Annotated in this window: 49 protein-coding genes and 1 pseudogene (2 of these 50 running past the window's edge); 24 read left to right on the top strand and 26 right to left on the bottom strand. The window is 70.7% G+C overall.

Features of this window, described 5'->3' with window-relative positions; all coding sequences use genetic code 11:
- Positions 1-858, top strand: partial view of a hypothetical protein gene (locus tag ACWF7A_RS02065; RefSeq protein WP_452248528.1) — the 3' portion only. 177 nt of this gene lie to the left of the window's left edge; 858 of the gene's 1,035 nt are visible here — the last part of the coding sequence; its start codon lies off the left edge, out of view; its stop codon occupies positions 856-858.
- Here ACWF7A_RS02065 and ACWF7A_RS02060 read toward each other — a convergent pair.
- Genes ACWF7A_RS02060 through ACWF7A_RS02050 form a run of 3 tightly spaced genes read right to left on the bottom strand, consistent with a single transcriptional unit; the run spans position 855 to position 6,195 of the window.
- Positions 855-1,922: a hypothetical protein gene (locus tag ACWF7A_RS02060; RefSeq protein WP_452248527.1), complete on the bottom strand. Its 1,068-nt coding sequence runs from the start codon at positions 1,920-1,922 to the stop codon at positions 855-857. The two genes, ACWF7A_RS02065 and ACWF7A_RS02060, sit on opposite strands and share 4 nt — an antisense overlap.
- A 2-nt stretch (positions 1,923-1,924) precedes the next feature.
- The gene (locus ACWF7A_RS02055; RefSeq protein ID WP_452248902.1) at positions 1,925-4,666 is read right to left on the bottom strand and encodes an ATP-binding protein; all 2,742 of its coding nucleotides are present in this window, start codon (positions 4,664-4,666) and stop codon (positions 1,925-1,927) included.
- Positions 4,667-4,668: 2 nt separating this feature from the next.
- The gene (locus ACWF7A_RS02050) at positions 4,669-6,195 is read right to left on the bottom strand and encodes a hypothetical protein (protein WP_452248526.1); all 1,527 of its coding nucleotides are present in this window, start codon (positions 6,193-6,195) and stop codon (positions 4,669-4,671) included.
- Between the two features lie 92 nt (positions 6,196-6,287).
- Between ACWF7A_RS02050 and ACWF7A_RS02045 the strand changes: the two genes are divergently transcribed.
- Positions 6,288-6,788 carry a hypothetical protein gene (locus ACWF7A_RS02045; protein WP_452248525.1) on the top strand — a complete coding sequence of 167 codons (501 nt, stop codon included), beginning with the start codon at positions 6,288-6,290 and terminating at the stop codon, positions 6,786-6,788.
- A 13-nt stretch (positions 6,789-6,801) separates the two neighbouring features.
- Here ACWF7A_RS02045 and ACWF7A_RS02040 read toward each other — a convergent pair whose 3' ends face one another.
- A complete protein-coding gene (locus ACWF7A_RS02040; protein ID WP_452248524.1) occupies positions 6,802-7,497 on the bottom strand; it encodes a hypothetical protein in 696 nt (231 codons plus the stop codon).
- A 247-nt stretch (positions 7,498-7,744) separates the two neighbouring features.
- On the opposite strand from ACWF7A_RS02040, the gene ACWF7A_RS02035 reads away from it, so the two are divergent.
- Entirely contained in the window at positions 7,745-8,137 is a 393-nt protein-coding gene (locus tag ACWF7A_RS02035) for a hypothetical protein (RefSeq protein ID WP_452248523.1), read from the top strand.
- 54 nt (positions 8,138-8,191) lie between these two features.
- Positions 8,192-11,401 (top strand): NACHT domain-containing protein, encoded by a 3,210-nt coding sequence (locus tag ACWF7A_RS02030; protein ID WP_452248522.1) that lies wholly within the window; start codon positions 8,192-8,194, stop codon positions 11,399-11,401.
- Here the strand turns inward: ACWF7A_RS02030 and ACWF7A_RS02025 are convergent.
- Positions 11,361-12,206 (bottom strand): phosphotransferase family protein, encoded by an 846-nt coding sequence (locus ACWF7A_RS02025; protein ID WP_452248521.1) that lies wholly within the window; start codon positions 12,204-12,206, stop codon positions 11,361-11,363. The two genes, ACWF7A_RS02030 and ACWF7A_RS02025, sit on opposite strands and share 41 nt — an antisense overlap.
- Positions 12,207-12,231: 25 nt before the next feature.
- Here ACWF7A_RS02025 and ACWF7A_RS02020 point away from each other — a divergent pair, with 25 nt between their 5' ends.
- Positions 12,232-13,542: a lanthionine synthetase LanC family protein gene (locus ACWF7A_RS02020; RefSeq protein ID WP_452248520.1), complete on the top strand. Its 1,311-nt coding sequence runs from the start codon at positions 12,232-12,234 to the stop codon at positions 13,540-13,542.
- On the opposite strand, the gene ACWF7A_RS02015 is transcribed toward ACWF7A_RS02020, so the two are convergent.
- From ACWF7A_RS02015 to ACWF7A_RS01985, 7 genes are all read right to left on the bottom strand, one after another.
- Positions 13,490-14,494 carry an LLM class flavin-dependent oxidoreductase gene (locus ACWF7A_RS02015; RefSeq protein ID WP_452248519.1) on the bottom strand — a complete coding sequence of 335 codons (1,005 nt, stop codon included), beginning with the start codon at positions 14,492-14,494 and terminating at the stop codon, positions 13,490-13,492. The two genes, ACWF7A_RS02020 and ACWF7A_RS02015, sit on opposite strands and share 53 nt — an antisense overlap.
- A gap of 40 nt (positions 14,495-14,534) precedes the next feature.
- Complete coding sequence (locus ACWF7A_RS02010) at positions 14,535-17,264, bottom strand: glycoside hydrolase family 2 TIM barrel-domain containing protein (protein WP_452248518.1); 2,730 nt, start codon at positions 17,262-17,264, stop codon at positions 14,535-14,537.
- A gap of 5 nt (positions 17,265-17,269) precedes the next feature.
- Positions 17,270-18,100 carry a carbohydrate ABC transporter permease gene (locus ACWF7A_RS02005; RefSeq protein WP_452248517.1) on the bottom strand — a complete coding sequence of 277 codons (831 nt, stop codon included), beginning with the start codon at positions 18,098-18,100 and terminating at the stop codon, positions 17,270-17,272.
- Positions 18,097-18,993 (bottom strand): carbohydrate ABC transporter permease, encoded by an 897-nt coding sequence (locus ACWF7A_RS02000; RefSeq protein WP_452248516.1) that lies wholly within the window; start codon positions 18,991-18,993, stop codon positions 18,097-18,099. The genes ACWF7A_RS02005 and ACWF7A_RS02000 overlap by 4 nt, the downstream gene beginning before the upstream one ends.
- Positions 18,990-20,273: an extracellular solute-binding protein gene (locus tag ACWF7A_RS01995; protein ID WP_452248515.1), complete on the bottom strand. Its 1,284-nt coding sequence runs from the start codon at positions 20,271-20,273 to the stop codon at positions 18,990-18,992. The genes ACWF7A_RS02000 and ACWF7A_RS01995 overlap by 4 nt, the downstream gene beginning before the upstream one ends.
- Positions 20,274-20,362: 89 nt before the next feature.
- The gene (locus tag ACWF7A_RS01990) at positions 20,363-21,346 is read right to left on the bottom strand and encodes a LacI family DNA-binding transcriptional regulator (RefSeq protein WP_452248514.1); all 984 of its coding nucleotides are present in this window, start codon (positions 21,344-21,346) and stop codon (positions 20,363-20,365) included.
- Positions 21,347-21,348: 2 nt separating this feature from the next.
- Complete coding sequence (locus ACWF7A_RS01985) at positions 21,349-22,218, bottom strand: LysR substrate-binding domain-containing protein (RefSeq protein WP_452248513.1); 870 nt, start codon at positions 22,216-22,218, stop codon at positions 21,349-21,351.
- Positions 22,219-22,294: 76 nt separating this feature from the next.
- Between ACWF7A_RS01985 and ACWF7A_RS01980 the strand changes: the two genes are divergently transcribed.
- The 4 genes from ACWF7A_RS01980 (at position 22,295) to ACWF7A_RS01965 (ending at position 26,389) form a co-directional block, all read left to right on the top strand.
- On the top strand, positions 22,295-23,521 hold the full coding sequence (locus tag ACWF7A_RS01980; RefSeq protein WP_452248512.1) for an aspartate aminotransferase family protein: 1,227 nt from the start codon (positions 22,295-22,297) through the stop codon (positions 23,519-23,521).
- A gap of 69 nt (positions 23,522-23,590) precedes the next feature.
- The gene (locus ACWF7A_RS01975) at positions 23,591-24,583 is read left to right on the top strand and encodes a sensor histidine kinase (protein WP_452248511.1); all 993 of its coding nucleotides are present in this window, start codon (positions 23,591-23,593) and stop codon (positions 24,581-24,583) included.
- On the top strand, positions 24,580-25,206 hold the full coding sequence (locus ACWF7A_RS01970) for a response regulator (protein WP_452248510.1): 627 nt from the start codon (positions 24,580-24,582) through the stop codon (positions 25,204-25,206). Before ACWF7A_RS01975 ends, ACWF7A_RS01970 begins: the two co-directional genes overlap by 4 nt.
- 106 nt (positions 25,207-25,312) lie before the next feature.
- Positions 25,313-26,389, top strand: coding sequence for a glycosyltransferase 87 family protein (locus tag ACWF7A_RS01965; protein ID WP_452248509.1), 1,077 nt, complete (start codon positions 25,313-25,315; stop codon positions 26,387-26,389).
- 43 nt (positions 26,390-26,432) lie between these two features.
- On the opposite strand, the gene ACWF7A_RS01960 is transcribed toward ACWF7A_RS01965, so the two are convergent.
- The 3 genes and pseudogenes from ACWF7A_RS01960 to ACWF7A_RS01950 all read right to left on the bottom strand — a co-directional run bounded on the left by ACWF7A_RS01960 (position 26,433) and on the right by ACWF7A_RS01950 (position 29,329).
- Positions 26,433-26,819 (bottom strand): carbohydrate-binding protein, encoded by a 387-nt coding sequence (locus ACWF7A_RS01960; protein WP_452248901.1) that lies wholly within the window; start codon positions 26,817-26,819, stop codon positions 26,433-26,435.
- A gap of 27 nt (positions 26,820-26,846) precedes the next feature.
- Positions 26,847-28,655: pseudogene (locus ACWF7A_RS01955) on the bottom strand (glycoside hydrolase family 3 protein); the annotation flags it as partial.
- 131 nt (positions 28,656-28,786) lie between these two features.
- The gene (locus ACWF7A_RS01950) at positions 28,787-29,329 is read right to left on the bottom strand and encodes an SMI1/KNR4 family protein (protein WP_452248508.1); all 543 of its coding nucleotides are present in this window, start codon (positions 29,327-29,329) and stop codon (positions 28,787-28,789) included.
- A 63-nt stretch (positions 29,330-29,392) separates the two neighbouring features.
- Here ACWF7A_RS01950 and ACWF7A_RS01945 point away from each other — a divergent pair, with 63 nt between their 5' ends.
- Both ACWF7A_RS01945 and ACWF7A_RS01940 read left to right on the top strand, forming a co-directional pair.
- Positions 29,393-29,767 (top strand): nitroreductase family deazaflavin-dependent oxidoreductase, encoded by a 375-nt coding sequence (locus tag ACWF7A_RS01945; RefSeq protein WP_452248507.1) that lies wholly within the window; start codon positions 29,393-29,395, stop codon positions 29,765-29,767.
- Positions 29,768-29,855: 88 nt separating this feature from the next.
- Positions 29,856-31,877, top strand: a complete 2,022-nt coding sequence (locus ACWF7A_RS01940; RefSeq protein ID WP_452248506.1) for an ATP-binding protein — start codon at positions 29,856-29,858, stop codon at positions 31,875-31,877.
- 100 nt (positions 31,878-31,977) lie between these two features.
- Here ACWF7A_RS01940 and ACWF7A_RS01935 read toward each other — a convergent pair whose 3' ends face one another.
- Positions 31,978-33,072, bottom strand: a complete 1,095-nt coding sequence (locus ACWF7A_RS01935; RefSeq protein WP_452248505.1) for a hypothetical protein — start codon at positions 33,070-33,072, stop codon at positions 31,978-31,980.
- Positions 33,072-34,313, bottom strand: a complete 1,242-nt coding sequence (locus tag ACWF7A_RS01930) for a nucleotide sugar dehydrogenase (protein ID WP_452248504.1) — start codon at positions 34,311-34,313, stop codon at positions 33,072-33,074. The genes ACWF7A_RS01935 and ACWF7A_RS01930 overlap by 1 nt, the downstream gene beginning before the upstream one ends.
- 38 nt (positions 34,314-34,351) lie before the next feature.
- Between ACWF7A_RS01930 and ACWF7A_RS01925 the strand changes: the two genes are divergently transcribed.
- A complete protein-coding gene (locus ACWF7A_RS01925) occupies positions 34,352-37,540 on the top strand; it encodes an AfsR/SARP family transcriptional regulator (protein ID WP_452248503.1) in 3,189 nt (1,062 codons plus the stop codon).
- A gap of 658 nt (positions 37,541-38,198) precedes the next feature.
- Here ACWF7A_RS01925 and ACWF7A_RS01920 read toward each other — a convergent pair.
- The gene (locus tag ACWF7A_RS01920; protein WP_452248502.1) at positions 38,199-38,681 is read right to left on the bottom strand and encodes a hypothetical protein; all 483 of its coding nucleotides are present in this window, start codon (positions 38,679-38,681) and stop codon (positions 38,199-38,201) included.
- Positions 38,682-38,791: 110 nt separating this feature from the next.
- Between ACWF7A_RS01920 and ACWF7A_RS01915 the strand changes: the two genes are divergently transcribed.
- Positions 38,792-38,932 (top strand): hypothetical protein, encoded by a 141-nt coding sequence (locus tag ACWF7A_RS01915; protein WP_452248501.1) that lies wholly within the window; start codon positions 38,792-38,794, stop codon positions 38,930-38,932.
- Between the two features lie 42 nt (positions 38,933-38,974).
- Complete coding sequence (locus tag ACWF7A_RS01910) at positions 38,975-39,883, top strand: arsenic resistance protein (protein ID WP_452248900.1); 909 nt, start codon at positions 38,975-38,977, stop codon at positions 39,881-39,883.
- 1 nt (position 39,884) lies between these two features.
- Here the strand turns inward: ACWF7A_RS01910 and ACWF7A_RS01905 are convergent, their stop codons facing one another.
- Positions 39,885-40,454, bottom strand: a complete 570-nt coding sequence (locus ACWF7A_RS01905; RefSeq protein ID WP_452248500.1) for an NADPH-dependent FMN reductase — start codon at positions 40,452-40,454, stop codon at positions 39,885-39,887.
- Positions 40,455-40,579: 125 nt separating this feature from the next.
- On the opposite strand from ACWF7A_RS01905, the gene ACWF7A_RS01900 reads away from it, so the two are divergent.
- The 5 genes from ACWF7A_RS01900 to ACWF7A_RS01880 all read left to right on the top strand — a co-directional run bounded on the left by ACWF7A_RS01900 (position 40,580) and on the right by ACWF7A_RS01880 (position 45,146).
- Positions 40,580-42,034: a sensor histidine kinase gene (locus tag ACWF7A_RS01900; RefSeq protein ID WP_452248499.1), complete on the top strand. Its 1,455-nt coding sequence runs from the start codon at positions 40,580-40,582 to the stop codon at positions 42,032-42,034.
- The gene (locus ACWF7A_RS01895) at positions 42,031-42,687 is read left to right on the top strand and encodes a response regulator (protein WP_452248498.1); all 657 of its coding nucleotides are present in this window, start codon (positions 42,031-42,033) and stop codon (positions 42,685-42,687) included. Before ACWF7A_RS01900 ends, ACWF7A_RS01895 begins: the two co-directional genes overlap by 4 nt.
- A gap of 77 nt (positions 42,688-42,764) precedes the next feature.
- Positions 42,765-43,895, top strand: a complete 1,131-nt coding sequence (locus ACWF7A_RS01890) for an alpha/beta hydrolase family protein (protein ID WP_452248497.1) — start codon at positions 42,765-42,767, stop codon at positions 43,893-43,895.
- The gene (locus ACWF7A_RS01885; protein WP_452248496.1) at positions 43,892-44,509 is read left to right on the top strand and encodes a DedA family protein; all 618 of its coding nucleotides are present in this window, start codon (positions 43,892-43,894) and stop codon (positions 44,507-44,509) included. Before ACWF7A_RS01890 ends, ACWF7A_RS01885 begins: the two co-directional genes overlap by 4 nt.
- Before the next feature lie 10 nt (positions 44,510-44,519).
- Positions 44,520-45,146 carry a glyoxalase gene (locus ACWF7A_RS01880; protein WP_452248495.1) on the top strand — a complete coding sequence of 209 codons (627 nt, stop codon included), beginning with the start codon at positions 44,520-44,522 and terminating at the stop codon, positions 45,144-45,146.
- On the opposite strand, the gene ACWF7A_RS01875 is transcribed toward ACWF7A_RS01880, so the two are convergent.
- Positions 45,114-47,762: a LuxR C-terminal-related transcriptional regulator gene (locus ACWF7A_RS01875; RefSeq protein WP_452248899.1), complete on the bottom strand. Its 2,649-nt coding sequence runs from the start codon at positions 47,760-47,762 to the stop codon at positions 45,114-45,116. The genes ACWF7A_RS01880 and ACWF7A_RS01875 overlap by 33 nt on opposite strands.
- 196 nt (positions 47,763-47,958) lie before the next feature.
- On the opposite strand from ACWF7A_RS01875, the gene ACWF7A_RS01870 reads away from it, so the two are divergent.
- Together ACWF7A_RS01870 and ACWF7A_RS01865 are read left to right on the top strand one after the other, a co-directional pair.
- Positions 47,959-49,032: a class I SAM-dependent methyltransferase gene (locus tag ACWF7A_RS01870; RefSeq protein ID WP_452248494.1), complete on the top strand. Its 1,074-nt coding sequence runs from the start codon at positions 47,959-47,961 to the stop codon at positions 49,030-49,032.
- On the top strand, positions 49,029-51,098 hold the full coding sequence (locus tag ACWF7A_RS01865; protein ID WP_452248493.1) for an alpha/beta fold hydrolase: 2,070 nt from the start codon (positions 49,029-49,031) through the stop codon (positions 51,096-51,098). Before ACWF7A_RS01870 ends, ACWF7A_RS01865 begins: the two co-directional genes overlap by 4 nt.
- A 3-nt stretch (positions 51,099-51,101) precedes the next feature.
- On the opposite strand, the gene ACWF7A_RS01860 is transcribed toward ACWF7A_RS01865, so the two are convergent.
- From ACWF7A_RS01860 to ACWF7A_RS01845, 4 genes are all read right to left on the bottom strand, one after another.
- A complete protein-coding gene (locus tag ACWF7A_RS01860; protein WP_452248492.1) occupies positions 51,102-51,509 on the bottom strand; it encodes an SRPBCC family protein in 408 nt (135 codons plus the stop codon).
- Complete coding sequence (locus ACWF7A_RS01855; RefSeq protein WP_452248491.1) at positions 51,484-52,575, bottom strand: VanZ family protein; 1,092 nt, start codon at positions 52,573-52,575, stop codon at positions 51,484-51,486. The genes ACWF7A_RS01860 and ACWF7A_RS01855 overlap by 26 nt, the downstream gene beginning before the upstream one ends.
- A 64-nt stretch (positions 52,576-52,639) precedes the next feature.
- Complete coding sequence (locus tag ACWF7A_RS01850) at positions 52,640-53,356, bottom strand: spermine/spermidine synthase domain-containing protein (protein ID WP_452248490.1); 717 nt, start codon at positions 53,354-53,356, stop codon at positions 52,640-52,642.
- 45 nt (positions 53,357-53,401) lie between these two features.
- Positions 53,402-53,767, bottom strand: a complete 366-nt coding sequence (locus ACWF7A_RS01845; protein WP_452248489.1) for a DoxX family protein — start codon at positions 53,765-53,767, stop codon at positions 53,402-53,404.
- Positions 53,768-53,876: 109 nt separating this feature from the next.
- Between ACWF7A_RS01845 and ACWF7A_RS01840 the strand changes: the two genes are divergently transcribed.
- On the top strand, positions 53,877-54,239 hold the full coding sequence (locus ACWF7A_RS01840) for a winged helix-turn-helix transcriptional regulator (RefSeq protein ID WP_452248488.1): 363 nt from the start codon (positions 53,877-53,879) through the stop codon (positions 54,237-54,239).
- Between the two features lie 154 nt (positions 54,240-54,393).
- Positions 54,394-55,053, top strand: a complete 660-nt coding sequence (locus ACWF7A_RS01835) for an alpha/beta fold hydrolase (protein ID WP_452248487.1) — start codon at positions 54,394-54,396, stop codon at positions 55,051-55,053.
- Between the two features lie 160 nt (positions 55,054-55,213).
- On the opposite strand, the gene ACWF7A_RS01830 is transcribed toward ACWF7A_RS01835, so the two are convergent.
- Positions 55,214-55,798 carry a CGNR zinc finger domain-containing protein gene (locus ACWF7A_RS01830; RefSeq protein WP_452248486.1) on the bottom strand — a complete coding sequence of 195 codons (585 nt, stop codon included), beginning with the start codon at positions 55,796-55,798 and terminating at the stop codon, positions 55,214-55,216.
- A gap of 123 nt (positions 55,799-55,921) precedes the next feature.
- Between ACWF7A_RS01830 and ACWF7A_RS01825 the strand changes: the two genes are divergently transcribed.
- Positions 55,922-56,773 (top strand): alpha/beta fold hydrolase, encoded by an 852-nt coding sequence (locus ACWF7A_RS01825; RefSeq protein ID WP_452248485.1) that lies wholly within the window; start codon positions 55,922-55,924, stop codon positions 56,771-56,773.
- A 222-nt stretch (positions 56,774-56,995) separates the two neighbouring features.
- Here the strand turns inward: ACWF7A_RS01825 and ACWF7A_RS01820 are convergent, their stop codons facing one another.
- Positions 56,996-57,054 carry the 3' portion of a lectin MOA-related protein gene (locus ACWF7A_RS01820; RefSeq protein WP_452248484.1) on the bottom strand. The gene runs 1,006 nt beyond the window's last position, so only the last 59 of its 1,065 coding nucleotides appear in the window; its start codon lies off the right edge, out of view; its stop codon occupies positions 56,996-56,998.

Raw genomic sequence — 57,054 nt, 5'->3', positions numbered from 1 at the left:
CAGCGGATCGCGCTGACCCGGTTGTGCGATTCAGTTCTGGCGGGGTGCTCCCAGGCGCAAACGGCAGGCGACGAGTCATCGCGGAACGCCGCCTTCCGGGAGCTGCGCCAGTCCGTCGGAGAGGCGCGGCACGTCGTGGACACGCTCATCGAGAGCCTGTCGCGGCAGGCCTCCGAGCCGGTGCGGCACTCGGAGCTGAGCGCTCTGGAAAAGAGCCGTCTGATCGTCGAGCACGAGGCCGAGCTGGACGGTCTGCGCCGGCCCGACGCGAAGCGACTGGAGGTGGCGTCCGGCGCGGAGATCGCCGACCTGTACGTGATGCCGGCCAGGCCGGGTGCGGGCACCCCCGCAGAGCCGTCACGCGAGGTCCCGATCGTGAGCATCGCCGCGCACTTGAGCTCCTTGCAGGTCCTCGAGCAGGCTGAACACTCCGCCGCGACGCGCAGGTGGAACCAGTCCACGCGGCTGGTCTGGGCGGCGTTGATCGCGGCGGTCGGCATCTACCTGTGGAAGGGCACCTCACCGGGGATCGTGGTGGTCCAGCTGACGGTCGTCGGCGGACTGGGCCTGATGAGCACCCGCTGCCTGCGGGAGTACCACGCGCATCGCCGGGAGCAGCTCAAGTGCCGGTACGTGCGGACGTTGCTGGAGAAGACGCCTGTCGTCGCCGGTGGCATCATCGAGCTCGTCGGCACGTCCAGCCCGGACCCGGAAACCACCCGCCGGATCGTCGAGGAGTGGATGAAGGAGGCGACGGCCACCGACCCGGCCGCCGCGCCGGAAGCCGAGCCGACCGCGGTGATCGGCCTGATCAAGGAGATCCTCGAGCGGCTCAGGCCGGGCAAGGCAGCGGGCTAGGCGGTGCCCTCGTCGCGTGGACGGGCGTAGATCAGGTGGCCGCCCTTCTGCTCCCACACCTCGTGCAACATCTCGGTGGACAGCATGACTCCGGGTTTGCCGGACGGGTCTTGAATGATTCCCCCGAAGTACTCACGCACCTCGTACTTGCTGCCGGGCTGCTGGACGACCTCGACGGCGTTCGTGAGGTACACCGCGTGCGTGCCCGGCCCCAACAGGTCCGGGGTCTGCGGGAAGTGGTTCGGTTTCTCCGGATCGGTCAGGGCCTGCACCTCGTCGCGGTGCACCACGATCGCGGCCCAGTGGCCGTTCTTGACGACGTCCAACGCCTGCTCGACGGTCTGACCGTGCAGCTGCACGCAGTCCAGGCCGGTCGACTCGATCAGCTTCACCTGCTGGTCGAGGGTTGCTCCGCCCCACTTCTTGGGGTTGTCGTCCGTCATGTCGCAGAGCCCTTCGCGGACGGCTGTGTGCACGAGCTGGGACTCGGACGTCTCCGCGCCCTCGTTCGAGGCGATCTGGCTCATCGCGGTGATCGCGCAGGTGCGGCGGAGGCCGAGGTCGTTGCGCCCCTGCGGAAGCCAGGCTTCGACGGCCGCCTCCGGGTCGCCGCTGATCTCGACGTCGTCGATCTCGCGGACCATGGCGATCCGAGCGTGCGCTTCCTCACGTTCGGCGACGATCGACGGGTCGTCGGCGCCGTTGACGATTTTCTCGGCGAGCCTGTGGTAGGCGTCGTCGTCGGGTTCGGGAGGACCTGAGGACGTGCCGTCGTCGCCGAGGCGGTGGGCAGGGTCCAGATCGAACTGCGGACGGCGGTTCAGGGCCTCGTAGTCGAGCGGAGCTGGGGTGAGGTCGTGTTGCAGACCGGCGTTCAGCGCGGTGCGACCGAGGTGCTCGGCAGCGGCGGGTCTGGTTTCGGGTGCGGGTGTGAGGTCGTGTTCCAGGGCGAGGTGGCCGATCAGCTTCGCTCGGTCGGTCTGGTGCTCGGTCGTGTCGGCGTCGGGCACCGGTTCGAACTCGGGCTTGGACTCCGGCGACTCGCGTCCTCCGAATCTCTCCACGGTCATCCCTCCCACAGGGTTCTGAGCCGGTGCGCCGGCCACGTGCAGTCGAGACCTAGCGCGTCCACGGCACTGGTCAGGCGGTCGGCTGGGGGAAGTCCGGCGGCGAGAACCGACGTGAGGTCGTCGATGACCGATGGCTCACCACCCAGCACCAGCCGTGCGGGGATTTGGTCACGGGCGGCGCTCTGTCCTGCCGAGACCAGTTGGTGCACCCACGTGGTGCCGGGAACCTCGAAGCCCGCCGCCCGCCAGGCTGCGGTGCGGGGATGAGGTGTGGTGGGGTCGTCGCCCGGTCCCGGGGTGGCACGCAGTGTGGTGACGATGCGGGTCCAGCGGAACTGGCCGACGCGCCACCTCGGTTCCGGCCTCCCGACGACAGCACCGGAACCAGCCTGGTCCCGCATCACCTGACCGACCTGGCGGGCGAGGTCGGTCGGGGCGTACCAGCGCAGGACGTGCACGCTGCGGCGGGCGGTCGAGGCGTCAGCGGCCGCGGCGATTGCGCAGTCGAGGATCGGCGGTGGTACGGCGTGCAGGCGGGTGCGGAACGCCGGGGACAGCGCGCCGAGTGATTCGCCGCAGAGGTGGGCGATGGTGGTCATCTCCGCCCACAGCGAGATCGCCGGGCCGTCGGCGAGGTGCTCCGCGCGCACGATGCGGTCCAAGGGGCAGGCGCACCGGGGCGGGCACGCCGGGCCGCGTGGCGAGGCCGGAGGTGTTGTGACCACGGGAGAACGGGACTCGCGGGTGCGGCCTGCGGCATCGATGGCCACCAGCACCGGTCGGTCCATGCCGTCGGCGTGGGCCGCCGCGATGCCGGGGGAGAGGCTGACGACGTGCAGCGACTGGTCGTCGTCGAGGTTCATGGTGGCGCCCACGAAGTCGCGGTCGTCCTTGGCGGGCAGGCGGTGCACCAGTTTGACGGCGCTGTTCTTCACCACGTCCGGCAGGAGTTTGGCCGGGATCTGCTCGGCCACGACGATGCCCTCTCCGTACGCGCGGACCTCGGCGAAGAGGTTGGCGAACATCGAGACGGCCTGGCCGGCGGCGGAGCCCGGTTCGACCTGCCGCAGCAGACGGTGGGCCTCCTCGACGACGGTCACGTGTGCGAGTCCCGGCTTGACCAGGCCGTGTTTCTCGCGCAGGCGCAGCCATTCGAACATGCGCAGCATCACGCAGCCGATGAAGAACGCCTTGTCGTTGTCGTCGCCCAGGTCCTCGATCTCGAACACGGTGTTGCGCGTCAGCAGGCGGTCGAGGTCGAGGCGGTGGCCGCCCTCGAAGAAACGGCCGGGTGTGCCCGTGCTGAGGCTGCCGATCCGCACGCCCACGAAGCCCCGCATGTTGCGTTCGATCTCCGGGCCGTAGCCGATGTCGTCGACGGCGGCGAGCGCGTGGCGTTGCAGGTCGCTCAACGTCGGCCAGCGGGGGCGCACGCGAGGCGCCGCGACCAGGGACTTGCCGAGGGGCAGGTTCCAGCCGAGAGACGTGTAGCAGCTCGTCAGGGCACGGGCGAGTATCTGCGGGAACGGCTCCTGCGCGTCGAACGAGGCGGTGAACAGGGCCCGCACCATGTCCACGTGCGTCTGCAACGGGAACCACACGCGCCGGCCGGCCACGACGGTCGAACTGGGTTCCAGCGGGTTGAGGGAGGCGGGGACGGCGCCGGGCGTGCCGGGCCGGATCACCAGCACCTCGGCGGGCGCGATCCGGCCGGCGATCGCCGCGTACTCGGCCTTGGCGGGCTCGACCACGAGCCAGGGGATCTTCTTGCCGGACAAGGCTTCCAGCAGCGTGCGCACGGTCTGTGACTTGCCCGCACCGGTGGCGCCGGTGACGAAGACGTGCCGGTTCACGCTGTCGGCCGACACGCCGAACGGCAGCGACGGCGTGTCGGTGCCGTCCAGCACGCGGCCGAGCACCAGGTCGCCCGACGTCTCGGGGGTGCGGTCGAACGCCGGGGTGGTGGTGACCCGGATGCCCGGCAGTTCGCGCAGGGGTGGCCGCAGCAGCGCCGTCACGGCAGGGGTTGCCACGTCGCGCACGACGTCCCAGTCCAGGGCGGACTTGGGGCCCGCGGACCGCACGCGCAACGGGCCGTCGACGCCGCCGACCATCGCGGCGAGCGCACCGGCGACACCCTCGTCCTGCCCGGCGGTCCACACCCGCAGCCGCCACGCGCCGAGCGCGAAGGCCTGGTCGAGGTGCTGGAGCTCGGCCTCGGCCCGCGCGAGGCGGAGGCGTTCCGAACCCCGTCCCGAACGCCGCCGTTCCAGGTCGTCGATCAGGTCGGACAGCTCGGTGACCCGGGATTCCACAGAGGACACCGGACACGGTTCGGTGACGACGAACAGCGCGGCCGGACGGTCCGGGACCAGCTCGAACACGTCGTCGAGCACGGGAGCCGGCTCGTCGGGTTCTTCACGCAGGCAGTCCAGGGCGAGCTCGGCGGGACGCCAGTGCGGCAACCGGCCGACCGCGCGGGCGACCTGGTCCGGGCGCAGCGCGGATCCCTTCGCGCCGGGTGGGAACGGCACCGCGGTGCCGGTCGCGACCCCGCCCACCAGCAGCGCGAACCGGCCGTGCGGACGGGCGCGGATCCAGCAGCACGCGACGGTGCGCCCGGCGGCGTGCGCGAGGGCGAGCTGGGGCAGCAACCGGCCGCGCAGTTCGGTCAGGTCTTCCAGTCGTGGCAGGGAAAGCACCTGGTGCGTCAGCAGCGTCGTCTCGGCGGGGGGCATGGTCACGGTCCCAGCGGTGTCGGTGACGTGCGGCCGGTCCTGGCGATGGCCGGATCGCAGAACGCGATCATCGCGGTGCGGCCGTTGCGGTACAGCGCGACGCCGTCGTCCAAGCGCTGGAACGTCTCCGGCGGCACCACGTGCTCGTGCACGCGTCCCCAGCTCGTCTGGCTGGTGACGCCCGACGAGCCACCGGTCCCGTGCGTGGAGGCGGTGCTGACGCTCAACGAGGTCGACACGGACCTGCCGAAGTTGCGACCGAAGTTGAGCGCGCCGGTGAGCGTTCCGCTGCTACTGGACCCGGAGCTCCTGGTGGTGCTGGTGCTGACACCGACGGTCTTGGTCTGCGCCTCGTTCCACTGCTCGGTCTCGTTCTCCGACAGCGAGAAACCGTTGACCACGAACGTGAACTCCTTGCCGAACTGGTTGGCGGCGAACTCGGCGTCCTGCCGGTTCGGCAGTCTCGCCCACAGCGCGGCGTCGACACCGCCGTGCCCGACGACGGTCTGGGCCTCCTGGGTCACCCTGCCCCACAACAGGACCAGCTGCTTGCCCGGCCGTTGCGAGGTGCTCATGAGCGCGTCGAGCACCTCGGGCGCGAGTGCCTCGGCACCCGCGACGACGAGCAGATCCGGCAGGGTGAACGGTGCCGCGAACGCGAGCATCGACGTGCGGGCCAACAACTCCCGCGTGAGCTCCGCGTCCTGCGTGCTACCGCCGCGCTCGGCCTCGTAGGTGCGGACGCGGAACGGGCCACCGCCAGACGTCCTGGCCGCGCGGGCGGGATCACGGGCGTAGGCGAGCAGCCCGGTCAGGTCGCCGTGCAGGTCGTTCAGCCGGGCGGCCACGTGCTGGCTGCCGCTCACCACGTCGGCGCGGTAGTCGCGCAGGTCGCTCTCCTCGCGCCGGCTGAACGAGGTGGCGATCGTCCGCTGCGGATGCCCGAGCAGCAACGCGATCGCGTCGCGCAGCCGGACGAGGTCGTCGGAGACGTCGAGGAGTTGTTGCACCCGAACGAGTTCCTGCCTGGCCCGCAACGCGTCGTTGCGGCCCTGCCCACCCGCGGCTGGCCGCAGCACGTCCGTCACCAGCGACGCGAGCTCGTCCGGCGTGCGCTTGCCGAAGACGTCCACGGTGGAGCCTCGGGCGGACAGCACGTCGGACCGGACGGCGGGTACGCCCGGCGCGCGCCGCACCGGGTCGAACAGGTCCATCTGGGTGAGGTTGACCAGGCGCACCCGGCCGGGGAACGACATGGCGAACGTGGCCAGCAGGCTCGACCACAGCGTCGCCGTGCCGCCGAACACCGGCAGCAGGGGCACGTCGTCCCACGCGACCACCGGGAACCACGCGGGTTTGGTGTGGTGCAGCGCGGCGATCCGCTGCTGGTCGTTCTCGGCCTGTTTGCGCCACACGGCGTTGGCCTGGGCCGGGTCGATGCCGGCGGCGGGTGGCGGGCGATCGAAGTACGGACTGACCGGCATCGGGCCGGGATCCACCGCCTGCCAGCCGAGGACGAGCCCGCTCACCGCGCACCTCCGGAAGTCGTTGTGCTGGAATCTCTTCCGCAACCGGCGGGTCGGGGCCTATCGTCTGCGGCACCCGGTGCGAGGAGGTCGCGGTGCTCAGCAGGTTCTTCAATCCCGTTGGCGGGCAACCGATCCCGGACCGGCTGCCCAAGGACGGATGGGTCGACGTGCCCGGCGCGTTCCGGTTCGGCTACCCGTGGCCGTGGCAGCTCGTCGACGGCGGTGGCCTCGTGGACGGCTCCGGCGCGGACCAGGAGAGCCACGTCTTCGCGACCCTCATCGCCCCGCACACGACGTTCGTGCCGCAGGTGCAGTTCTGGCCGCAGCACGGGGCGTTCGACGGGTCGGGCTCGGTGGTCCGCGAGCTGCCCGCGCTGTACCGGGGAGTGGTGGTGGAGTCCCGGAAGGTGCTCGTCGGCGGGCAGAGCGCGTTCCTCTTCGCCCTCGACCTCCCCGGCGGGAGGCGGGTCTCCCGGCTCGTCGCCGACGGTCCCCGCTTCCAGTTGCACGGTGAGCTGAAGGTGCCGCTGGCGAGCGCGGCCGGGTACGAGTGGCACTGGTGCTCGATGCTCGGCTCGATGCAGTGGAGGTGACGGTGCCGCCATCTCATTTCCTCAGCACGGTCGTGCCGGCGGACGTGCCCGTGTGCAGGAGCTTCTTGGCGTAGCAGTCGTCCTTGCCGATGCCCTGGGAGTCGCACCAGGAGTTGGCCTCGGCGCCCGCGGTGAACGTGCGGGGCACCACGGTGACCCAGAAGTCCTTGCCGTCGTAGCTGGTGAACTCACCGGACCACAGCAGCAGCGCCTCCGGGTAGCGGCGCTGCACGGCCCGGTAGTCGGCCCAGATCTCCTGGTAGCCGAACGTCACGCCGTTGACGGCGAGCCCGTACTTCTTCGAGGAGAGCTGCGGGATCCACAGCCCCACCAGGGCGTTGACCGACGCCCGGTCGCCGGCGACCCGCCGGTCCAGGGCCTGCCGCGCGAGGTCGTCGCTGGCGAACACGTCGGGCTGGGTCGTCGTGGGCGGCGCCGTCGTCACCGGTGCGGTGCTCTGCCAGGCGGGCGGTGTCGGGCCTGCTGAAGGGGTGCCCGCGGTGTTCCGGGCCGGTCCGTCCTGCGTCGCCAGGGCGAACACGACGAGCACCAGGACGCCCACGGCGATCGCCAGACCGCCGGTGAGCAATGAGGACTGGCCGCGCGGCCGCACCGGGTGCACGGGTGGTGGCGGCAGGGGCGGCGGGACAGGTGGCGCCGCCGGTCCGGGTGCGGTGCGGACGGCGACGGCGGCGGGTGCCTGCCGCAAATGTGCACCACAATTCGTGCAGTAGTTCAGTCCGGGTCGGACGGTGCCACCGCAACTGTCGCAGGCGATCAATCCCGGTCACCTCTTCGTTTCGTCTCCGGCGTTCTCGACGTGCTCATCTTTGCGTCGTCGAACCGGTGTCGCGGCGTTACCGGATGTGTCCAGAAAATTGTCACCTATTTCTTGCAACGCGCGGCGAGCCGTCGGCGATGCACGGGTCAGGCATTGACGGGGAGAGGAGCGGAACGTGGAAGCGTTGTGGGTTTTGGTGATCATCTTGTTGCTCGGCTGGGCGATCTTCACCCAGGTGCGGGCGCGCACCCAGCTGGACGTGACGGCGGCGCTGAGCGAGCAGCAGGCGGGGCAGCTCGTGACGGAGCACTTCGGTGTCATGTGGAGTCGGGTCGAAGGGCCCGGTCACCTCAACTTCAAGCCCAAGCTGCGGAAGTGGCCGCCGACGATCTCGGTCAGCTTCGCCACGAGCGGCACCGCCCAGTGCGATGTGTCGATCTGGACGTCGCACTGGACGAGCCACTACGGCGTGATGGGACACGCCCAGCTGGCCTGGCGCAAGGAGGCGGCGCTGGCCCGCAAGCTGAGCAGCGCGGACTCGGCGGTGAATTGGCTCAAGGGCGCCTGACCGTCAATTCGTCCACGATTTGTCCACTTCCTGCGGGCTGATTGGGCAGCGGTCATGATCTTCGTCAACTACCGCACCGGCGACGGTGATTTCGCCGCTGTTCTGATCGACCGGCACCTCGCCGGGGTGTTCGGCGAGGACCGCGTCTTCCTGGCATCGAGATCTATTCCCGCCGGAATGGATTTCGATAGGGAGATCGAATCGAGGCTGGTGGATTGCGTCGTCGTCCTGGCGGTGATCGGAGCGCGGTGGCTCGACGTGTGTGACAGCAGCGGGGTGCGCAGGCTCGACCACCCGGACGACTGGGTGCGCCGCGAGCTGGTGCTGGCCCGGCAGTGGGGGATCACCGTCATCCCGGTGTTCCTCGACGCCACCCCACGACTGGACGCGGCGCGTCTCCCGGACGAGCTGGCCGGGCTGGCCGCCGCCCAGTACTGCCGGCTGCGCCACCGCAACGCCGCCGAGGACCTCGGAGTGATCACCCGGCTCACCGGTGACCTGATGACGATCACCGAACGCGACGTGCGCGCCTACCTCGAGGCGTTGGCCGACCTGGTGAGCGGCACCGGCGCCTGGCTGCCCTACCGGACGCTCGGTGACGGTTACCTCGAACGCTGGGTCACCGTGCACGACGAGGTGCCGGAGCGGAGCCCGTTCGTACCGGAGGGCGAGACCCGGTGGCGGGACGCGGTGCGCGACGTCCGCCTCGGTGTCGTGCTCGCCGACGCCGGGTTCGGCAAGACCTGGCTGCTGCGCCAACACGCACTGCGCCTGTGCGAGACAGCACTGTCCGCGTTGGACAACGGCGTGCCGGTGAACGAGGTCGAGCTGCCGCTGTTCGCACACGCCCACCAGCTCGCCGACGCCTGGTCGGACACACCGACACCGGACGGCATCGCCCGCGCCGCGCTGCGCTCGTTCCCCGGACTCCGCGACAACTCCCGGTTGCGGGCGCATCTGGCCGCCCGCGTCGACTCCGGCGCTCCCGTGGCGCACGTGCTGATCGACGCCTACGACGAGGTGTTCGAGGACGGCGCACGGGACGCGGTCGCGGAAGCGTTGGCACTGCTCGCCAAGTCCGGCCTGACCGTCCTGCTCACGTCGAGGCCCGCCGGGTTCGTGCCGCCGTTCGGAGAGGAGACCGTCTTCTTCGAGCTGGGTGCGTTGGGGGAACGACAGGTGCGCGCACTGTGGGAGCGGTGGTACGCGCTGCGCGACAGAGAGGTTCCCTGGGACAGACTGGAACCCGTGCTCGCACCGCTGTCCGCGATCCGTGCCGCGACGGGCATCCCGCTGGTGGCGGCCTTCTGCGCGTGGGTCGCGGAGACCGAGCACGTCGTCACCCACCGCAGCGGTCTTTACCAGCAGGTGGTGGACCGGTTCTACCGGCTGGAGTGGAAGAGCGGCTCGCCGTCGCCGTTTCCCGCGCTGCGCCAGGACGCCGGGCTGCGCGGCCGCTTCCGCACGGCGTTCCGGGAACTCGGCTGGCACATGGCCACGAGCGAACGGGCGTGGCGGGATGCCGTGCCGATCGACGAGTGCGAGACGGTGCTCGACCGCGCGCTGGGGTCCGTCACGGCGGCGCGCAGCCGGGTGTTCGACGCCACGAGGGCGTTCGGTGTGCTGGTGCCGTGGGGTGGTGGCGACGACGCTCCGATCGGCTGGATCCACCGCAGCGTCCACCAGTTCGTCGTGGCGGAGAAGCTCGTAACGCTCCCGGCCGAAGAGGTCGAGGGCCTGATCGACGCACGAGCGTGGGCTTGTCCTGAATGGACGGACGTGCTGGACTTCGCGCTGGGGATCGAGGCAGGACGCACCGGTGCGGTCACCGAGGTCGTGCGGCGGCTCGCGTGCGGCGACGACGGGCTCGGCTGGTTCGCCACGGCGTTCACGGCGGCGAGCGCCGGGACCACGGGCGGGCACGCCGAGATCACCGCGCTGGTCCGGCGCCTGCACGACGTGGGGTTCCTGACCGCGGAGCACCTGGTGAGGGTGCTCGCGCTGACGCCGGGCGCAGACTCGTCCGAGCTGACCGAACTGGTGCGGGCCGCCGCCGACGACCACGGCTACCGCGCCTCGACCTGGCACGCGCTGGCGTGGTGCGGGCCGCCCGGGTACGCGGCGTTGCGTGCGGCGATCGTCTACCGGCGGGTGGCGGACGGGGCGGCCGCCGCGCTGCACCGCGTGGCACCCGATCTGGCGGTGGCCGCGATCCGCGAACGCCTCGCCCGAGGACTACCCGTGGGTCATCCGGACAACGCGGTGCTGCGCGATCTGTCCACCGAGGACGTCGAGATGCTGCGGGAAGCGCGTCGCCGCACCCCTTCGCTCGTCGCGGCCGCGCAGGCGCTGGGCTGGACCGGTGCCGTCGCGGCCCGCGCCGATCTCACCGAGGCGCTCGGTGCCGGCGATCCACGGCACCGGGAGGCGGCGGTCGCGGGCCTCGCAGCGAGTCTCGGCGCCGCACTCGACGACGCCGGGGTGTCCGCGCTGCTCGCCGTCGCGTTGAGCGACCCGGACCGGCGGGTCAGGGTGGCCGCCCGCGCGGAACTGGTGCAGATCGGCCTGTGCGTGCCGTGGGTGAGCCGGGTGCTCGACGAGGTGCACGCCGACCTCTACCGCGACGACAGCGCGCCTCCGATGGACGACCTGGATGCGTTGGCGGCGCGGCTCACCGAGGTCGGACCGGCCACGGAGACCGTGCTGCAGATGCTCGAGATCGACCCCGGTCTCCTGGCCGGACCGGTGGGCGCCGCACTGCAGAGTCTGATGCTGCGCGCGGTGGACGGCGCGCTGTCCCCGCAGCTCATCCGGCTGGTCACGAACCTCGCCGGCGAGCAGTTCGTGTCGGCCGCGGTCGACCGCCTCGACGGCACCGTGCCGTTGCCGGTGCCCAACCTCCGCCGCATCGCCTGGGGGCTGGTGCACGCCCGGCCGGACGACCCAGAGGTGTTCGCCGCGGTGGTGACCTGCGCCAGGGTGACGTCCGATCCGGGGATGGAGATGGCGTTGCGCATGCACGAACTTCCTGCGGAGGACAAGGTCCGGTACCTGCTCGACCGGCTGCTGGAGCTGACCGCGCCGGACCGGGACGTCGTCGCGGTCTGGAGCGGTGTCCTGCGGCACGGGCTGGTCCGCCTGTCACCTCAGGCACGAGACGGGTTCCGCGCCGACTGCGCTCGTGCGACCGCCCACGTGCTCGCGCTCAACGGAGGTCCCGCGGTCAGCGCAGCCGAGCGAGAGCCGTGGTCAGCGCGTCCCTGATCACCCGCTCGAACCCCTCGTCGGTGCTGCCGCGCGGCACCCGTTCGGTCAGCATGATCGAGTAGAGATAGGCCTGGTAGGCGGCCAGCCGCACGCGCGCCGAGTCGGTGAGCTCGAAGCCGTAGCTCGTCAGGAAGTCGGGATCGTCCTCGATCGACCCGAACAGCGCGAGCGACACGAACTCCGCGACCGGATCGCCCCAGAACGCCCGCTCGCCGTCCACGAGCCCGGTGAGCCCGCCGTCGGCGAGGACGTTGCCGTCCCACAGGTCGAAGTGCACCAGCGCGGGGCGTTCCACCTCGTCGAACGCCTTGGTGTGCCGCCGCAGGCCGACGTCCGGGAGTGCGACTCCGTAGCGGTCGGCGTCGGCCCGCACCGCGTCGAACATGCCCAGGAACGCCTCGGTCCACGTGGTGTGCAGGCCGAGCTGCGGATAGCCGAACCCCGGCCCGGTGATCTCGTGCACCGCGCGGACGGCGGCGCCGAGTTCGCGGCGGATCCTCGGACGGTCCACGTCGGAGCGCCCGAAGACCGGTTCTCCCGGCAGGCACGTGGCCAGCAGCGCGGTGTCGTCCGCGTACACGACCTCCGGCACCGGCGCGACCTTCGAACCCAGCGTGCAGAACATCGCCTCGGTCCGCATCAGGTGCCGTTCGTAGGTCAGGCCGGGCTGTTCGCGTGGTGCCACCTTGAGCACGAACTCGCCCCCGCGGGCGGACACCCGGAACACCGAGTTGTAGGTGCCGCCGCCCAACGGGCGCGTCGTCACTTCGGTGAGTCCCGCGGCTTCGAGGATTTGCTGCACTCCCGCCAATGTAATGATCGACGGCATGGGGACGTACCGGGGGACCGCCGAGCTCGCTTGGCGATGGGTGCTGGATCAGGTTCGTGAGGACGACACCGGTGTGTGGATCCCGGAGTTTCCGGGCGGAGACCTGCCGGGTGACTGGCGTGACGGCATGTACGCCGGGGTCGGCGGGCTGGCGCACGTGCTGGCGGAGATCCGCCTGGACCGGGAGTGGACGGCGCGCGAAACGGAACTGGCGGAGGCCGTGGTGGCCAGGGTCCGGGGTAACGGGCCGGCCGAGGCCGGTTTCTTCGACGGGCTGGTCAGCGAGATCAGCGTGCTCACGACACTGGGCGCGCCGGGAGCGGACGAGACGGTTGCCAGGTTGCTCGAACTGTCCACACCGGACGGCTGGGTGCACGACCACTTCGTGCCGCCGCGGTTCCTGGACGGGGCCCGGTGTCACGACCTGACGGCGGGCACGGCCGGGGTGCTGCTGGGCGCGGTGTGGGCACGTCGTCACGGGGTGGCGGGCGCCGGGGAGCTCGCCGACGTCGCAGCCGGGATCCTGATGGCAGAACGGGAAGAGGTGCCCGGTGGGCTGAACTGGCGCATGGTGCCGGTGCGGTCGTGCGTCGAGCAGCGTGAGCTGCCCAACTTCTCGCACGGGCTCGCGGGCGTCGCGACGGCCCTCGCTCTGGCCGGGGCCGAGTTCGGGCGCCCGGACCTCGTCGAGGCCGCTGCCGCCGGCGCCGAGCACCTAGTGACGCTGGGCGACACGTCCGACGGCGGGTTTCGCGTGCCGTCGCGCATCCCGTCGCTGGAGGGCGTCGAGGAGTTCAGCTACGGCTGGTGCCACGGTCCGACCGGGACCTCGTTGCTGTGGCCCGCCTTGCGGCACGCGGGAGTGTCCGAGGTGGCCGGCGTGGACGTGGACGAGTGGCGTCGCCGGTGCCTGCACAGCATCCGCGTGTCCGGCCTGCCCGAACGGAAGTACCCCGGCTTCTGGGACAACGACGGCCGGTGCTGCGGGACGGCCGGGGTCGGCGACGTGCTGCTCGACTCGGGGCAGAACACCGGCTTCGCGCTGCACCTGGCCGACGTCGTGGTCGACAGGGCGATCCCGGACGGCGACGGGGTGTGCTGGCGGTTCACCGAGCACCGCAACGAAGAGCCGCTGCTCCCGCCCGGCGTCGGCTGGATGCAGGGGCGGCGGGCATCGCCGGGTTCCTGTTCCACGCCGCGCGGGTGGCCGAGGGTGATGCGCGGTCCGTGCCGCGCATCGACACCTGGTGGGCGCTCTAGCCGGGCTGCCAGCCGAGTTCCGGGCCGAGCTTCGTCGCGATGTCCGTGAGGATCTGCACGTAGTCCTCGTGGGCGAAGCTGAACGGCAGCGCGAACGCCACCTCGTCGACCTCCTGGAACGCGGCGTGCGCGTACAGCCGTTCGGCGATCTCCGCCGACGTGCCGACGATGTCGCCCTCGAACATGAAGTCGCGCGGCCCGAACGTCTTGCCCACCCGGTCCGCACGTCCGGCGACGTACGCCTCGTACTTCGCGCGTTGCTCGGGCGTGGCCGAGTCGGTCGGGATCACCACGAGCCCCTGGGAGACGCGGCCGCCGCCGTGCTCGCGGAACGTCTGGATGAGCGTGCGTTGGGTCTCCGCGAAGTCCAGCGACCCCTCGGACTGGATCACGTTGCTGGCCAGCAGATTCAGGCCCTGGGAGCCCGCCCACCTCGCCGAGCGCAGGCTGCCGCCGCCGTACCAGATCCGGTCGCGCAGCCCCGCCGCGTGCGGCTGGACGCGGTCCGACCAGACCTCGATGCCCTCGACGCCGCTGAACGACACGACCTTCTCACCGCCCACGAAGTCCAGCAGCCGCTGCACGCGGTCGTAGCTGAAGTTCTCGACGTCCGCGGTCTCCGGGTAGAGCACGCCCTTGACGTCGTCCCAGTGCATCGGCGGCCCGACGCTCACGCCGGGGTTGAGCCTGCCGCCGGACAGCACGTCGACCGTGGCCAGGTCCTCGGCGAGCCGCAGCGGGTTCTCCCAGCCCAGCGGGATGACCGCGGTGCCGAGCTGGATCCGGCTCGTGCGCTGGGTGGCGGCGGCGAGGACCGCGACCGGCGACGAGATGCCGAACTGCAGGTGGCGGTGCCGCACCCAGGCGCTGTCGAACCCGAGCTCCTCGCCCAGCACGATCACGTCGAGCGTGGACCGGTGGCCTGCTCCCGGGTCGTTCTCGTCGAACAGCCCGATGGTGAGAAAACCCAGCTTCCGCAACGGCTCTGACTTCCGCGGCACGACTCCTCCTCAGCGTCTCCCTCCGAGCTTAGATGACATCTCAACTAGTTCCAGATGCTGGAACGAAGGTGATCGCGAACGACGTCTTCCGCGCGTGCAGCCGGTGCTGCGGCAGCACGCCCGGCCCGCACGACGCCGTGCCGAGGCCGTGCTGGGCGAGGTCGAGGTTGAGGTACACGCGGTCACGGGGACGCAGTTCGTGGGTGTGCCGGGCCGCGTCGAGGTCCTCGCTGGTCCAGCGTCGCGCGGTGAAGTCGAACGTGGGCTCACCCTCGATCTTCAGCCCGCCGACGGTGAGCCAGCGGGTGTCGGCGCGGTTGCCGTTCTCCTGCGGGAACACGTACGGCGTCTGCAGCGCGTCCACCGTCGAGGAGAACCGGCCGACGCGGACGGCCTGGCGGCTGTCCGCGTACGCCTCACCGGGGCCCGCGCCGAACCACTCGACGGCGTCCGCCTCCGGCAGGGCCATCCGCAGGCCGAGGCGGGGGAGCGTGCACGGCCACTCGCCGTCCGGGGTGACGTCGACCTGGAGGCGCAGACGGTCGCTGTCGGCGGTCCAGCGGTAGTCGGCGAACATGCCGAAACCCCAGGCAGGAGGTGCGACGCGGGTGCGCACGACCAGCTCGGACCCGTCCGTGCGGACCTCGGTCACGCGGTGCTGGAGGCGGTGCAGACCGGCGTCGCGCCACGCCCGTTCCTCGGGGTGGTCGGAGCCCCGGTCGTTGTCGGTGGGAGCGCGCCAGAGGTCCAGTCGAGGGCCTTCCACGGAGATGTCGCCGATCCTGGTCAGGAGACCGGTGGCCAGGTCGAACTCACCGGGCCCCAGCCTTGCGGCACGCACGCGCTCTCGGGCGCTGAACGAGACCGGCGCCGCCTCCGAGAGGGCGATCTGACCCCAGGCGACGACGTGACCGGCCTCGCCCCAGGAGGTGGCGGTGGCCAGGGACGCACGAACCGTGAGCCAGCCTTCGCCGGACACCTCGGGAACCTCGGGCAGCGGCACGACGGCGTGCTCTCCCGCCCCGATCCGGGGTGCCGCGATCGAGCCGGAGGCGACCTCCACCCCGTCACCCTCGTACACCCAGTCGAAGAGCAGGTGGTCCAGCCCGGTGTGGTTGTAGAAGCTCTCGATCCGGATGCCGTCGTCGCCACCCGTGATCCGCACCGGCTCGAAGACCTTGGCGAACTCCGTCAGGCCCGGCGACGGCGTCCGGTCGGGGAACACCAGCCCGTCGATCACGAAGTTCCCGTCGTGCAACGGTTCCCCGAAGTCACCGCCGTACGCGAAGTGCCCGTCGCGCTCGATCCCGTGGTCGATCCACTCCCAGACGAACCCGCCCTGCACGGTCGGGTACCGCTCGAACAGCTCGCGGTACTCCAGCATCCCGCCCGGCCCGTTGCCCATGGCGTGTGCGAACTCGCACAGCACGAACGGCAGCCCGTGAGTGCGTGAACGGCCGATCTCGTCGACTTCTTCGTGCGAGGCGTACATGCGGCTGTAGACGTCGACGTACTCGCAGTCGAAGTCGCCCTCGTAGTGCACCGGACGTGAGGGGTCGCGGTCGCGGGTCCACGCCGCCATCGCCGCGAGGTTGCGGCCGGTGTGCGACTCGTTGCCCAGCGACCACAGCACGATCGACGGGTGGTTCTTGTCCCGCTCGACCATCCGCCGCATCCGGTCCACATAGGACTCGGCCCACCGCGGGTCGTCGCTGGGGTTGCCGGCCCAGCCCAGCTCACCGAACCCGTGCGTCTCCAGGTCGCACTCGTCGATCACCCACAGCCCGTGCTCGTCGCACAACGACAGGAAGTACGGGTCCGGCGGGTAGTGGCTGGTGCGCACGGCGTTGACGTTGTGCCGCTTCATGAGCAGCACGTCCTGCAACGCCACCTCTCGCGGCACCGCGCGGCCGAAGCGGGGGTGGTGCTCGTGCCGGTTCACGCCCCTGAACACGACACGAGCACCGTTCACGGTCAGCACGCCGTCGGAGATGGCGACTGTCCGGAAGCCGATCCGCACCGGAACACGTTCCGCTGAGGTGTGCACCACCCCGTCGTAGAGCCTCGGGCTCTCCGCGCTCCACGGCTCTACGGGCAGCGAGAACGACTGCCCCGGCAGGAGATCGCGCACGTCCAGTTCGGGGACGGTGAGCATCCCGCCCTCGACCGACAGCGTGCCCGAACCGGAGACGTGGTCGTAGGAGGCGTGGACCTGGTAGTCGGTGACCCCGCCACCTGGGCGCGACAGCAGCGACACCGAACGGAAGATCCCGGACATCCACCACATGTCCTGGTCTTCGAGGTAGCTGCCGGCCGACCACTGGTGCACGCGCACGGTCAGCACGTTCCCGGACGGCCGCAGGAGGTGTCCCACCTCGAACTCGCTGGGCAACCTGCTGCCACGGGTGACTCCGAGCTCGACGTCGTTGAGGTGGACCAGCCCGCACGAGTCGATGCCGTCGAAGCGCAGCACCGCCGGCTCGTCCGGCCAGGTGTCCGGCAGGTCGAACGTCAGCCGGTAGTCGCCCGTGGGGTTGTCGGAGGGCACGAACGGCGGCTCGACCGGGAACGGGTAGCGCACGTTCGTGTACGCGGGCGAGCCGTGGCCCTGCAGCTGCCAGTGCCCCGGCACGGTGATCGTGCCCCAGTCGCCTTCGCCGAGACGGAAGTCCCAGGTCCCGTCGAGCGACAGCGAGGCCGCGTCGGAGGTGAAGAACGCACGCGGTGGCACGGAACCGGTGCCGGGACCCATGTCTTCGAGGTAGGACAAGTGATTCAGCCCTTCACTGCGCCGGTGGCGATGTTGCGGATGAAGTGGCGCGCACCGATCAGGAACACGATCACCAGCGGTACGATCGCCACCAGCGTCCCGGCCATCACGACGGCGTAGTCCTGCAGGTACAGGCCGTTGAGCTGCGACAGCGCCACCTGCAGCGTCACGTGGTTCGAGTCGATCAGCACGACCAGCGGCCACAGGTAGTCGTTCCACGCGTTGACGAACGTGAAGATCCCGAGGAACGCCAGCGCGGGCCGCAGCACCGGCAGGCCGACCGAGAGGTAGGTGCGGAAGAAGCCCGCGCCGTCGACCCGTGCGGCCTCCAGCAGCTCGTCCGCGATGGCGCCGCGGGCGTACTGGCGCATCCAGAAGATGCCGAAGGCGTTGGCCGCCGCCGGGATGATCAGCGCGTTCAAGCTGCCGACCAGGCCGAACTTCGCCATCAGGTCGAACTGCGGGATCGCCGCGAGCTGGGTCGGCACGACGAACGTCGCCAGCAGGACTCCGAAGAGGACGTTGCTGCCCGGGAAGTCGTACTTGGCGAACGTGAAGGCCGCCAGCGAGTCGAAGAACAGCACCAGCACGGTCGTCGCGATCGCCACGACCAGCGTGTTGAGCACCGATCCGAAGAAGTCGACCTTCGCGAACACCTCACCGACGTTCTCGAGGAGGTGCCCGCCGAACCAGAACGTCGGCGGCGACGAGTAGATGTCCGCGGTGGTGTTCGAGGCCATCACCGCGAGCTGGTAGTAGGGGAACAGCGTGATCAGCGCGCCGACCACCATCGCGCCGTAGGTGAGGAGGGTGCCGGGTTTCGCGGTCCGGTTCACCTGTCGCCTCCGTTCACGCGGGCCGGGCGCTGCACGAGCCGCCAGTTGAGGATCGAGAACAGCACGACGACCACGAAGATGCCCCACGCGATGGCGGCGCCGTAGCCGAAGTCGTTGTCCGCGAACGCGGTGTTGTAGAAGTAGAGGACCATCGTCATGCCCGCGCCCTCGGGGCCGCCCCGGTCGCCGAGCAGCACCTGCGACTCGGTGAAGATCTGCAGGCCGCCGATCGCCGACATCACGACCGAGAACAGGATCACCGGGCGCAGCAACGGGAGCGTGACGCGGAAGAACGTCTGCACGGCGTTCGCGCCGTCGAGCTTCGCGGCCTCGTAGACGTCCTGGGGGAGCGCCTGCAGGCCCGCGAGCAGGATGATCGCGTTGTAGCCGGTCCAGCGCCAGACGATCATCAACGAGATCGCGACCCGGATCGCCCACGGATCGGTGAGCCACTGCACCGGGTCCACGCCGATCAGGCCCAGGAACCAGTTGAGGACACCGAACTCGCTGGAGAAGAACGACCCGAACACCAGCGACATCGCCACGATCGACGTGACGTTGGGCAGGAAGTACGCCACCCGCAGGAAACCCTTGTGGCGCACCGAGGAGTTGAGTCCCAGCGCGACGAGCATCGACAGCACCAGCATCGGGACCGTCGACATCACCCAGATGACCAGGGTGTTGCCGATCGCGTCCCAGAACGCGGTGTCGGTGAGGAGGAACGCGAAGTTCTCCAGCCCCACGAACTTCATCTCGCTGACGCCGTTCCACCGCTGCAGCGACAGCCACAGCGAGTAGACCACCGGGTAGAGCCCGAAGACGGCGAACAGCACGAAGAACGGCGCGATGGCCAGGTACTGCGGGAGGTACCTCCAGCGCCGGTTCGTGGTCATGCGAGCACCCCCTGCCGGCGCAGCAGCCGTTCGACGGCCGTCCGGGCGTCCTGCCACGCCTGGTCCGGGTCCTTGCCCGCGGACTCGACGTTGGCCAGCTCGTCGGTGTAGGTGTCGGAGATCGTGATGTCCCAGGGGGAGAAGTAGACGGGCTGGACCTTCTCCGCGATCTCGCCGAACACCTGGATCGAGGCCTGACCGCCGAAGAACTCCTCGGGCGCCAGCACGGACGGGTCGGAGTAGACCGACGGGCTGGACGGGAACAGGCCCAGCTCCACGTAGGCGGCCGCCTGGTTCTCCGGCGACATCAGCCACTTCACCACCTCGTAGGCACCTCGGGGATCGGGGCAGTACCTGGTGATCGCGAGGAACGAGCCGCCCTGGTTGCCGGGACCGCCGGGAGCCTGGCAGACGTGCCACCGGCCAGACGTGCCCGGCGCGGACTGCTTGAGGTTGCCGGTGATCCAGGAGGCGTTGACGAACGCGACCTCCTTGCCGTTCGTCCAGGCCGCGCGCCGGTCGACGCCCTCACCGGTGGCCGATCCCGCGTAGCCCGCGGTCAGGCCCATCCGGAACGCCGTCACCGCGCGGTCCCAGGCCCGCCGCACCTGCGACTGGTCGGCCAGGTAGCGGTTCTGCCGGTCGAGGTACTTCTGCTTCTCCTGCGCCAGCGAGTACGTGAACACCATCTTCGTGTCGGTGATCAGGTACCGCCCGGGCAGCTTGTCCTTGACCCGCTTCGCGAACTCGAAGTAGTCGTCCCAGGAGGACAGTGCGGCGGCCACCGCGGCGGGGTCGCTCGGCAGCCCGGCCTCGGCGAACAGGTCGTGCCGGTAGTAGAGCGCGGCCGGTCCGGTGTCGATCGGGAAGCCGAGCTGGAACCCGTCCGGACTGCGGCCCGCCTGCCACTTCCAGGGCAGGTAGCGCGCCTCGTCCTGCTTCGCGCCGAGCGCGTTGAGGTCGGCGAACCGGTCCGTGGCGCTGAAGTAGGTCGAGATGCCGTCACCGAGCATCGTGATGTCCGGCAGGTAGGCCTCGCCGGACAGTGCGGCGAGCAGTCGCCGGTTCAGTTCGCCGCTCACCTTGTTCGGTGTGAGGTGCTGGGCGGGGAAGCGCTGCACGGCCTCACCGAGCACCTTCTCCGACAGGCCGTTCGTGGAGTACCAGAGCGTGATCTTGCCCGGGTTGGCCGTGGTCGGACTGGTGCACGCGGTGGTGCCCAGTGCCGTTGCACCGAGTGCCGCCGCGCCGGCGAGGAACCTGCGTCGAGTCAACGTCATCGGGGACCCTCCGGAGAGCCCGTGAACGCTCCCGTGAACGTTCACGGATTGGCGCGAAGCATGAGCCGAACGCGTGACCGTGTCAAGGGTCAGGCTGACTCGCGCACTAACAGCACGCCGCTGACCAGCAGTTCTTCCTCGGGCAACGGTGTCTCGCCCGCGACCAGCCGGCCCGCCTGCTCGATGGCGAGTGCCCCGATCCGGCGGGTGTCGAGCGCGACGCTCGTGAGCGCCGGGTCGACGACGGTGCCGAGCTGGAGACCGTCGAACCCGACCACCGCGAGGTCCTGGGGGACGGCCTTGCCGAGCTTGCGGGCGGCCTTGAGCGCACCCATGGCGATGACGTCGTTGTAGGTGAAGACGGCGGTGAGGCCGGGGTGCTCGCCGAGGAGCTCGTGGAGCGCCTCCGCGCCGCCGTCGACCGACTGGACTGCGTTGCCGACGACGGGGGCGGTGAGCCCGTGGTCCTTCATCGCGTCGGCGAACCAGTCGCGGCGCAGGCTGGGTTCGGCGCGGCCCGCGTGGTCGAGCATGCCGATCCTGCGATGACCCGCGGCGACGAGGTGGTCGATGGCCTCGTGCACGCCCTTCTCGCCGTCGATGCGGATCGAGCTGAAGCGCGGCGTGTGGTGGTCACGCCCTATGAGCACCGCCGGCATGCCGCTGAGGTGCTTGTCGAGCTCGGCCTCGTCCAGGCTGAAGTAGCCGGCCACCGCGTCGACCTGGGACGTGACGACCCCCAGCGTGCCGCGTTCCTCGGTGATGCTGTCGGCGGTGTCGTAGACGATCACGTGCCAGCCGCGTGAGCGCGCGGCCTCCAGCGCCCCGGCCGCGACCTCGGTGAAGAACGGGTTGAGCAGGTCGGGGATGACGAGACCGATCGTGGTGCTGTCCTGCCGCACCAGGCCGCGCGCGAACCGGCTCGGCCGGTACCCGAGCTCCTGGGCTGCGTCGAGGACCCGCTGCTTGGTGCCGGCGTCGATCTCGCCCTTGTCGTTGAGCGCCCGCGACACCGTCTGCCGCGAGACCCCGGCGACCCGCGCGACGTCGTTGATCGTGACGCGCTTGCTCATGATCACCTCTCGTCCGACTGCGACCGAGTATGCAGGGCGTCGAGCACCACGGTGATCGCGGCGCGCGAGCCGCGGCGCACCGCCGCGGTGATCCTCCTCGTCACCGGCAGCTCCCTCGTGACCACGTCGAACCGGCGGTCGACGGCCAGCGCGGGCAGCACCGCCACCGCCAGACCGGCCTCGACGTGCTCGAGCGAGAGCATGTAGTTGCTGAACCGGCCGACGACCCGCGGCTCGAACCCCGCCTGCCGGCACAGCCGCGTCGCGAGCTTCGCCATGTAGGAGCCGGGGATGTCGAACGCCCACGGCTCGTCCTTGCACGCGGCGACGTCGGCCGCGGGGTGGTTCGGCGGCGTGACCAGCACGATCGGGTCCTGGCCGAGCGGCACGACGTCGATGTCGCGGGGGACCGGCAGCTCCACGAAGTCGGTCGTCGTGATGATCACGTCGACCTCTCCGGCGAGCAGCGCGGGCATGCTCGCGTGCGGTTCCAGCTCGACGATCTCGACCTGCAGGTGGGGGTGGCCGAGGCTCTGGATCGCGGGCACGGCGAGCGTGTGGATCGAGCTCTGGAACGCGCCGAGCCGGATGAGGCCCGACGGTTCGTCGTTCAGGCCTCTCAGCTCGGCCTCGACGGCCTCCATCTGGTCGAGGATCGACCGCGCCCGGCGCGCCAGGATCAGCCCGGCGGACGTGAGCCGGACGCGCCGCCCGGTCCGTTCGATCAGCTGCGTGCGCGTCTCGCTCTCCAGCACCGCGAGCTGCTGCGACACGCTGGAGGCGCTGAGGTTCGCGGCCTGCGCCACGGCCCGCACGGTGCCCAGCGCGTCGAGCTGGCTGAGCAGGCGCAGGCGCCACGGGTTGAGCGTCATGCTGTGCAGTATTTCCGAACAGCGAGCATGGGATTGTGAGATGGACCTGATGCTCACCCGGTTCTAGCTTGGGTCCATGGACACCTTCTGGGACGACGTCGACCGCCACCTCGTCCGCTACGGCGGCACGTTCACGCGCGAGATCATCGACAGCGCGTCGGGGAGCTTCCTGTTCACCGAGGACGGCCGCCGCGTCCTGGACTTCACGTCCGGGCAGATGAGCGCCATCCTCGGCCACTCCCACCCGCGCGTCGTCGAGACGGTGCAGCGCCAGATCGCGAACCTCGACCACCTGTTCAGCGGCATGCTCAGCCGGCCCGTCGTGGACCTGGCCCGGCGGCTCTCGGAGACGTTGCCCGAGTCGCTCTCGAAGGTGCAGCTGCTGACCACCGGTGCCGAGTCGAACGAGGCCGCGCTGCGCATGGCCAAGCTCGTGACCGGCAAGCACGAGGTCGTGGCGTTCGCCCGCTCGTGGCACGGCATGACCGCCGCCGCGGCCGCCGCGACCTACAGCGCGGGCCGCAAGGGCTACGGCCCCGCGACGCCCGGCAACTTCGCGATCCCCGCCCCGTCCGGTGACTGGCAGGCGCAGCTCGACCTGGCGTTCGACCTGATCGACGCGCAGTCCGTCGGCTCGCTGGCCGCGTGCATCGTCGAGCCGATCCTCTCGTCGGGCGGCATCCTGGAGCCGCCCTCGGGCTACTTCGCCGCGCTGTCCCAGAAGTGCCGTGAGCGCGGGATGCTGCTGATCATGGACGAGGCGCAGACCGGCCTGTGCCGCACGGGCAACTGGTACGCGTTCGAGCGCGACGGCGTGGTCCCGGACATCCTGACGCTCTCCAAGACCCTCGGCGCGGGGCTGCCTCTGGCCGCCGTGATCACGTCCGCGGAGATCGAGGCGGAGGCGCACGCCCGCGGCTACCTGTTCTTCACCACGCACGTGTCGGACCCGCTGGTCGCCGCCGTCGGCAACACGGTGCTGGACGTGCTGGCCGAGGAGCGGCTCGACGAACGGGCGGCGAAGCTCGGCGCGTTCCTGCGCAACGGGCTGGAGGACATCGCCGCTCGTCATGACCTCGTGACGGACGTGCGTGGGCGTGGGCTGCTGGTGGGACTGGAGATCGCGGACGAGTCGCTGAGCGCGCCGATCACCCAGAAGTGCCTGGACCTGGGACTGCACATGAACATCGTGCAGATCCCCGGGATGGGCGGGGTGTTCCGGATCGCGCCGCCGCTGACGGCGACCGAGGAGGAGCTGGCGCTGGGTGTCGGCATCCTGGACGAGGCGATCGCCGCGGCCTGACCACATGGCCATCCGCCTCGGTCCGACGGTCGAGGCGGACGGCCCGCCGGCTCTCCTACGATCGCCCGCATGCGCGCACACCACCGGCCGTTCGCCGCCACCGCGATCGTCTGCGCGGCCGTGCTGGTCGTGACCGGTCTCAGCAACGGGTTCAGCCGGGCGTTCTTCCAGGACGCTCCCGGGGTCGGCCACACCGTGCTGAGGACCCCGCCGGTGACGGCCGTCCAGGCGCTCCTCGTGCTGGGAGTCGTCTTCTGGCTGGCCTGGAAGGCGCCGCTCCGGCCGGCGGTGGTGTCGATCGCCGCGCTGGAACTGGTGTCCGCGCACGCCACCTGGGTGAGCTTCCGCCTCACCTACCTCCCGCTGGTGCTGCTGGCCGGCTTGACCGCCGTGGGTGCAGGGCAGTACGCGCGTCTGCTGGAGCGGTCACGGGCTGAACGTGCGGCTGCGGCCGAGGAACGGGCGCGGCGCGACGAACGCCTCGACATGGCGCGCGAACTGCACGACGTGGTGGCCCATCACGTGACGGGCATGCTGGTGCAGGCCCAGGCGGCGCTCGTCGTGGCGGAGCAGGACAAGGACAAGGCCTGCACGATGCTGAACGGCATCGTCGACGGCGGCACCGACGCGCTGGGCGCGATGCGCCTGATGGTCAAGACGTTGCGGGACAACGGTGTCGCGGCCGCGACCAGCGATCTCTCCGCCGACCTGCTGCACCTCGTGGAGAAGTCGGGGCTCGAGGTGCGCGCGAACGTCGAGCTCGCCGCGGACGTGCCACCCGAGCTGGGACGGTCGGTGCTCCGGCTGGTGCAGGAGGCGCTGACCAACGTCCGCAAGCACGCTGTCGACGCCACTTCGGTGGAGGTGGACGTGCGGCTGACCGCCGAAGCCGTTCTGCTGTCCGTTGTGGACAACGGCAGGGCGCGGCCCTCGCACTCCGGCGGGTTCGGGCTGGTGGGCATGAGGGAACGGGTGAGCGAGCTGGGCGGGCGGTTCTTCGCGGGCGCCACCGGTGAGGGCTGGCTCGTCACCGCCGAGCTGCCGCTGGGGGTGCGCGCGTGATCTCCGTGCTCATCGCCGAGGACCAGGACATGGTGCGGGCCGGGTTCCGTCTGATCCTGGAGGCGCAGCCGGACATCAGCGTCGTCGCCGACGTGGCGGACGGGATCAGCGCCGTCGAGCAGGCGCGTGCGCTGGATCCGGAGGTGTGCCTTGTGGACGTGCGGATGCCGGGCCTCGACGGTCTGGAGGTCACCCGGCAGCTCGCGCCGCACACCCGTGTCGTGGTCGTGACGACGTTCGACAGCGACGAGGTGTTGAACAAGGCGCTGGACCTCGGCGCGTGCGGGTTTCTCACGAAGGACGCGTCGCCGGGGTTGCTGGCCGAGGCCGTCAGATCGGCGGCGCGTGGAGATGTTCTCGTGTCGCCCCAGGTGGTTCTGCGGGTGTTGCGGCGGTCGACGCCGCCGGTCGCGTCCGCCGACGCCCAGGTGCTGAGCGAGCGTGAGCTCGAGGTCGTGCGTCAGGTCGCGAAAGGCTTGAGCAACAACGAGATCGCGGCCTCGCTGAAGGTCTCCGTGTCGTCGGTCAAGGCCTACCTGGCGTCCGTGCAGACCAAGGTGGGGGCGCGCAACCGCGTCGAGATCGTCGCGTGGGCGTTCCGCGCACACGTGGTGGCCGGCTGACCATGGCCATCCGGCCAGTCGCGGTTCGGTGGCAGGCCCGACGGCCATGATCTCGGTGCTCTCCGGCTGATCCTGAGGCACCCCTTGGAGCAGCAGGGTTCTCCTCGTGAGAAACCTCTGGGGCGCAACGGTTGCCGGTCTGCTCATCTGGGTCCTGTTCCGCACTTTCGGCACCGGTGTGCTGGACCTGCGCGTGTACCTCGCGGGCGGCGAGGCGTGGCTCGCGGGCACGGACCTGTACACCGCGAACTTCCACGCCCCGAGAGGCCTGCGGTTCACCTACCCGCCGTTCGCGGCGATGCTGTTCGGCGTTCTCACGCCACTGCCTCTGGCGTTGGCGGCGCTGCTGTTCACGGCGCTGGGCATCGGTCTCTTCACCGCGGCGGCCCGCCTCTGGGCGGGCTTCGGCCTGGCCGCGGTGTTCCTGCTGCTCGAACCCCTGCGCATCACCCTCGACCTGGGCCAGGTCAACCTGATCCTGCTCGGCCTGGTCGCCCTGGACTGCCTGCTGCCGCGCACGTTCTGGCCACGCGGACTGCTCGTCGGCCTTGCCGCCGCGATCAAGCTGACCCCGGCCGTGTTCGTGCTGTTCTTCCTGTGCCGCGGGCGATGGCGGCCCGCGCTGACCGCCGTGGTGACGTTCGTGGGGTGCGCCGTGCTCGCACCTGGTCAGGCGAAACAGTTCTGGTTGCACGCGATGCTCGACCCGGAACGCGTCGGTGGCCTCGCCTACAGCGCCAACCAGTCGTTGCGCGGCCTGCTGTTCCGGCTCGGCGCACCGGAGTTCGTGTGGTTCGTCGCGGTGGTGGCGGTGCTGGTGTTGACGGTCGTGGTGCTGCCGCGCCTGCGGGACGACCTGACGGCTCTCGTGGCGACCGCGGCGGCCGGGTTGCTGATCTCGCCGGTGTCCTGGTCGCACCACTGGGTGTGGATCGCGCCCGCGCTGGTGTTGCTGCGCGGCAAGGCTCGGATCGCGGTCGCGGCGGTGTTCGCGGTCGGCCCGCACTGGCTGATGCCGACCGCGGGGGACGAGGAGCTGGGGTGGACGTGGTGGCAGCACGTCGTCGGCAACACCTACGTCTGGCTGGGCCTCGCGTTCCTCGGCTGGTGCGCCGTGCGGGCCGGGCAGAGGCGGCTGAACGGGACTCCCGCCCGGATTCCCGTTCAGCCACCGGTCTGGTGACGCGCCCCGGAACGCCGGCGAGGCGGCGTTCCGGGCCACACGACTACCGAGCGAACTGGAACCAGTTCACGTTCGCCAGGTCACCACCCGTGCCGCCGGTGGCCACCAGGTACAGCCGGTGCACCCCGGTGGCGCCGGACGCGGCCGAGGTGCGGCTGGTCCACGTCTGCCACCCGCCCGTGCTCGCCGCCGAGACCGTCGCGACCAGCGGGCCGGTCGGGCTGTCGAGGCGGAACTGCAGGCTGCCGTTCGCGGTGGAGCCGGACGCGAGCCGCGTCGTCACCGAGGTCGGTGGCGTGGCACCGAAGTCGACGTCCGCATAGGCCACGTGGTCGCCCGGCGTCAGGTAGCCGACGTTCTGCCCGCAGCCCGAGTCGGTGCACCGCTCGACCTGCGTGCCGCGCTGCTCGTCGTAGTACGAGGCGCCGATGATCCCGTACGCGTTCTGCGTGGCCGGGAACTGCGCGCCGAAGCCGTACGCGAACAGGGGAGCCTTGCCGTCTCCGACGTTGATCGGCTGCTGCGAGGCGCTCTGCATCCACGTGAACGGCAGCGTGCCGGTCGGCCTGTGGTCGCCGAAGAGCACGTCCGCGACGCCGTTGCCCTCGGTGCCCGGCAGCCAGGCCGCGACCAGGGCGTGCCACTGCGGCAGCTGCGCCGCGATGTCCAGCGGGCGGCCGGACACGAGCACCACGACGACCGGGACACCGGTGGCGCGCAGGGTGTTCAGGGTCGCGATGTCCTCGGCGTCGAGCCCGAGACCGCCCGGGCGGTCACCCGCGCCCTCGGTGTACGGGGTCTCGCCGATGACGGCGACCGCGGCCTGGTACGTGCCGTCGATACCGGTGCCGTTGCGGTTGTACGTCACCGTCGTGGACGACGACACGGCGCTTCGGATGCCCTGCAGCACAGTGGTTCCCGGCGTCACCGGACCGCTGCCGCCCTGCCAGGAGATCGTCCAGCCGCCGCTCTGGTAGCCGATGTTGTCCGCGCTCTTGCCCGCCACGAAGATCTTCGACGAGGTCTTCGACAGCGGCAGCACGCCGTTCTGGTTCTTCAGCAGCACCTGCGACTTGCGCACGGCCTCACGGGCCAGCGCGCGGTGCGCGGCGTTGCCGACGGTCGGCGTGTACGAGCGGTCGGTCAGGGGCTTCTCGAAGAGGCCGAGCTCGAACTTCTTGGTGAGGATGCGGCGGTTGGCGTCGTCGATGCGCGACATCGGCACGCGGCCTGCCTGCACCTCCTGCTTGAGGTAGGTGATGAACTGACGCCACGCGGTCGGCACCATGATCATGTCGAGGCCGGCGTTGATCGAGTCGCGCACCTCGGCGGCGGTGAAGCCGGCCTGGCCGTCGATCTGGTCGATGGCGTTCCAGTCCGAGACGACGAGGCCGCTGAAGCCGAGCTCGTTCTTCAGCACGTCGGTGATCAGGTACTTGTGGCCGTGCAGCTTCGTGCCGTTCCAGCTGCTGTAGGTGATCATCACCGACCCGACGCCCTTGGCGATGGCGTCGCGGAACGGCGGCAGGTGCGTCGCCCGCAGCTCGGCCTCGCTGACCTGCGTGTTGCCCTGGTCGGTGCCGTTGGTCGTGCCGCCGTCACCGATCCAGTGCTTGGCCGTGGCGAGCACCGAGCCGGAGTCCGACAGCTTCGAGCCCTGCAGGCCGGTGATCATCGTCGTCATCGACGTGGCGTCCTGGGGCGTCTCGCCGAACGACTCGTAGGTGCGGCCCCAGCGGTCGTTGCGCGCGACGCACAGGCACGGCGCGAAGTCCCAGTCGATGCCGGTGCCCGACACCTCCTCGGCGGTGGCGCGGCCGATCCGTTGCACGAGACCGGGGTCCCGCGTCGCGCCCAGGCCGATGTTGTGCGGGAAGATCGTGGCGCCGACGACGTTGTTGTGGCCGTGCACGGCGTCCACGCCGTAGATCATGGGAATTCCCAGCGGCGTGGCCATCGCCGCGCGCTGGAAGTCGTCGTACATGTTCGCCCACGACGTGGCGTTGTTCGGCGAGGGCGCGGAACCGCCGCCGGACAACAGCGAGCCGATGCGGAAGTTCGTCAGGTCGGCGTTGCTGACCGCGTTGCGCTCGGCCTGCGTCATCTGCCCGACCTTCTCGTCGAGCGACATGCGGCCCAGCAGGTCGGCGACGCGCGCCGGGATCGGCTGGGTCGGGTCCTTGTAGATCGGATCGGCCGCGGCGGCCGTTCCGGTGGGGATGACGGCGGCACCGAGCAGAAGTGCGGCCGCGAGGAACTTTCTCACAGGGCAGACCTCCGGGGGACGAGGTCCTGTTTACCTTGCGGCACAACAGGGTTGGCCGGAGCGTAACCCGCATCGACAAAGTGGTATAGACCATGGGGGAACCGGAACGAGTACCGGTTCCCCCGCTGGTCCTATCGGCACCAGGACTGGACCTGCTCCTCGAAGCCGGGGAACTCCGCCCGCGCCGCCGCCAGCACCTCGGCGGGCGTGCGAGGTTCGATCCCGGAGTACTTCTCCGCCACGGCACGCAGTTCCGCGTTCGGCACTCCGCTCTCCGTCCCGAACTCGACGGCCTCCTGCGGCCCCACGCCACCCGCGAGCAGCCAGAGGAACTCGCCCAGGTTCGTCGCCACGGGCCCGACCTCGCCCTCCGACCCGAAGAACATGACGGGCTGCGCGGTCAACGGCCCCTCCCGCACCAGCCACAGCACGGCCAGCCCGCCGGTGCCGTCCTTGCCGAAGAGCCGGAACCGGGCACTGTCGAGCTCCGGGTTGCCCGTCCAGAGCCGGAGCCAGTCGGCCGTGTCCTCGGCCGACTCGAACTCCTCGTACGGCTCGTAGTCGATGTTGCCCGGCGAGGGCACGTCGGCCTTCTCGTCGTACTCCCAGGGGAAGTCGATGCCGCTCAGAGCGGCCAGCGCGGCGGGGAAGGCGCGGTCGTCGGTGATCTCCACCCGCGCACGCTACTTCAACGGATCGGCGGCCGACGGCGTCTTGGACCAGGAGAGGAGTCCGACATGCCTGTGCCCGGATGGTGGGGCCACATCACCAAACGCGTGTTCCACCCGCACGCGTTGAAGAGCGGCAAGTGGGCGGTGCTCACCCACGTCGGTCGCAGCTCGGGAATGCTCTACCGCACTCCGATGGAGGCGCACCCGGTCGAGGGCGGCTACCTGGTCGTCCTGGTCCGCGGATCGCGGTCCGACTGGGTGCGCAACGTCATGGCCGCCGGCCACGCGCAGCTCACGGTCGACGGCGAGGACGTCGAGGTGTCCGCGCCGCGGGTGGTGAGCGAGGCGGAGGCGTCCGCGGCGCTGGCCGAGGGGGTGGAGCGGCCGCCGAAGTCTCTCCGCGTCACCGAGTTCCTGAGGATGGACCTCGTCTCGAAGTGACGCGCCGCTACCCGTGTGATGGAAGATTTGGCAGCCCTCCTGGCCGTAGCTTGGACTGACGGGGAGGTCGGGACCAGTGCGAAATGTTATGTCGGGCAGTGCGGGCAGGGTGGTGCAGGCGTCGTCGATCGGCACGGTGAACCTGCACCACCAAGAGCCGATACCCGTGCCGTTCCAACTGCCGCCCGCACCGCGCTGCTTCGTGAGCAGGCAGGACGAGCTCGCGGCGCTGGAGGGCTGGCCGTTGCTGGTGATCAGCGGGCCGGGCGGGGTGGGAAAGACGTCACTCGCATTGCGGTGGCTGCACGACCGGCGCCGGGAGTTCCCGGACGGCCAGCTCTACGTCGACCTGGGCGCGCACTCGCCGGACGGCCCGGTCGCGCCCGAGGACGCCCTGGAGTGGTTCCTGCACGCGTTCGGGATGCGAGACGTGCCGGGGTCGCTCGCCGCGAGGCAGGGGTTGTTCCGCTCGGTCACCGCCGGCCTCGCCTTCTCGGTGCTGCTGGACAACGCGGTGTCATCCGCCCAGGTCAGACCGCTGCTGCCGGCCTCGGGAACGGTCGTGGTCACCAGCCGGTGGCGGCTGAGCCCGCTCGGCATCGACGGCGCGCGGTTCGTCGAGGTCGAGCCGCTCGGGCAACGGGACTCCGTGCGGCTGCTCGAAGAGCTCGTCCAGGACGACCGGCTCACCGCCGAACCCGACGCCGCGGGCGAGCTGGCCAGGCTCTGCGGCGGGCTCCCGGTCGCGCTGTCGGTCGTCGGCGCGCGGTTGGCGGCTCGGCCGCGGCGATCACTCGGACGGGAGCTGACCGAGTTGCGCGATGACCGCCTGCCGGAGCTGGACGACGACGCGTCGGTCGCCGCGGTGCTCGACCTGTCCTATGTGGACCTCCCCGCTCGGCAGGCTCGGCTGTACCGTCTGTGCGCATGGTTGCCGGGCGCGGGTTTCGGGACGGAGCCCGCCGCGGCCATGGTGGGCGACCAGGTCGATGCCGTTGCGGAGGCGCTGGAAGAACTGGTGGAGAAGAACCTTCTGATCGAGATCGCCGACAACCGCTTCCGCTACCACGACATGCTCCGGACCCACGCGCGCACCAAGGCCGACTCGTCCCTGGAAGCAGGGCTCCGGCGGATGATCGAGTGGTGCATCGCGTCTGCGGTCTCCGCCGACCTGGCCGTGATGCCGGACCGTCAGCGAATCGGACCGGCCTACCGCGAGGCCGAGCCGATGGGAGACGGTGCCGCCGAATGGCTGGAGCTGGAACGAGTGAACCTCGTCGCGGCCGTGCGGTGTGCCCACGAGCACGGCTGGCCCGATCTGGTCTGGCAGCTGTGCGAGGCGATGTGGCACCTCTTCATCAAGGGGCACCACTACGTCGACTGGGTGGAGACCCATCGGCTCGCCATCCCTGCGGCGCGCCAGTCGGGGAATCCGGTGGCGGCGGCGAGGCTCGGGACCCGGCTCGCGATGGCCTACCTCAACCTCGGCCACTACGAGGAGGCCACGGCCGAGCTCGAGACCGTGCTGGCGGCGGGTCTCGGCGACCCGGTGAGCGAGCCCTCGGCATTGTCGTTGCTCGGCCGGGCTCACCTCGAACGAGGGGACCCGGCCGGTGCGCTCGACTGCTACCGGCGGGTGCTCGCCGCGCGCGACGAACCAGGCCGTGAGCGCGGCGTCGCCATGGCACGCCGGCGGATCGGTCAGGCGTTGATCGAGCTGGGCCGTGCCGGAGAGGCGATCGCGGAGCTCGAACTGGCCGAGTCGCTGCTCACCGATCCCGCCGAACGGGCGCGGGTGCGCACGTTCCTCGCGCGGGCCTGTGCGGATGCAGGCGAACGCGATCGCGCGAGGTCGTTGCTCGACTCGGCCAGCAACGACCTGCGCACGTCACCGTTCGATCGCGCGGACGCCCTGGTGCTGCTGGGCACGCTCGCGGACGACCACGAGCAGGCCCGGGAGCATTACGGCGCCGCGCTCGCGTGCTTCCGCGACCCGTCCGATCCTGCGGCAGTCCGCGTGCGAGACCTGCTGGAACGGCACGAGCACCGCCTCGCAGCCGAGGTGATCCCCGAGCAGCCGAACGGCGAGCAGCACCGCGATCCCCGCTGACGGCACCGGCGGGCACACCAGGACGTCCGCGACGCCGAGCCACCGCGCGGGTGCGCGGCCGACGTGCGCCACGAGCAGCTCGCCGGCCCGCGCGACGCCGTCAGGCACGGTGCACCGGAACCGGTTCGGCGACGCACTCCCGTTCCGGTTCGGCCAGGCCGAGGAGCCGGTACATCGCGCGGCGCACGATGGCCGCCGACTCGCCGGGCCGTGAGCTGATCGTCAGCGGTACGCGTCGTGCCTGCCGTACAACGGGTTGGCCGAGGTCCAGCAGGGGTGCGTGTGCCGCCAGCCGATCGGCCAGGCTGTCCGTCCTCACCTGGGGTGTGCGGGCGAGAACGACCGGAATTCCTGCTGCGGCGGAATACTGCGTCACCGACCCGTGGTCGCCGACGACCGCGTCGCTCGCGACGACCATCGCCCGCCAGCCCTCGTCCGGCGGCACGATGATCAGTCCCGGGCAGTCGGCCAGCCACGCCCGCACCTGCCACTCGCCGTGCACTTGCCAGATGTTGGGGTGCAGGACCGCCGCAGTCCGGGTCTGCCCGGCCAGCGTGCGGTAGACGGGGAGCAGGCTGCCGAACGTAGACCTCACCGACCACGTCGAGGTGATCGTCACGAGCGTCTCGCCCGGCGCGATGCCCGCGGCGGCCCGGTAGCGGTCGCGGAACGGCAGGCTCGCGCGCAGCCGGTCGAAGCAGACGTCACCCGCGATCACCGCGTTGGGCACTGCTTCGGGACACGCCTCCGTCAGCAGCGCGAGTTCGTCGTCCAGCGCCAGCACGATCGCCGCCGGCACCACCCGGCCCGCTCGGGTGAGCGACACCCGGTCGAGGCCGTGACCGTGCAGGCGCCGGGACTTCGCCGCGCTCGCGCCGTGCGGCAGCACCATCACCGGGCCGTGCACCAGGTCCGTGCCGCGATGGCTCGCGGAGACCACGAGGTCGAACCGGTGCCGCAGCACGGTGTCCCACGACGTCGTCGAGAGGCCTTGTGCCGCGACGAACTCCTCTGTGCCCGGCGGCGATCCGTCGGGCACCGTGCAGACGACCTGCACCCGTGGATCGGCGGCGAGCAGCGGCAGCACGTCCATCAACCGCGTGCCCGCCACGACGTGCGGCACCATCGCTAGCACCTGACGGCACTGCGGCACGGTCACCCGGTGCTCCGAGCCGAGCCCGAACGGTTCCCACATCACGCCACCTCGACCGGGTCGCCGGACGAGCAGTCGAAGACCGGCACGTCGCCCCGCCGCACCGGCTCGTGCGCCGCGTGCCTGGTCATGATCAGCACGAGGTCGGCCGGCGCCGAGACGGGCTGGGAGACGAGCACGGTCCCGTTGTCGAGCACGAGGTTCGGCACGTACGGGTCGTGGTAGGCCACGTCCGCCTCGCCGCACAGCTCGTTGATCACCCGCACCGCGGCGGACTGCCGTACGTTCGCGGTGTCGGGCTTGTAGGTCACGCCGGCGACGAGCACCCTGCTGCGCCGCAACGGGGGTAGTCCGCGCGCGGCGAGCGCCTCCCGGACCCGGTGCACGGTGTGCGCAGGCATCGCGTCGTTCACCGCGATGGCCGCGTCGACCACCGGCGAGTGCAGCCCGTGCCTGCGGGCGCTGGCCGTGAAGAACCCGGCCGACACCGGGATGCAGTCACCGCCCGCACCCGGCCCCGGCCGGTGCCGCAGGAAACCGTAGGGCTTGCTGCCCGCGGCCTCCAGCACCTCGTCGACGTCGACGCGCTGCGCCCGGCACAATGCCGCGAGCTCGTTAGCCAGCGAGATGTTGACCATCCTGAAGGTGTTCTCGAAGATCTTCACGAGTTCGGCCGCACGGGTCGAACTGACGGCCACGACCCGCCGCGCGACCCGGCTCACGAACCGCACCGCGAGCTCCGTGCAGCGCGGCGTGTAGCCCGCGACGACCCGTGGAACGGTTTCCACACCGACATTGCCGGGATCCGTTCGCACCGGCGAGTGGGCGAGGTGGAAGTCGAGTCCCGCGCACAACCCCGACACGGCCGCGATCCGGGGCAGCACCACCTCCTCGACCGTGCCGGGCGCACAGGTGCTCTGCACGATCACGAGCGCACCGGGCCGCATGGCCTTCGCCACCTCGTCGGCCGCCTGCGCGAGCAACGACACGTCGAGCCGTCCATGCCGCCCGGCCGGCGTCGGCACGCACAGCACGTAGACGTTCGAGTGCGGAATTCCCTGCGCGTTGTGCCGCAACAAAAGGCGCCCGCTGGCCAACGCGGAATTCAGCTCGTGGTCCGCGACCGTCGTGAGTCCGCAGCCGGGCCGCTGCTCGCTGATCTCGCGAACCCGTTCCGCACTGGCGTCCACGCCGAGAACGGTCAAGCCCGACCGCGCCGCCGCGACGGCGGTCGGCAATCCGGTGAAGCCGAGTCCGATGACGGTGATGTCGATGATGTCCACAACGCACCTCCCAATGGGTTTGTGGACACCAAGGTGCGGTGCGACGTTGCCCGAATGCCTTTCCGCACACCACGAGCCCGCTGAACGCGCAGGTGAACCGCAGTGCCAGTGCAATCCGGGAAGCGTTTTCCATGCGCGCTGGACTGCCTGCGGTTTCAGAGTGCTTTCAGTACGCCGATCGGGCTTCGAATTCGCAACTTCTCTGGAAAGCCCTCTTGGTTGGGAGCACACTGCTCGCGGGAGAGAGATGCACCTGGCGAGGGGTGGCGCGGGTGGAGATCGCATTCAGGATTCTCGGGCGCACAGGCCTGAGGACGGCAGACGGCTTCGTCCAGAACTGGGGGAAGCCTAAAGATCGTGCCGTTCTCGCGGTGCTGTTGTTCAACGCGGGCAAGCCGGTATCGGTGCGCATGCTCGCGCAGTGGGTGTGGGCGGACGACGGCCCGAGCAATCCCTACCCGACCCTGCAGACCTACGTCGCCCGCATCAAGGCGGCGCTGCGCGCCGCGGGCCTGCCCGGAGTGATCTCCAATGTGGAACGTGCCTACCAGATCGACGTCGACCGGTCGTTGATCGATTTCTACGCCTCGATCGAACTGGCGCGGAAAGCGAAGGCCGCGGCCTACCAGGCGACACCCGACCTGGAGAAGGCGTGCGCGTTGTCCGAACAGGCGATCGCTTTGTGGAGCGGTGACCTGTTCGCCGATCTCGACAGCGACCTCGCGTGCGAGCGCCGCGACTCCGCGGTGCGCTACCACTACCTCCCTGCCATGAACGCACTCCTGTACGGCCTGGGCAAGCTGGGCCGGTTCGAGCAGATGTTGTTCCACCTCAACGAGATCCAGCCGGAGCACGACCTCGACGTCATGCTGGCCCGGCATCGCCTCGTGGCGTTGTTCGGACTGCGCAAGAGGGTCGAGGCGGCGCAGTACCACGTGAGTGTGCGGCGACGGATCGTGGCGGAGATCGCCGACGGCTCGGAAGGCGAGCTGCTCCGCCTCTACGAGGAACTGCGCTCCCGACACGACCAGCAGAGCGCACCGGTGAAGTCTGGCCCGAGGCCACGGTACCTGCCTCACGGCGCTGACGCGTTCACCGGCCAAGAGACGTTGCTGGCGAAGCTGAACGATCTTGTTCTCCCGCACCCGCAATCCCGTCTCGTCGTGCTCGACGGGCCACCGGGAGTCGGCAAGACGACCCTCGCGCTGCACTGGGCGTCGTCAGTGCGGGAACGCTTCCCGGACGGCTATTGGTTCGCGTCCCTGGACGGCGTGGCGCACGGCCCGCGAGTGGAAGCTGGACAGGTGGTGAAGGACCTGCTGGCCGAGTTCGGTGTCGCCGCCGACTCGATCCCGTCGGTCGAAGCCCGAACCGCCCGGCTGCGGGAACTGCTCGCCAACCGGTGCATGCTCGTGGTTCTGGACAACGTCGCGGACACCAGTCACGTTCGGGCACTCTTGCCGGCGCTGTCGACATGTGTCGTGCTCATGACGAGCCGCACCCGCCTGAGCGACCTCGCGGTCCGTGACCGGGCCCGCTGTCTGACCGTGGACCCGCTCGGTGAGCAGGAGACTGTCGGATGGCTGCGCAACCGCTTGGGAGACCGGGCTTCCGCGGCACCCGGTGCGGTGGTGAGGCTGGCGGCATTGGCGGATGGCATGCCGCTCGCGATGGAACTGATCGCCGAACAGGTCGCGGCCCAGCCACGCCGGTCGCTGGAGGACTTCGTTCGCGTGCTCGCTTCGCGCAGCGCGTTGCTGTCGCTGAGAAGCGGAACGTCCGGCAGCATCCGGAACGCGTTCGAACTGTCGTACCAGAACCTGACAGAGGACCAGGCCAAGCTCTTTCGCTTGCTGGGCCTGCATCCAGTACGTGAGGTGTCGCTCGACATCGTGGCGGCACTGGCCGGGGTCGACCGCGAAGACGCACGCCAGTTGGTCGACTCGTTGGTGTGGACGCGTCTAGTCGACTCGACGGACGGCGACCGCTACCGAATGCATGATCTTCTCCGCGAATACGCGGCGGAGCGAGCGGAACTCGACGAGCCCCCGGCGGAACGCGCCGCGGCGGTGGGCCGGATGCTCGCCTGGTACACGCACACGGTGAACAACGCGGACCGCTGTGTCGTCGGCTTCCGTGAAGAGGTGCCGATGCTCGCACTGCCTCCTGGCGTGAACCCGCGGCACTTCGCCGACGAGGACGACGTCGCCCGGTGGTGCCTGCAGGAGGAAGCCGCGCTCGTCGGCGTCATCAAACACGTCGCCGACCCCGACCACATCTGGCGCCTCGCGAACTCGGTGGGCGAGCTTTTCCTTCGCTACCTCCGCAACGACACTGTCGTGGCGGTGATGGAGGCAGGTGCCGCAGCGGCTCGCGAATGCGGTGAGATCGGCACCGTCGTGGACACGTTGCAGAACTTGGGCTTCGTCCACATGACACTGAGACACGACCACGAGTCGGCCGACCGGTGCTTCCGCGAGGCCCGCTCGATCTTCGGTGACCGAGACGACCCCGAGACGCTCGCCGTGCTGCTGCGCAACCAATCCGAGTGCCTGCAGGGCGTGCACAACGTGCCCCGTGCGATCGAGATGTACCAGCAGGCGCTCGCGTTGGCGATCAGCGATGACACGCGAGCTGGAATTCTACATCGGCTCGGTGTGGCCTGCGGCGCGGGCAACCGGCTCGACGAGGCGGCCTCGCATCTCTATCAAGCGCTGCACCTGCGGGAGAAGTTGGGCGACAGCCTCGGCCAGGCCCGAACCCGCCTGATGCTCGCCCAGCTCGCGTTCGACCTCGGCGACTCGTTCGGTGCGAAGGCAAGCTGTCACCTCGCGATCGGGCTGTTCCAGCAGGCGCACTTCGGAGCCGGCGAGGCGCGGGCATTGGCGCTGCTGGCGGCGATCATCAAGGCGGACGACCTGGACCTGGGTCGGTACTACGCGACGCGGGCGCTAGAGCTGTCCGCCGGTGTGGATCGTGAGGTCGAAGCGATGGTGCTGGACATCGCGGGGCAGATCGAGTGGCGGGCGGGGGAACGCGAGCTGGCGGTCGAGCGGTGGCAGGCCTCGTTCTCCGCGTTTCGGGACATCGGGGACCCGAGGGCTGATGCGATCGCGGTGCATCTTGATGAACTCGCTGATTTCGTGCAACCAGAGATACCTCTGGGACGTCTCTCATCTCAGACGGGCGTGTTATCTGACCAAGAACTTCTTGGCGGGTTGGAATAGCGTTCATCAGGCTGGGTGTCATTCAATTCAGCGTCACGCCCACGCGCAGTGCTCATTCTGATGCGAATTAACAGCCGAGGGTGACACCGTCTGGTTGTTGATCTACGTCAATCGATTGCGCAGCGCGCCTGAGTGGCTCTGGGTAGGGGCGGCGCGGATCGGTCTTGGAAGGTCTGCAACGATCTTGGGAGTCGGGGACTGACAACCAAGAAGGAAGTCAAGTTGAACCAAGGTTCCGGTACCCGGCGGGCTGCAGCATTGGGCCTGCTCGGCGGCATGATGGCGCTGACCGCGCTGAGTCTTCTCGGGCCTGCGTCAGCCAGCGCGGCTCTAGAACGACCGTCCGTCAGCGTCTCGGCGTCTGCTTCCGGTGACAGCTCGGACAGCATGAAGTTCGGCTAGAGCCGATCGTCGCGCAGAAGCGACGACACGGACTGCCGCTCAGTGGTCCCCGGCTCGCCAACATCGAGCCGGGGACCACCTCATCCTAAGGCATGTTGATGCGAGTCAGGCGTGTTCTGAGATTATTCGCCGATTTGGGTGCATGATTAACGCTATTGATGTCGTTAAAGGTCCACAGTGGCCGGTAAGTGGTTATCCACAGGTTCTGCGGTTATAGCTCAATTACATGGATGCAGTCAGTCGGACTCGTCCGCCGTCAGCCTCCCAGCGTCACCCGGTCGGTCGGCTCTGTCTTCGTGAGCAGCCTCGACACGTGCTTCTCCGCCGTCCGCGGCAGCTCGTCAGGGATCTCGTCAACCCCTGATCGGCGCTGCGCGAACCGCACCCCCATCACCCGCAAACTGCGCCCGGCAGGCTCCGGCCACGGCAGTGACCCCGGCATCGTGGAAGCGGCGCTCCGCAGCCCGCGGCCAGGTCTCCGGATCACCCCATCCGTCACGCGCCGCAGCCTCGGCCACCAGCCGCAACCCGCTTCGCGCGCCATCGGATGAGGCAGCCCGACATCGCCGCTCTCGGCCACCGGGGCGACGGCAGTCTGACCATCACACGCCGCGCCGGCCAGCACGGCGGCGGAGAGCAGGGCGAAATGGTGGTCCCAGCGCAGGCTGTAGGCGGGGCCGGAGACCGCTGCGTCGTACCGGGTTCGGGTCAGGTCGCCGTCGATGTCCCGCAGCAGCAACGAGATTCCGAGCCTGCCGGTCAGGTGGTACGTGTTGGGGTGGTGCGTTTCGAGGCAGGGGCGAGAGCGACGTACGCTCGCGCAGGTCCGGTCTGCGGGAACGCGCCGAGGTGAAGCTCGGCGAGGTCGAGGCGAGGATCGCGGACCTGGAGGTCGTCCGCGACACGGTGCGGGCGGCCGTCTCGGCCGGGTGCGACGACCTGCTCACCTGCTCGCACTCGCCGTCCTGCCCGCTGCCGCTATCGTCCTGATCATCTGAGCGGGAGGGTGCGGTGCCGGGGTTCGTCGCGGGGATGGAACGGCACCAGGTCGCCGTCTACCTCGGCGCACTGGTCGCGGGCGGGGTCGCCGGCTGGGCCGCGCCGGGCGCGGGGCCTGCCCTCGAACACGCCATCAACCCCGTGCTGGCCGCCCTGCTGTACGTCACGTTCCTGCAGGTGCCGGTGGCCGAGCTCGGGCGCTCACTGGGAGCAGGCCGGTTCCTGGGGGCCGCGCTCGTCCTGAACTTCGTCGTGGTGCCGGTGGTCGTGGCGGCGCTGTTCACGTTCCTGCCGGATGATCGCGCCATCCGGTTGGGCGTGCTGCTGGTGTTGCTCACGCCGTGCGTGGACTACGTGATCGTCTTCAGCGGACTCGCCGGAGGTGACAGCCGCCGCCTGCTCGCCGCCACTCCGTTGCTGCTGCTCGCGCAGATGGTGCTGCTGCCCGTCTACCTGTGGGTCTTCCTCGGCTCCGGCCTGGCCGTCGTCGACCCCGGGCCGTTCGTCGAGGCGTTCGTCGTGCTGATCGCGGTCCCGCTGACGCTGGCGTGGCTCACGCAGGCCTGGGCGCCGCGGGTCATCGGCGCGGTCAGCACGACGATGGTGCCGTTGATGGCCGCGACCCTGTTCACCGTGGTCGCGTCGCAGGTGCCGAAGCTCGGCGGCGACCTGGCGCAGGTCGTGCGCGTGGTGCCGTTCTACGTGGTGTTCCTCGTGGTCATGGCCTTCGCCGGGCTCGCCGTCGCCAAGGCGTGGCGCCTGGACGTGGGGTCGAGCCGGGCGATCGTGTTCACCGGGGCCACGCGCAACTCGCTGGTGGTGCTGCCGCTGGCACTGGCCCTGCCCGGCGACGTCGCGGCCGTCGTCGTGGTGACGCAGACGCTCGTCGAGGTCGTCGGCATGGTGATCTACGTGCGAGTGGTGCCGCGGCTGCTGCCGTGAGTCACACCAGCTGACGGTCGCGCAACGGCGCGAGCGCGCTGCTCCACGCGATGAGCTCGTCGAACATCGTCGACAGCGTGGACACCTGGAAGTCCGACGGGTGGAACTCGCTGAAGTTCTTGAACTCGGTGAACATCGACAGGGACACGCTGGTGCGTACGTCGGCCATCTTCAGCTCACCCGCGACGAGACGGAGGTGTTCCACGGCCCGTGCGCCACCCACACCGCCGTACGACACGAAGCCCACGGCCTTGTTGTTCCACTCGGCGAACAGGTAGTCGATCGCGTTCTTGAGCACACCGGACGTGGAGTGGTTGTACTCGGGCGTGACCATGACGAAGCCGTCGAACTCGGCGATCTTCGCCGCCCACGCCTTGGTGTGGTCGTGCTGGTACTGGCCCATCGCCGGCGGCATCGGCTCGTCGAGGTGGGGCAGCGGGAAGTCCTTGAGGTCGACCAGTTCGAACGTCGCGTCCGCGCGCTGGGTCGCGTGCTCGGCGACCCAGCGCGCCACCTGCTCGCCGTTCCGGCCGGGACGGGTGCTGCCGATGATGATCCCGATGTGCGTCATGTCCTGAGGTCCTTTGCCGAGACTGAAGCGGACCTTACCCCGCTTTCGAAAATGGACTCTACCCCGCTTGCGCGGGGCTCGTCTCGGTGCGGTGGGTCACAAAGGCCGTCTTCTACGATGAACCGATGAGGTGCGGCTGGGGGCTGCGGTGGCCGGACGCCGTGCTGTGGGTGGTCCTGGCGGTGCCCCTGGTGGCCGGCGGTCCGGTCGGCCTGGTCGCCGGTCTGGTCCTGCTGACCGCCGCGGTGGTGCTCTTCCGCAGGTTTCCGGTGTGGACGGTCTGCGCGCTCGTCGCGGCCGCTGCGCTCCCGGCACTGGTGTCGGCCTCGGCCGTGACGACCCCGCCGTGGCCCTGGCCGTTCCTCGCGGCCGCGGTGTTCGGGTTCCGCGCCGGACGGTGGGTCCAGGACCCGGTGCCCGTGCCGGTGACCGCCGTGCTGCTCGCCGGACTGCCGGTCAGCGTGCTCGCGGACGGATCGGTGCGCGGCGGCTTCGGTGTGCTGTTCGGCGTCTACGACTGGTTCGTGCTGGTGCTGATCGTGCTGGTGGTGGTCCTCGGGCCGTGGCTCGCGGGCCGCTACCTCCGGCTGCGTGCCGAGCTCGCGGTGGCGGCGCAGGAGCAGGCGCGCACTCGCGAACGGGCGCGGATCGCGCGAGACATGCACGACTCCCTCGGCCACGAGTGGGGGCTCATCGCGTTGCGCGCGGCCGCTCTCGAGGTGTCGCCGGACCTTCCCGAACGGCACCGGGCCGCCGCGGGGGAGCTGAGGGCGGGCGTGGCGGCGGCGACCGAACGGCTCCAGGAGATCATCGGCGTCCTGGGACCGCGAGACGAACGGACCGACGTCGCCGCGCTGGTCGAACGCGCGAGGGCCGCGGGCATGGACGTCGAGTGGACCCCGGCCGGGCCTTCACCCGAGGCCGTCGAACGCGCCGTGCACCGGATCGTCCAAGAAGGACTCACCAACGCCGCCAAGCACGCGTCCGGAGCCCCGGTCAGCGTGAAGGTGGAACGCTCGTACGCGAGCACGACCGTGACCGTCGCGAATGGACGATCGGACCGGAGGTCCGGCCCGGGCAACGGCACCGGGCTCGCCGGACTGGCCGAACACGCCCGGCTGCTGGGCGGCACGCTCACCGCCGGGCCGCGGGACGGCGGGTTCGCGCTCGTGGCCGAGCTACCGCACGACGCGCGACCGAAGCCCACCGGCAGGTCCGCCCGCCGCAGCCTGCTCGGCGTGGCCAGGACACCGTTGCTGATCGGCACGTCGGTCGCCGTGCTCGCGATGGCCCTCTACGTGATCGTCGGCGCCGGCAACAGCCTCGACCCCGACGTGTTCGAGAAGATCGAGCTCGACGCACCGCGCGCCGACGTCGAGGCCCTGCTGCCACCGTTCCAGATCCTGGGGGACCCCGAACGCATGCTGTCCGATCCGCCGCGGGGCGCCGACTGCCGCTACCACTGGTCGCGCGAGCAGACCGACGACCGGCTGTTCCACCGGCTGTGCTTCGTCGACGACCGGCTGGTGCTCAAGGAGACCCTGCCGCGCAGCGCGATCTCGGCCGGGGAGGCGCGATGATCCGGGTGCTGCTGGCCGACGACGAACCGCTGACGAGGGCCGGGGTCCGGGCCGTGCTGGGCGCCGATCCGGAGTTCGAGGTGGTGGGCGAGGCCGAGGACGGACGCGCGGCGGTGGCGCTCGCGCAGGCGCACCGGCCGGACGTCGTGCTGCTCGACATCATGATGCCGCGCATGGACGGGCTGGCCGCGGCGGCCGAGATCCGCCGCACCGTCCCGGACACCGGCGTGATCATGCTGACGACGTTCTCGGAGGACGAGCACATCGCGCGCGCGTTCGACGGCGGCGCCGGCGGTTTCCTGCTCAAGTCGGGGGATCCGCGGGAACTCTTCGCGGGCATCAGGGCCGTCGCGGAAGGCGCCGCGTACCTGTCGCCGAAGATCGCGCACTGGGCGATCCGGCGGCTGGGCGGGGAACGGGTGTCCGGCGCGGCCCGCGCACGGGACCTGGTCGCCGGTCTCACCGAGCGCGAACGGGAGGTGCTCGCCCTCGTCGGCGCCGGGCTGCCCAACGCCGAGATCGGCCGCCGGCTGCACGTCGTCGAAGGCACGGTGAAGGTGTTCGTCAGCTCGATCCTGCGCCGCCTGGAGGTGCCGAACCGGGTGCGCGCGGCGATCATCGCGTTCGAGGCGGGACTGGTGGATCAGGGCTGACCTATGTCTTTCGACCAGTGCCACCGGCGGCGTTCGACAGATGCCGCCCGGCGGGGGTGATCGACAGGCTGGGCCGTGTGAAAACCAGATCCGTTGTCGCGGCGGGGATGCTGACGGTCGCCCTGGCCGCTCCCGCCCTGGCCGCGCCCGTGCCGCTCACCCTGCCGAGGCCGACCGGGCCGTTCCCCGTCGGCACCACCGAACTGCATCTCGTGGACGAGTCCCGCACCGACCCGTGGGCGCCGGGCAGAGCACGCGAGCTGATGATCTCCCTGTGGTACCCGGCGCTGCCGTCGCCGCGGGCCCCGGTCCGGCACCTCAGCGCGGGGATCGCGGCGTACTACGACCAGACCTCCGCGGGCTCCGTCGGGCTCGCCCCCGGTGTCGCCGACTTCGCGGGCACCCGCACCCACGCGAGACCGTCCGCGCCCCTTCCCGGCCGCCGCCCCGTGATCCTCTACTCGCCGGGAGGCGGGCAGTCGCGGTCGTTCGGCACCACGCTCGTCGAGGACCTCGCCAGCCGCGGCCACGTCGTCGTCACGATCGACCACACCTTCGCGGGCCCCGTGGAGTTCCCGGACCGCGTCGAGCTCCCGTTCAGCGGAGTGGACAAGGCGCTGATGATGCGGGAACGGGTGCGCGACACGAGTTTCGTGCTGGACCGGCTCGGCTCCACGGCGTTGTCCGGCGTGATGGACCTGTCGAGGGTCGGCATGGCCGGCCACTCCATGGGCGGGTTCACCGCCGCCGAGGCCATGCTCACCGACCCGCGCATCGACGCCGGCGCCAACCTCGACGGCGGCATGGACCCGAACTCGGGCCAGGCGAGCGCACGCGGCGCCGACCGGCCGTTCCTGCTGATGGGCGGCGGGACGAGCGGGTCCGACCGGCATCCCCACAACCACCTGCACGCACCGGACTGGGCGTCGTTCTGGGCGAACTCCACCGGCTGGAAACGGGACGTGCACCTGCCCGAGGCGGAACACGCGAGCTTCACCGACGCCCAGGTGCTCCTGCCGCAGATCGACCGCGAGCACTCGTTGCCCGCCGACAGGCTCGCGGCGGCCATCGGCACCGTCGACGCGCGCCGAAGCCTTGCGGTACAACGCGACTATCTCGCCGCGTTCTTCGGCCTGCACCTGAAAGGGCAGCACACCACGCTGTTCGACGGGACCTCGCCGCACCCGGACGCGAGGCTCGTCCCGTGACCGCGTTCCTCGACTGGCTCGCGACCCTGCCGCCGGCCTGGGTGATCGTCGCCGCCGGACTGCTCGTGTTCGGCGAGTGCACGCTCGGCCTGGGGTTCGTCGCGCCCGGCGAGACCGGGCTGTTCGTGCTCGGCACCACCGCGACCAGCCCGCCCGCGTTCGTGCTGATGTGGCTCGTGACAACGGTGTGCGCGGTCGGCGGCGACTCGGTCGGGTTCCTGATCGGACGGCGGTACGGGGCACGGCTGCGCGAGTCGCGGATCGTGCGGCGGCACGGCGCGCGGCACTGGGACCGCGCGACCGACTTCCTGCGGCGCAGGGGCGCGGTCGCGGTCTTGATCGCGATCTTCCTCCCGGTGCTGCGCACGCTGCTGCCCGCCGCCGCGGGAGCCGCCGGACTGCCGTACCGGAGGTTCCTGCCCGCCGTGGCCGTCGGCGCGACCGCGTGGTGCGCGCTGCACATCGGCCTCGGCGCCGCGGCGGGGGAGACGGCCCGCCGGATCGAAAAGCTCATCGGCACCGGGACCATGCTCGTGGCCGTCGCGGTGGTCGTCGTCGGGGTGATCGCGGTTCGGTCAGGAATCGAGAAGCACCGGTCCCGGGGTGACGCCTAGCGTTTCCGGCATGACCTCATTCGACGCGATCACCCTCGAAGTCTCCGACCTCGCCGCCGCGGAACGCTTCTACGCCAACGCTTTCGGGCTCGGCGACCGACTGCGGCTGCGGGCCTCGCAGGAGCCGGCCACCGGCTTCCGCGGGTTCACCCTGTCCCTCACCGTGGCGCAGCCCGCCGACGTCGACCTGCTGGTCGGCGGCGCGCTCGAGCACGGCGCGACCGTGCTCAAGCCCGCCGGGAAGTCCCTGTGGGGCTACGGCGGGGTCGTGCAGGCGCCGGACGGCACCATCTGGAAGGTCGCCACCTCGGCGAAGAAGAACACCGGCCCGGCCACCGGGCGCATCGAGGACGTGGTGCTGCTGCTCGGCGCGACGGACATCGCCGCGAGCAGGCAGTGCTACGTCGACCAGGGCTTCACCGTCGAGAAGAGCTTCGGCCGCATGTACGTGCAGTTCGCCGCGGCCGGACCCGTCAAGCTGGGGCTCTACCGGCGTCGTGCACTGGCCAAGGACGCGGGTGTGGCGCCCGAGGGCTCCGGCTCGCACCGGATCGTCCTGAACGGCGCCGGCGAGTTCACCGACCCGGACGGGTTCGCGTGGGCGTCAGGGCAGCCGGCCGGCCAGCTCGGCGCGTGAGCGGATGCCGAGCTTCGTGTAGACCTTGCGCAGGTGGTACTCGATGGTCTTGGGACTCAGGAAGAGGGCGGCGGCCACCTCGCGGGTCGTCTTGCCCTCCGCGAGCAGCAACGAGACCTGCAACTCCTGCGGTGTCAGGGTTTCGCCCGGTGCTCTGCGCTGGATGGTCTCGCCGGTCGCGCCCAGCTCGATCTCGGCCAGGTCGGCCCAGCGCACCGCCCTGAGGTTCTCGAACGTCTCCAGCGCGGCGTGCAGGTGCGGGCGCGCGTCCACCCGCCGCCGGGCACGGCGCAGGCGGGCACCGTAGGCGAGCCGGGTGCGCGCGGTCTCGAAGTCGTCCAAAGTCCTTTCGTGGTAACCCAAAGACGCCTCGAAGTGCGCGTCGAAACCCTCGGCGAGCATGCCCAGCGTCCGCTCGGCGCGTCCCAGCGCCCACGGCTGGCCCTTCGCCGCGGCCTCGGCCCGGTACCGCCGCGCCACGGGCAGGGCGTCGTCGCGCCGGCCCAGGCGGACCATCGCGTCGGTGAGCTCCGGGGCGGGGGACAGGTCCGGGTCGGTGAGGTGGAGGTCGTCGAGCAGAGCGGAGAGCTCTTCCAGATGCGCCAGCGCCTTCCGCGGGTCGCCGAGCCCCAGTTCCAGCTCTCCCAGTGCGAACAGCGACCAGACCCGTCCGATGTGGATGTCCCGGACCTGGCAGATCGGCAACGCCTCCGCGACGAGCGCGCGGCACCGTTCCTCGTCGCCCAGGCGGGCCCGCAGCCACGCGAGACCGGCCAGGCACATCGCGAGGTCGGTCTCCTGGCCCGTCTCGCGGGCCAGCCGGGTGGCCTCCTCGTAGGTCGCCTCGGCCCGCACCCACTGGTTCGTCGTGGCCTCGTCGCGGGCGACGTGGAAGAGCAGTGCGGGCAGCGTGCCGACGGCGGCCTCCGCGCGGGCGTCGGCGACGACGCCGCGCAGGTCCGCGCCGGAGTCGGAGTCGCGCAGGAACATCGGGCCGATCATCAGCCACGACAGCCTGCGCCGGTCGTCGCGCGGCAGCCCGGAGGACGCGAGCAGGCCGACGGCGGCCCGGATCTGGTCGGCGCCGCCACGGTTGGCGAGGATGCGCGCGACGCCCGCCGCCATCTGCCCGAGACCGCGCGCCCTGGGAGTGCTCACCCGCTCCAGTGACGCCTCGATCTCGTGCGCCAGTTCCACACCCGTCACGGTGTCGCCGAGGTAGAAGCAGGCGTTGACGGCGTCGGCCAGCAGCACCACGGCCGAGTCGGCGTCGGCGGACTCGCGCGCCGCGAGCCGGCAGAGGTCCCTGGCCTCGGTCAGCGAACCGGTGCGGGCCGCGATCGCCGCCCTCAGCTCGACGGCGCGCGTCTCGGCGACGTCCCTCACCTCGTCGAGCAGCGCGACGGACCGTCTCGTCTCGCCCGCCAGCCACGCCGACTCCGCGGCGGAGACGCACAGCGACGCGTGCTGCCGGACGTCCGGGCTGAGCCGCGCGGCACGTTCGTAGGCGGCCGCGGCGACGTCGTGCGCGCTGCGTTCGTGTGCCCGCCGCGCCGCACGGACCAGCAGGCCGGCGACCTCGGCGTCCGGTCCGAGTGCGGCCTCGGCCCGGTGCCAGGCGTGCCGGTCGTCGTCGGGGCCGAACGCCTCGGCCACCGCGCGGTGGATCGCCCGGCGGTCGGGTGCGGCGCCGTGGACGGCCGCGCGGATCAGCGGGTGCCGGAACTCGACGTGACCGTCGGCGATCCGGACGAGACCGGCGTTCTCGGCCTCGGTCAGCGCGTCGACCGGCACGTCCAGCACCCGGCAGGCGGCCGCGACCACGCGCAGGTCGGTGCCCGCCACCGCCGCGACCGCCAGCGCCGCCTGGCCCGCGGTGCCGAGCGAGCGCGCCTGCGCGGTGAACTCGTGGGCCAGTGCGGCGGACACCGGCAGCGGTGCCTCGGGCGACAGGTGCCGGTGTGCCCCGGAGGCCAGTTCGATCAACGCGAGCGGGTTGCCGGCGGTCGCGCGGTGCAGGCGCGCGACCAGGTCGGGCGGCACCGCGCCGCCGGACCGGCTCGACACCAGCTCACCGGCGGCGGCCAGGTCGATGCCGGTCAACGGCAGCGTGGGCAGCGGCGGCTCGGGGGAGCGGGTGGTGGCCAGCAGCACGATCGGGTCGGCCGCGAGCCGGCGGGCCGCGAACGCGAGCGCGTCCCCCGAGGGCCGGTCGACCAGGTGCAGGTCGTCCAGCAGCACGGCCACCGGGCGTTCCTCCGCGAAACGGCACAGCAGGCTGAGCGTGGCGGCGCCGACCGCGAACCTGTCGACCACCTCACCGGGCGTCAGGGCCAGCGCGACCGACAACGCGTGCGCCTGCGGGCCTGGGATCTCGTCCAGCCGGTCCAGCGCGGGCCGCAGCACCTGGTGCAGGGCACCGAACGGGATCTCGCGCTCGGGTTCGCTGCCCGCCGCCCTCAGCACCCGCATCCCGGTGGCGCAGCCGGCCGCGAACCGCAGCAGCGCGGTCTTGCCGACGCCGGGTTCGCCGGTGATGGCCAGGGCGCCGCCGTGCCCCAGCCGGGCGCTCGCCACGAGCCGCTCGACCTGTCGACGCTCGGACTCGCGTCCCATCAGCACACCGGGCAGTGTAGGCAGAACGCTCGTCGCCAGGCCCTGTCCTGCGAGTCTGTTCGATGAGAGTCACGGCCGAGGCCCTCGGCCGTGACTGTCGCGGACAAGACTTGCAGGACAGAGCCTAGGTGGGGCACCTGATGCGGCTGTCCCGTTGGCGCTCATAGGTTCCGACCCTCACAGGAGGGAAGAGCAGATGACCACTACGAGACCCGAGGTCGACACCGACAAGCTCATGCAGTTCGTGTTCCGGGCCGTCGACGAGGTCGGCGCGACGCTCAACGCCGCGCTCGTCGTCATGGGCGACAAGCTCGGCTACTACCGCCTCATGGCGTCCGGCGACCCCGTCAGCGCCGCCGAGCTCGCCGACCGCAGCGGCACCGCCGAGCCGTACGTGCGGGAGTGGCTCAACGCCCAGGCCGCGGGCGGTTACGTGACCTACGACCCCGCGACCAGCCGTTACACGCTGCCGATCGAGCACGCCGTGGCGCTCACGGTCGAGGACAGCCCCGCGTTCCTGCCCGGCATGTTCCAGATCGCGCTGGGCACCGTGAACGACGCCGGACGGGTGCTGGACGCGGCGCGCAGCGGGTCCGGTGTCGGCTGGCACGAGCACAGCACCGACGTGCACATCGGCTGCGAGCGGTTCTTCCGGCCGAGCTACGCGGCCAACCTGATCGAGGGCTGGCTGCCCGCGCTCGACGGCGTGACCGCGAAACTGCGGGCCGGGGCACGGGTCGCCGACGTCGGCTGCGGCCACGGGGCATCAACGATCCTGATGGCACAGGCGTTCCCGAACTCGTCCTTCACCGGCTCGGACTACCACCCCGAGTCGATCCGGATCGCCCGCGAACGCGCGGAGGCCGCGGGGGTGGCCGGCCGCGTGACGTTCGAAGTGGCGTCCGCCAAGGACTTCGGCGGCACGGGCTACGACCTCGTGACGATGTTCGACTGCCTGCACGACATGGGCGACCCGGTCGGCGCGGCGAAGCACGTCAAGGACGCGATCGCGGCCGACGGCACGTGGATGATCGTCGAACCCATGGCCGGTGACCACGTCGAGGACAACCTCAACCCCGTCGGCCGCACCTACTACGGCTTCTCCACGCTGCTGTGCACGCCGGCCTCGCTCTCGCAGGACGTCGGCCTGGCGCTCGGCACGCAGGCCGGGCCCGCGCGGATCCGCGACGTGGCCGTGGCCGGTGGGTTCACCCGGTTCGCCGGCGTGGCCCGGACGCCGTTCAACCAGGTCCTCGAAGTCCGCCCGTGAACGCCGAGCCGCGCCCGGTGCGCGAGGCCGACGGCACGGGTGTCGCCGAGCGCGCCGGGGTGCGGCTCGCGTTCCGGGTCTACGAGAACCCCGGGAAGCCGACGGTGCTGCTGATGCCGACGTGGTCGATCGTGCCGTCGTGGTTCTGGAAGGCGCAGGTCCCCTATCTGGCACGGCACTTCCGGGTGGTCACGTTCGACGGCCGGGGCAGTGGTGAGTCGAGCCGGCCAGTCGGCGCCGAGTCCTATTTGGACGCCGAGTGCGCGGCGGACGCCATCGCCGTCATGGACGCGACCGGCACCGAGCAGGCCGTGCTGGTGGCGTTGTCCCGCGGCGACGCCTGGTCGGTGCTCGCGGCCGCCCGTCATCCCGGACGGGTCTCCGGCATCGTCGCGATCGGCCCGGCCAGCGGGTCGCTCATCGGCGTGCAGGAGCAGGAGAAGCAGTCCTGGGAGTCGGCCGAGGGCAAGTACAACCGGGACCACTGGCTGGGCGGCGGCTACGACGACTTCACCGAGTGGTTCTTCGCGAGGATGTTCGCCGAACCCCACTCCACCAAGCAGATCGAGGACGCGGTGCGGTGGGCGCACGAGATCGAGCCCGCCACGCTGGTGGACACGACGGCCGGACGGCTCGCCTCCGCGTCGATCGAGGACGACTGCCGCGCGGTGCGGTGCCCGGTGCTGGTGATCCACGGGACCAGCGACCTCGTTCGTCCTCACGCCATCGGGGAACGCCTCGCCGAGCTCACCGGCGGGTCACTGGTGCTGATCGACGGCGCCGGCCACGGCGTGCACGCCCGCGACCCCGTCCGGATCAACCTGCTGATCAAGGAGTTCGTCGACCGCGTCCACCCCGCGCCCCGGCGCACCAGGCGGTCCAGGACACGGCCGCCACGGGCGTTGTACCTCAGCTCACCGATCGGCCTGGGCCACGCGCGGCGCGACCTCGCCATCGCCACCGAGCTGCGGAAGCTCCACCCGCGCCTGGAGGTCGACTGGCTCGCGCAGCACCCGGTCACCGAGGTCCTCGGCCCGGCGGGAGAACGGGTGCACCCGGCGTCCGCGTGGCTCGCGAACGAGTCGTCGCACGTGGAGGACGACGCGGGTGAGCACGACCTGCACGTGTTCGAGACGTTCCGCCGCCTGGACGCGGTGCTGGTCGCCAACTTCATGGTGTTCCACGACGTCCTCGAGGCCGAGGACTACGACCTGGTGATCGGCGACGAGGCCTGGGAGGTCGACCACTTCCTGCACGAGAACCCTTCCCTGAAGCGGTTCTCGTTCGCCTGGCTGACGGACTTCGTCGGCTGGCTGCCGATGCCGGACGGAGGCGCTCGCGAGCAACGCCTGACCGCCGACCTCAACCTCGACATGATCGAGCAGCGGGCCCGCCACCGCCGGGTGCGCGACCGGTCGGTGTTCGTCGGCAACCCGGACGACGTGGTCTCGCTGCCGTTCGGCGAGGGCCTGCCCGCGATTCGCGAGTGGACGGAGCAGAACTTCGACTTCTCCGGCTACGTCACGGGATTCGACCTGCCCGGGGAACGGGAGCGGAGGACCGGGGAGAAGCTGTGCGTCGTCACGGTCGGCGGTTCGGGGGTGGGGGAGCCCCTGCTGCGACGGGTGCTCGACGCCGTTCCCCTCGCGCGGCGGAAGGTGCCGGGCCTGAGGTTCCTCGTCGTCACCGGGCCCCGCATCGACCCGGCGTCACTGCCGGAGCAGGACGGCGTCGAGCTCCGCGGGTTCGTGCCCGACCTGCCCCGGTACCTCGCCGCGTGCGACCTGGCGGTGGTGCAGGGCGGCCTGACGACGTGCATGGAGCTCACCGCCGCCCGGCGCCCGTTCCTCTACGTGCCGCTGCGCCACCACTTCGAGCAGAACATCCACGTCCGGCACCGGCTCGAACGCTATGGCGCGGGCCGGTGCATGACGTACGACGAGGTCGCGGACCGCGACGTCCTGGCCGTCGCGATGGCCGAGGAGATCGGGCGTCCGGTCACCTACCGGGAGGTGGAACGGGACGGTGCGTCCCGCGCGGCCGCCCTGCTCGCCGAGCTGCTCTGAAAGTCAGTCCGTCGCCCGGTCGTCGGCCGCCGCGGTCTGGGTGAGCACGGCGACGGTCTGCTCCAGCCCGCGCTGCACCTCGTCACCCTGCGCGTCGCGGACGCTGTGCAGGCTCACCGTGATGCGCGACCGGCCCGGCGCGACCTCCTCGACCTGCAGTTCGCCGTGGTAGTCGTCCGGGCCCTCGGCACCCCACTCGAGGGTCCGCCGCTCGGCGTCCGGGCGCACCCAGGCCTCGCTCTCGACGTGGTGGCCGTGCACCTCGGCCTCCACGTGCACCTGCTCGCCGCCCTCGGGCTCGGCCGCGGTCATCTGCGGGAAGTAGCGGGGCAGGTTGCGCGGTTCGGCGAGGAACCCGAACAGGGTGTCCGCCGGGATGTCGGCCTCAGCCGAGTGCGTGTACGTCGTCATGGCGGTCGGGGTACCCGGTCTTCTGCTCGGTGAACACGTCCCGCGTCCGCGCCAGGTGTTCGTGCCATCCGCGCTGGTCGCGCCGGAACACCGGCACGACGAACGCCCCGCCGACGTACAGCGCGACGACGGCCAGGTCCCACCAGCCGATGCCGATCAGGGGCGACACCACGGTCGCGTAGGCCATGAAGCCGGTGAGGCCGAGCATTTCGCGCAGGGCGAGCTGGAACGGGTTGGCGCGCGACCCGTCCTCGGCGCGGACGCGGTAGTGCAGCAGCACCCCACCGATCGTCATCCCGTTCGCCGCGGCGGGCAGCACCACCCGGAACGCCACGAGCACGAGGACAGCCCACCGCGGGTCCGAGTGCAGCACGAGCTTGGCGATCACGATCACCAGCACGAGCTCGGAGACCAGCCCGAGGATCCGGCGCGGCACGGTCACGGTCCACACCGGCGCGGCCGCCTCGTCCGACGATGGCACCCTGGGCACGACGAACGCGGCCGGCGCCATCATCCACCCCAGCAGGCCGCCGAAGGTGTTCGAGATCAGGTCGTCCACGTCGGCGATGCGGTACGGGCACGGGTAGAAGCCGAGGTTGCCGGTGTACTGCACGACCTCGATGGCCAGGGACAGCCCCAGGCCGATGGCGAGCACGGCGAGCGGCCCCTTGCCGTACGCCTTGCGCAGCACCACACCCAGCGGCACGAACAGCGCGACGTTGAACAGCTGCTGCAGGAACGCCTGCGACCTCACCATCGCGAGGACGCCGGAACGCCCGTTCGCCGCCATGTTGTTGCTCATGTCGGTCACCCACTGGAAGGGGACCGTGGACAGCATCTGGTCGCCCGTGCACAGCTTCGCGACGTCCGAGGGGAACGGCAGGAAGATCAGCGCCAGCGCCACGAGCCCGTAGGCCAGCAGGCCGTAGAGGACGAACGCGCGGCGCGGCTCGACCCGCCGGAAACGGAAGTAGTGCAACAGGACCAGGGGCAGGAGGACCAACAGCCCGACACCCACGAACGCCAGGAAACCGGTTCGGGCGGTCTCCCAGTACGACGCCATCATGAGCGGTCCAATGCCCGCTCACCTGCGCCGCCAAACCTTGATCGGGGAAGTTGCGGCGAACGGATCAGCGGCACCGCGCGAGGTACACGGTGTTGGTCGAGTCGATGCCCTGCAAGGGGTTGGGGAAGCTGACCACCTCGGCCCGCACGTCGGCGAAGACCGTCGCGAGGGTGGCGGTGTACTCGTCCTCGGGCGGGTCGTTGGACCACAGCGCGAAGACGCCACCGGGCACGAGGAGCTCGGCCAGGCGGCGGGTGCCCTCCGCGGTGTAGAAGTCGGCGTTCGTGGGGTGCAGCAGGTGGCGCGGGGAGTGGTCGATGTCGACGACGAGGGCGTCGAACCGCCTGCCCGGGACCGCCGCGTCGTAGCCCTGGCCGGAGCGGGTGAGTGCGAAGAAGTCACCGTGGACGAGCGTGCACCGGTCGTCGGCGGCCAGGGTCCTGCCCGCCGGGATGAGCCCCTGCTGGTGCCACTCGATGACCTCGCCGAGGGCGTCGACCACGAGCAGCGAGCCGACGTTCGCGTGCTCCAGCACGGTCTGCGCCGTGTAGCCGAGACCGAGACCGCCCACCACCACGTGCAGGTCCTCGCCGGACAGCTCCGCCAGCGCGAGGTTCGCGAGCTCCACCTCGGCGACGGTGAACAGGCTCGACATCAGGAACTCCTCGTTGAGCTTGATCTCGTGGATCTCCCTGCCGGTGCCGGGTTCGACCCGGCGCCGCAGGGTCAGCTCACCCAGAGGGGTCTGGCGGTAGTCGAGTTCCTGGAAGCGCGCACTCATGCGACGGCACGGTACCCGTGGCCACGGACGGGTGAACGCGACGGATCAGCCGGCGAAACGGCCGATCGCGACGAACACCGCGAGCAGCAGCAGGACCACGTTGACCGGCAACGACTTCGTCTCGCCGAGCTTCAGGTGCGCACGGGCGGCGAAGACCTGGACGACGACCAGCCCGACGGCGGCGATCGGCGTCAGCACCGGGGCGATGCCGGTCAGCCACGGCAGGACGAGGCCGAGCGCGCCGAGCACCTCGACGGCGCCGATGGCCTTCACCGCCGTGCCGGACACGTCCTTCGCCCAGTTCCCGTTGGACGCGACGATCTGCTCGTGCGAGCGCACGAGCTTCATGAAACCGCTTGCCAGGTACACGGCGGCCAGCAGTCCCTGGACGACCCACAGCGCGATGTTCATTGCATACTCCGATTCTTACCTCTTGTGCGTAGCCTCATGATGTGTCCGTGTCGAGGGCACCACAAAAGGCACATCGGTGTATGTGTCCAGGACGGGAGGTCCGGTTGTGATGGGGTTCACGCGCTCGGACGGCTGCCCGCCGCCGATGAACGACGGCGGCGCGGTCCGCGAGGTGCTGGACCGCATCAGCGACAAGTGGAGCCTGCTCGTCGTCGGCGCGCTGCGCGAGGGCCCGTTGCGGTTCGGCGAGCTGGAGAAGACGGTCACCGGCATCTCGCAGCGGATGCTGACGCTGACGTTGAAGCACCTCGTCGAGGACGGACTGGTCAGCCGCACGGCCTACGCGGAGGTGCCGCCGCGCGTCGAGTACGAGCTGACCGGGCTCGGGAAGACGTTGATGCCACTGGTGATCGCGCTCGCCGAGTGGGCGCTGGAGCACAGCGACGAGATCAACGCGAACCGCCGCCGCTAGTGGTGCGTCACGCAGGGTTCGGCGTGCTGACCGTGAGCGGTTGCCGACCGGGGGCTCACCGGGTTCCGTCCGATGTGGATGTGCCGGTGCCGCGGCGGCCGGTGGGCCGGTGATCAGTAGGGTGTGGCTTCCGGCTCGCTGGCAGGAGAACCCGATGCTCTCACCCGACATCCTTCTGGTGCACGGCGCGTGGCACGGTTCGTGGTGCTGGGAGCCGTTGATCGAGGAACTGCGGCGTCTCGGTCGCACCGCTCACGCCGTCGACCTGCCCAGTTCCGGTTCGCCCGCCGGGCTGCACGAGGACGCGGAGGCGATCCGGCACGCGATCGCGGCGGTCGACGGGCCGGTCGCGGTGGTGGGCCACTCCTACGGCGGTTTCCCCGTGACGGAGGCGACGGCGGGGTCGGCGCGCGTGACGCGTCTGGTCTACCTGGCGGCGTGGATGCTGGAGCCCGGCGCGTCGATCGGTGAGGCGGCCGGGCTGCCGGAGCTGGAGACGGAGTTCGTCACGCCGCCGCTCGACGCGCTGGCGCAGTTCTACGACGACGTCGACGCCGAGGTGGCCGAACGGGCCGCCGCGAGGTTGCGGCCGCAGAGCGCGCGCTCCGCCGCGGACCGGCTCAGGGCCGCCGGGTGGCTCACGATCCCGTCCACGTACGTGGTGTGCGACAACGACAAGACGATGCCGCCCGCGTTGCAGGAGGAGATGGCGACCCGCGCGTCGGTCGTGCACCACCTGCCCACGTCGCACTCGCCGTTCCTGTCCGCGCCCGCGAGCCTGGCCGAGCTGCTGGACCGGCTCACCAAGGTCTAGGCGCTGTCCTGCAAGTTCGTTCGGTGACAGGCGCGGGCGAGAGACCCGGAGGCGGTGCCGCCGCGACGCCCTCATACCGGGCGTGTTCGGGCGTTGCGGCGGTGCCGCCTCCGGGTCCCTCGGCCGCCACTGTCGCTCAACGAGACTTGCAGGACAGCGCCTAGGAGCGGGTGCGCTCGTAGTGCCGGGCCACCCTGGCCCGGTTGCCGCACACGTTGGCGGCGCACCAGACCCGGCGGCGGTTCTCGGCCAGGAACATCATCGAGCAGGCCGGGTTGGCGCACGCCCTCAGCTTCTCCAGCCGCTCGGGGTCGGCGAGCAGCCGGATCGCCTCTCCCGCGATCGCCGCGAGCGCCGGGTGGCCGTTGTAGTCGTCGTGCCACCGCACCTCGGCGCGCGCCCCGGCGCCCCAGCCGTCGAGCCGGGGGCTGGTGGGGACCGCGGCGGCGACGGCGTTGAGGTCCGCGATCCGCGACGGGTCCGGCGTGCGTCCGGTCAGGTGGGCCTCGAAGAGGTCCTGGAGCAGTGCGCGCAGCCGGCGGGTCGCGCCCATCGCCGGGGGCGGTGCGTCCGGCAGGCGGTCGGCCTCCAGCGACCACCAAGTCGCGTGGCCGGTCTCGTCCGCGATCAGGTCCTTGACGGGGTCGAGGCACAGCGCCTGCGTGTCCACCAGGTCGAGCGCGACGAGCGGCTCACCACCCATCGGGAAGCCCGCCGCCTGGAACTGGGTCAGTGTCGTGGCCACGCCTCTCCTAACGGTTCGAGTGCCGATTGAGACGTTAGCAGATTCTCGTCGGACGAGCTTGCGCCGTCAGATCTAACGTGTATACGGTCGTTTTATCCATTAGGACGACCTGAGGAGAACGACATGCCCGCGATCCGCCACCGCCACGTCGAGGTAGACGGCCTGAAGGTCTTCGTCCGGGAGGCAGGCGACGCGGACCGGCCGACGATCGTGCTGCTGCCGGGCTATCCGTCCAGCACCCGCGCCTACGTGCGGCTGATCGACCGCCTCGCCTCGTCCTGGCACGTCGTCGCCATCGACTACCCCGGCTTTGGCTCGTCCGACCCGCTGCCCGGCGAGCCGACGTTCGACCGGCTGGCCGTGGTGACCGGCGAGGTCATCGACCTGCTCGGCATCGGCGACTACGCCGTCTACATGTTCGACTTCGGCTCCCCGGTGGGCTTCCGCGTCGCCCTCGAGCACGACCGGCGCGTCCAGGCCGTGATCACGCAGAACGGGAACGCGTACGTCGAGGGGCTCGGGCCCGACATGCAGGGCCTCGACGGCTGGTGGAAGGACCGGTCGTCCGATCAGGAGGCGATCGACTGGGTCGTGAGCCTCGACGGCACCCGGCACCAGTGGCTCGCGGGCGCGAAGGACCCCGAGCACATCGACCCCGAGCAGGCGCTGGCCGACCAGCACGTGCTCGACCTGCCCGGCCGCGCCGACTACATGAGGTCGCTGCTGTGGGACTACCAGAACAACATCACCCGCTACCCGGCCTGGCAGGCGTGGCTGCGCGACCGGCAGCCGGCCGTGCTCGCGGTCTGGGGCCGTCACGACACGTTCTTCGTCCCCGCGGGCGCCGAGGCCTACCGCCGCGACGTGCCCTCCGCCGAGGTGGTGCTGCTCGACACCGGCCACTTCGCCCTGGAGGAGGCGGCCGACGAGATCGCCGATCACGTGAACACGGTGCTGGCGAAGACTTTCGCCTGACCTGACGCTGCAGCCGGGCGGGCACGTCCCGTCGCGAGAACGGCACGGCGGGGCCGTCCACAGTGGTGGGCGTGGACAGGTCGCTGGTCGACGAGGCGCGGTTCGAGGAGTTCGTCGCCGCGGAGGTCGCGGGCACCGGCACACCCGTCAGCGCCTGCAGGGCTTCCGTCGCCACCTGACTTCGTGGTGCCGCCCTGGGGCGCAGGGCGGCACCACGACCGTCTACATCAGGATGAAGTAGGGCGAGTACCCGGCGCCGGTGGAGTCCTTCCAGTCCTTGC

It is taken from the genome of Lentzea sp. NPDC055074, from assembly GCF_053608005.1.
Note: the sequence above shows the minus strand (reverse complement) of the source record. Positions and strands in the feature narration are given on the sequence as shown.

Excerpts from the sequence above, each read along its gene's own strand:
- ACWF7A_RS02055 (WP_452248902.1), bottom strand. The coding sequence starts at position 4,666 with ATGCCCCCCGCCGAGACGACGCTGCTGACGCACCAGGTGCTTTCCCTG.
- ACWF7A_RS02030 (WP_452248522.1), top strand. The coding sequence starts at position 8,192 with ATGATCTTCGTCAACTACCGCACCGGCGACGGTGATTTCGCCGCTGTT.
- ACWF7A_RS02020 (WP_452248520.1), top strand. The coding sequence starts at position 12,232 with ATGGGGACGTACCGGGGGACCGCCGAGCTCGCTTGGCGATGGGTGCTG.
- ACWF7A_RS02000 (WP_452248516.1), bottom strand. The coding sequence starts at position 18,993 with ATGACCACGAACCGGCGCTGGAGGTACCTCCCGCAGTACCTGGCCATC.
- ACWF7A_RS01995 (WP_452248515.1), bottom strand. The coding sequence starts at position 20,273 with ATGACGTTGACTCGACGCAGGTTCCTCGCCGGCGCGGCGGCACTCGGT.
- ACWF7A_RS01990 (WP_452248514.1), bottom strand. The coding sequence starts at position 21,346 with ATGAGCAAGCGCGTCACGATCAACGACGTCGCGCGGGTCGCCGGGGTC.
- ACWF7A_RS01985 (WP_452248513.1), bottom strand. The coding sequence starts at position 22,218 with ATGACGCTCAACCCGTGGCGCCTGCGCCTGCTCAGCCAGCTCGACGCG.
- ACWF7A_RS01980 (WP_452248512.1), top strand. The coding sequence starts at position 22,295 with ATGGACACCTTCTGGGACGACGTCGACCGCCACCTCGTCCGCTACGGC.
- ACWF7A_RS01975 (WP_452248511.1), top strand. The coding sequence starts at position 23,591 with ATGCGCGCACACCACCGGCCGTTCGCCGCCACCGCGATCGTCTGCGCG.
- ACWF7A_RS01945 (WP_452248507.1), top strand. The coding sequence starts at position 29,393 with ATGCCTGTGCCCGGATGGTGGGGCCACATCACCAAACGCGTGTTCCAC.
- ACWF7A_RS01940 (WP_452248506.1), top strand. The coding sequence starts at position 29,856 with ATGTCGGGCAGTGCGGGCAGGGTGGTGCAGGCGTCGTCGATCGGCACG.
- ACWF7A_RS01935 (WP_452248505.1), bottom strand. The coding sequence starts at position 33,072 with ATGTGGGAACCGTTCGGGCTCGGCTCGGAGCACCGGGTGACCGTGCCG.
- ACWF7A_RS01910 (WP_452248900.1), top strand. The coding sequence starts at position 38,975 with ATGGAACGGCACCAGGTCGCCGTCTACCTCGGCGCACTGGTCGCGGGC.
- ACWF7A_RS01905 (WP_452248500.1), bottom strand. The coding sequence starts at position 40,454 with ATGACGCACATCGGGATCATCATCGGCAGCACCCGTCCCGGCCGGAAC.
- ACWF7A_RS01900 (WP_452248499.1), top strand. The coding sequence starts at position 40,580 with ATGAGGTGCGGCTGGGGGCTGCGGTGGCCGGACGCCGTGCTGTGGGTG.
- ACWF7A_RS01895 (WP_452248498.1), top strand. The coding sequence starts at position 42,031 with ATGATCCGGGTGCTGCTGGCCGACGACGAACCGCTGACGAGGGCCGGG.
- ACWF7A_RS01880 (WP_452248495.1), top strand. The coding sequence starts at position 44,520 with ATGACCTCATTCGACGCGATCACCCTCGAAGTCTCCGACCTCGCCGCC.
- ACWF7A_RS01875 (WP_452248899.1), bottom strand. The coding sequence starts at position 47,762 with ATGGGACGCGAGTCCGAGCGTCGACAGGTCGAGCGGCTCGTGGCGAGC.
- ACWF7A_RS01870 (WP_452248494.1), top strand. The coding sequence starts at position 47,959 with ATGACCACTACGAGACCCGAGGTCGACACCGACAAGCTCATGCAGTTC.
- ACWF7A_RS01860 (WP_452248492.1), bottom strand. The coding sequence starts at position 51,509 with ATGACGACGTACACGCACTCGGCTGAGGCCGACATCCCGGCGGACACC.
- ACWF7A_RS01855 (WP_452248491.1), bottom strand. The coding sequence starts at position 52,575 with ATGATGGCGTCGTACTGGGAGACCGCCCGAACCGGTTTCCTGGCGTTC.
- ACWF7A_RS01850 (WP_452248490.1), bottom strand. The coding sequence starts at position 53,356 with ATGAGTGCGCGCTTCCAGGAACTCGACTACCGCCAGACCCCTCTGGGT.
- ACWF7A_RS01845 (WP_452248489.1), bottom strand. The coding sequence starts at position 53,767 with ATGAACATCGCGCTGTGGGTCGTCCAGGGACTGCTGGCCGCCGTGTAC.
- ACWF7A_RS01840 (WP_452248488.1), top strand. The coding sequence starts at position 53,877 with ATGGGGTTCACGCGCTCGGACGGCTGCCCGCCGCCGATGAACGACGGC.
- ACWF7A_RS01835 (WP_452248487.1), top strand. The coding sequence starts at position 54,394 with ATGCTCTCACCCGACATCCTTCTGGTGCACGGCGCGTGGCACGGTTCG.
- ACWF7A_RS01825 (WP_452248485.1), top strand. The coding sequence starts at position 55,922 with ATGCCCGCGATCCGCCACCGCCACGTCGAGGTAGACGGCCTGAAGGTC.